At 63.2% G+C, this 56,284-nt stretch carries 53 protein-coding genes, 1 pseudogene and 1 riboswitch (1 of these 55 cut by a window edge); of the genes and pseudogenes, 39 read left to right on the top strand and 15 right to left on the bottom strand.

The features are described 5' to 3' along the window. Both AC6CH8_RS10145 and AC6CH8_RS10140 read left to right on the top strand, forming a co-directional pair. A protein-coding gene (locus AC6CH8_RS10145) for a WD40/YVTN/BNR-like repeat-containing protein (RefSeq protein ID WP_498190303.1) crosses the window boundary here: on the top strand, window positions 1–1,044 show its 3' portion. The gene continues 105 nt to the left of window position 1, outside the view; 1,044 of the gene's 1,149 nt are visible here — the last part of the coding sequence; the start codon falls outside the window, past its left edge; its stop codon occupies window positions 1,042–1,044. A 7-nt stretch (window positions 1,045–1,051) separates the two neighbouring features. Further along, window positions 1,052–1,339, top strand: coding sequence for a MoaD/ThiS family protein (locus AC6CH8_RS10140; RefSeq protein WP_017197341.1), 288 nt, complete (start codon window positions 1,052–1,054; stop codon window positions 1,337–1,339). Window positions 1,340–1,362: 23 nt separating this feature from the next. Here the strand turns inward: AC6CH8_RS10140 and AC6CH8_RS10135 are convergent, their stop codons facing one another. After that, on the bottom strand, window positions 1,363–1,599 hold the full coding sequence (locus AC6CH8_RS10135; RefSeq protein ID WP_017197342.1) for a hypothetical protein: 237 nt from the start codon (window positions 1,597–1,599) through the stop codon (window positions 1,363–1,365). A 227-nt stretch (window positions 1,600–1,826) separates the two neighbouring features. On the opposite strand from AC6CH8_RS10135, the gene AC6CH8_RS10130 reads away from it, so the two are divergent. The 3 genes from AC6CH8_RS10130 (at window position 1,827) to AC6CH8_RS10120 (ending at window position 6,558) form a co-directional block, all read left to right on the top strand. Beyond that, window positions 1,827–4,547, top strand: a complete 2,721-nt coding sequence (locus tag AC6CH8_RS10130; protein WP_498190301.1) for an FG-GAP-like repeat-containing protein — start codon at window positions 1,827–1,829, stop codon at window positions 4,545–4,547. A gap of 113 nt (window positions 4,548–4,660) precedes the next feature. Continuing rightward, window positions 4,661–5,428 carry a carboxypeptidase-like regulatory domain-containing protein gene (locus AC6CH8_RS10125; RefSeq protein WP_498190300.1) on the top strand — a complete coding sequence of 256 codons (768 nt, stop codon included), beginning with the start codon at window positions 4,661–4,663 and terminating at the stop codon, window positions 5,426–5,428. Window positions 5,429–5,625: 197 nt separating this feature from the next. Then, entirely contained in the window at window positions 5,626–6,558 is a 933-nt protein-coding gene (locus AC6CH8_RS10120; protein WP_498190298.1) for an S-layer homology domain-containing protein, read from the top strand. 88 nt (window positions 6,559–6,646) lie between these two features. Here the strand turns inward: AC6CH8_RS10120 and AC6CH8_RS10115 are convergent, their stop codons facing one another. Then, window positions 6,647–7,981 (bottom strand): MFS transporter, encoded by a 1,335-nt coding sequence (locus tag AC6CH8_RS10115; RefSeq protein WP_498190296.1) that lies wholly within the window; start codon window positions 7,979–7,981, stop codon window positions 6,647–6,649. Window positions 7,982–8,186: 205 nt separating this feature from the next. On the opposite strand from AC6CH8_RS10115, the gene AC6CH8_RS10110 reads away from it, so the two are divergent. From AC6CH8_RS10110 to AC6CH8_RS10055, 12 genes are all read left to right on the top strand, one after another. Next, window positions 8,187–8,957, top strand: coding sequence for an IclR family transcriptional regulator (locus AC6CH8_RS10110; protein WP_364308512.1), 771 nt, complete (start codon window positions 8,187–8,189; stop codon window positions 8,955–8,957). Window positions 8,958–9,165: 208 nt separating this feature from the next. Next, complete coding sequence (locus AC6CH8_RS10105) at window positions 9,166–10,080, top strand: shikimate dehydrogenase (RefSeq protein ID WP_498190294.1); 915 nt, start codon at window positions 9,166–9,168, stop codon at window positions 10,078–10,080. After that, complete coding sequence (locus tag AC6CH8_RS10100) at window positions 10,080–11,957, top strand: bifunctional sugar phosphate isomerase/epimerase/4-hydroxyphenylpyruvate dioxygenase family protein (protein ID WP_498190292.1); 1,878 nt, start codon at window positions 10,080–10,082, stop codon at window positions 11,955–11,957. Before AC6CH8_RS10105 ends, AC6CH8_RS10100 begins: the two co-directional genes overlap by 1 nt. A gap of 52 nt (window positions 11,958–12,009) precedes the next feature. Next, a complete protein-coding gene (gene pcaH / locus AC6CH8_RS10095) occupies window positions 12,010–12,897 on the top strand; it encodes a protocatechuate 3,4-dioxygenase subunit beta (RefSeq protein ID WP_498190291.1) in 888 nt (295 codons plus the stop codon). A 4-nt stretch (window positions 12,898–12,901) separates the two neighbouring features. Then, a complete protein-coding gene (pcaG, locus tag AC6CH8_RS10090) occupies window positions 12,902–13,516 on the top strand; it encodes a protocatechuate 3,4-dioxygenase subunit alpha (RefSeq protein ID WP_178994502.1) in 615 nt (204 codons plus the stop codon). After that, window positions 13,513–14,952, top strand: coding sequence for a lyase family protein (locus tag AC6CH8_RS10085; protein ID WP_498190290.1), 1,440 nt, complete (start codon window positions 13,513–13,515; stop codon window positions 14,950–14,952). Before pcaG ends, AC6CH8_RS10085 begins: the two co-directional genes overlap by 4 nt. Further along, window positions 14,945–15,748: an alpha/beta fold hydrolase gene (locus AC6CH8_RS10080; protein ID WP_498190288.1), complete on the top strand. Its 804-nt coding sequence runs from the start codon at window positions 14,945–14,947 to the stop codon at window positions 15,746–15,748. The genes AC6CH8_RS10085 and AC6CH8_RS10080 overlap by 8 nt, the downstream gene beginning before the upstream one ends. Then, window positions 15,745–16,206 (top strand): 4-carboxymuconolactone decarboxylase, encoded by a 462-nt coding sequence (pcaC, locus tag AC6CH8_RS10075; protein WP_498190286.1) that lies wholly within the window; start codon window positions 15,745–15,747, stop codon window positions 16,204–16,206. The genes AC6CH8_RS10080 and pcaC overlap by 4 nt, the downstream gene beginning before the upstream one ends. 76 nt (window positions 16,207–16,282) lie before the next feature. After that, the gene (locus AC6CH8_RS10070; protein ID WP_498190284.1) at window positions 16,283–17,503 is read left to right on the top strand and encodes a thiolase family protein; all 1,221 of its coding nucleotides are present in this window, start codon (window positions 16,283–16,285) and stop codon (window positions 17,501–17,503) included. A gap of 5 nt (window positions 17,504–17,508) precedes the next feature. Beyond that, window positions 17,509–18,195 carry a 3-oxoacid CoA-transferase subunit A gene (locus tag AC6CH8_RS10065; protein WP_498190282.1) on the top strand — a complete coding sequence of 229 codons (687 nt, stop codon included), beginning with the start codon at window positions 17,509–17,511 and terminating at the stop codon, window positions 18,193–18,195. A 2-nt stretch (window positions 18,196–18,197) separates the two neighbouring features. Then, complete coding sequence (locus tag AC6CH8_RS10060; RefSeq protein WP_498190280.1) at window positions 18,198–18,866, top strand: 3-oxoacid CoA-transferase subunit B; 669 nt, start codon at window positions 18,198–18,200, stop codon at window positions 18,864–18,866. A 178-nt stretch (window positions 18,867–19,044) separates the two neighbouring features. After that, window positions 19,045–19,848 (top strand): IclR family transcriptional regulator domain-containing protein, encoded by an 804-nt coding sequence (locus tag AC6CH8_RS10055; protein WP_091463976.1) that lies wholly within the window; start codon window positions 19,045–19,047, stop codon window positions 19,846–19,848. 81 nt (window positions 19,849–19,929) lie between these two features. Here the strand turns inward: AC6CH8_RS10055 and AC6CH8_RS10050 are convergent, their stop codons facing one another. Both AC6CH8_RS10050 and AC6CH8_RS10045 read right to left on the bottom strand, forming a co-directional pair. Then, window positions 19,930–20,274: an iron chaperone gene (locus tag AC6CH8_RS10050; RefSeq protein ID WP_498190278.1), complete on the bottom strand. Its 345-nt coding sequence runs from the start codon at window positions 20,272–20,274 to the stop codon at window positions 19,930–19,932. 40 nt (window positions 20,275–20,314) lie between these two features. Next, the gene (locus AC6CH8_RS10045) at window positions 20,315–20,713 is read right to left on the bottom strand and encodes a RidA family protein (protein WP_091463971.1); all 399 of its coding nucleotides are present in this window, start codon (window positions 20,711–20,713) and stop codon (window positions 20,315–20,317) included. Between the two features lie 136 nt (window positions 20,714–20,849). Between AC6CH8_RS10045 and AC6CH8_RS10040 the strand changes: the two genes are divergently transcribed. The 7 genes from AC6CH8_RS10040 to AC6CH8_RS10010 are packed head-to-tail and all read left to right on the top strand — an operon-like array spanning window position 20,850 to window position 29,029. Further along, window positions 20,850–21,713 carry a fumarylacetoacetate hydrolase family protein gene (locus AC6CH8_RS10040; protein ID WP_498190276.1) on the top strand — a complete coding sequence of 288 codons (864 nt, stop codon included), beginning with the start codon at window positions 20,850–20,852 and terminating at the stop codon, window positions 21,711–21,713. Window positions 21,714–21,745: 32 nt separating this feature from the next. Next, window positions 21,746–22,228 carry a cupin domain-containing protein gene (locus AC6CH8_RS10035; RefSeq protein ID WP_498190274.1) on the top strand — a complete coding sequence of 161 codons (483 nt, stop codon included), beginning with the start codon at window positions 21,746–21,748 and terminating at the stop codon, window positions 22,226–22,228. A 3-nt stretch (window positions 22,229–22,231) separates the two neighbouring features. Next, window positions 22,232–23,104, top strand: coding sequence for an acyl-CoA thioesterase (locus AC6CH8_RS10030; RefSeq protein ID WP_498190272.1), 873 nt, complete (start codon window positions 22,232–22,234; stop codon window positions 23,102–23,104). Window positions 23,105–23,160: 56 nt separating this feature from the next. After that, window positions 23,161–24,846: an AMP-binding protein gene (locus tag AC6CH8_RS10025; RefSeq protein ID WP_498190270.1), complete on the top strand. Its 1,686-nt coding sequence runs from the start codon at window positions 23,161–23,163 to the stop codon at window positions 24,844–24,846. A 15-nt stretch (window positions 24,847–24,861) separates the two neighbouring features. Then, window positions 24,862–27,252, top strand: coding sequence for a bifunctional salicylyl-CoA 5-hydroxylase/oxidoreductase (locus AC6CH8_RS10020; protein ID WP_498190268.1), 2,391 nt, complete (start codon window positions 24,862–24,864; stop codon window positions 27,250–27,252). A gap of 2 nt (window positions 27,253–27,254) precedes the next feature. Then, window positions 27,255–28,613, top strand: a complete 1,359-nt coding sequence (locus tag AC6CH8_RS10015) for an MFS transporter (protein WP_420179416.1) — start codon at window positions 27,255–27,257, stop codon at window positions 28,611–28,613. Window positions 28,614–28,621: 8 nt separating this feature from the next. Further along, window positions 28,622–29,029: an acyl-CoA thioesterase gene (locus tag AC6CH8_RS10010; RefSeq protein ID WP_498190266.1), complete on the top strand. Its 408-nt coding sequence runs from the start codon at window positions 28,622–28,624 to the stop codon at window positions 29,027–29,029. A 75-nt stretch (window positions 29,030–29,104) separates the two neighbouring features. Here the strand turns inward: AC6CH8_RS10010 and AC6CH8_RS10005 are convergent, their stop codons facing one another. Continuing rightward, window positions 29,105–29,638 (bottom strand): hypothetical protein, encoded by a 534-nt coding sequence (locus AC6CH8_RS10005; protein WP_498190264.1) that lies wholly within the window; start codon window positions 29,636–29,638, stop codon window positions 29,105–29,107. Between the two features lie 136 nt (window positions 29,639–29,774). Between AC6CH8_RS10005 and AC6CH8_RS10000 the strand changes: the two genes are divergently transcribed. Together AC6CH8_RS10000 and AC6CH8_RS09995 are read left to right on the top strand one after the other, a co-directional pair. Continuing rightward, window positions 29,775–30,155 (top strand): hypothetical protein, encoded by a 381-nt coding sequence (locus tag AC6CH8_RS10000; protein ID WP_474661897.1) that lies wholly within the window; start codon window positions 29,775–29,777, stop codon window positions 30,153–30,155. A 155-nt stretch (window positions 30,156–30,310) separates the two neighbouring features. Next, complete coding sequence (locus AC6CH8_RS09995; protein WP_091463948.1) at window positions 30,311–31,195, top strand: PaaX family transcriptional regulator; 885 nt, start codon at window positions 30,311–30,313, stop codon at window positions 31,193–31,195. A 46-nt stretch (window positions 31,196–31,241) separates the two neighbouring features. Here the strand turns inward: AC6CH8_RS09995 and AC6CH8_RS09990 are convergent, their stop codons facing one another. Then, a complete protein-coding gene (locus AC6CH8_RS09990; protein ID WP_498190262.1) occupies window positions 31,242–32,024 on the bottom strand; it encodes a VOC family protein in 783 nt (260 codons plus the stop codon). A gap of 240 nt (window positions 32,025–32,264) precedes the next feature. Beyond that, complete coding sequence (locus tag AC6CH8_RS09985) at window positions 32,265–32,906, bottom strand: NADPH-dependent F420 reductase (protein ID WP_498190260.1); 642 nt, start codon at window positions 32,904–32,906, stop codon at window positions 32,265–32,267. An 82-nt stretch (window positions 32,907–32,988) separates the two neighbouring features. On the opposite strand from AC6CH8_RS09985, the gene AC6CH8_RS09980 reads away from it, so the two are divergent. Beyond that, entirely contained in the window at window positions 32,989–33,312 is a 324-nt protein-coding gene (locus tag AC6CH8_RS09980) for a hypothetical protein (protein ID WP_498190258.1), read from the top strand. Next, window positions 33,302–34,006 carry an HAD family hydrolase gene (locus AC6CH8_RS09975; protein WP_498190256.1) on the top strand — a complete coding sequence of 235 codons (705 nt, stop codon included), beginning with the start codon at window positions 33,302–33,304 and terminating at the stop codon, window positions 34,004–34,006. Before AC6CH8_RS09980 ends, AC6CH8_RS09975 begins: the two co-directional genes overlap by 11 nt. Before the next feature lie 9 nt (window positions 34,007–34,015). Here AC6CH8_RS09975 and AC6CH8_RS09970 read toward each other — a convergent pair whose 3' ends face one another. Next, window positions 34,016–34,381 (bottom strand): hypothetical protein, encoded by a 366-nt coding sequence (locus AC6CH8_RS09970; RefSeq protein ID WP_498190254.1) that lies wholly within the window; start codon window positions 34,379–34,381, stop codon window positions 34,016–34,018. Window positions 34,382–34,519: 138 nt separating this feature from the next. Beyond that, complete coding sequence (locus AC6CH8_RS09965) at window positions 34,520–35,131, bottom strand: NADPH-dependent FMN reductase (RefSeq protein ID WP_091463944.1); 612 nt, start codon at window positions 35,129–35,131, stop codon at window positions 34,520–34,522. Between the two features lie 186 nt (window positions 35,132–35,317). On the opposite strand from AC6CH8_RS09965, the gene AC6CH8_RS09960 reads away from it, so the two are divergent. From AC6CH8_RS09960 to AC6CH8_RS09945, 4 genes are all read left to right on the top strand, one after another. Then, on the top strand, window positions 35,318–36,538 hold the full coding sequence (locus AC6CH8_RS09960; RefSeq protein WP_498190251.1) for a Re/Si-specific NAD(P)(+) transhydrogenase subunit alpha: 1,221 nt from the start codon (window positions 35,318–35,320) through the stop codon (window positions 36,536–36,538). Then, window positions 36,538–36,912, top strand: a complete 375-nt coding sequence (locus AC6CH8_RS09955) for an NAD(P) transhydrogenase subunit alpha part 2 (protein WP_498190249.1) — start codon at window positions 36,538–36,540, stop codon at window positions 36,910–36,912. The genes AC6CH8_RS09960 and AC6CH8_RS09955 overlap by 1 nt, the downstream gene beginning before the upstream one ends. Beyond that, the gene (locus AC6CH8_RS09950) at window positions 36,909–38,282 is read left to right on the top strand and encodes an NAD(P)(+) transhydrogenase (Re/Si-specific) subunit beta (protein ID WP_498190247.1); all 1,374 of its coding nucleotides are present in this window, start codon (window positions 36,909–36,911) and stop codon (window positions 38,280–38,282) included. The genes AC6CH8_RS09955 and AC6CH8_RS09950 overlap by 4 nt, the downstream gene beginning before the upstream one ends. Before the next feature lie 124 nt (window positions 38,283–38,406). Continuing rightward, a complete protein-coding gene (locus tag AC6CH8_RS09945; protein WP_420179409.1) occupies window positions 38,407–38,754 on the top strand; it encodes a hypothetical protein in 348 nt (115 codons plus the stop codon). A gap of 132 nt (window positions 38,755–38,886) precedes the next feature. On the opposite strand, the gene AC6CH8_RS09940 is transcribed toward AC6CH8_RS09945, so the two are convergent. From AC6CH8_RS09940 to speB, 6 genes are all read right to left on the bottom strand, one after another. Next, a complete protein-coding gene (locus AC6CH8_RS09940) occupies window positions 38,887–39,777 on the bottom strand; it encodes an amino acid-binding protein (RefSeq protein ID WP_498190245.1) in 891 nt (296 codons plus the stop codon). Window positions 39,778–39,953: 176 nt separating this feature from the next. Further along, entirely contained in the window at window positions 39,954–40,418 is a 465-nt protein-coding gene (gene mscL / locus AC6CH8_RS09935; RefSeq protein WP_420179408.1) for a large conductance mechanosensitive channel protein MscL, read from the bottom strand. 175 nt (window positions 40,419–40,593) lie between these two features. Then, the gene (locus AC6CH8_RS09930; RefSeq protein ID WP_498190242.1) at window positions 40,594–41,886 is read right to left on the bottom strand and encodes a D-arabinono-1,4-lactone oxidase; all 1,293 of its coding nucleotides are present in this window, start codon (window positions 41,884–41,886) and stop codon (window positions 40,594–40,596) included. A gap of 29 nt (window positions 41,887–41,915) precedes the next feature. Further along, window positions 41,916–43,418 carry an aldehyde dehydrogenase family protein gene (locus AC6CH8_RS09925; RefSeq protein ID WP_498190240.1) on the bottom strand — a complete coding sequence of 501 codons (1,503 nt, stop codon included), beginning with the start codon at window positions 43,416–43,418 and terminating at the stop codon, window positions 41,916–41,918. Window positions 43,419–43,445: 27 nt separating this feature from the next. Beyond that, entirely contained in the window at window positions 43,446–44,882 is a 1,437-nt protein-coding gene (locus AC6CH8_RS09920; protein ID WP_498190238.1) for a purine-cytosine permease family protein, read from the bottom strand. Then, entirely contained in the window at window positions 44,879–45,883 is a 1,005-nt protein-coding gene (gene speB, locus AC6CH8_RS09915; RefSeq protein WP_498190236.1) for an agmatinase, read from the bottom strand. Before speB ends, AC6CH8_RS09920 begins: the two co-directional genes overlap by 4 nt. 187 nt (window positions 45,884–46,070) lie before the next feature. Here speB and AC6CH8_RS09910 point away from each other — a divergent pair, with 187 nt between their 5' ends. The 7 genes and pseudogenes from AC6CH8_RS09910 to AC6CH8_RS09880 form a co-directional block, all read left to right on the top strand. Continuing rightward, window positions 46,071–47,585 (top strand): PucR family transcriptional regulator, encoded by a 1,515-nt coding sequence (locus AC6CH8_RS09910; RefSeq protein ID WP_498190234.1) that lies wholly within the window; start codon window positions 46,071–46,073, stop codon window positions 47,583–47,585. 74 nt (window positions 47,586–47,659) lie between these two features. Continuing rightward, window positions 47,660–47,758, top strand: a riboswitch (glycine riboswitch). Between the two features lie 149 nt (window positions 47,759–47,907). After that, a complete protein-coding gene (gcvP, locus tag AC6CH8_RS09905; protein ID WP_498190232.1) occupies window positions 47,908–50,760 on the top strand; it encodes an aminomethyl-transferring glycine dehydrogenase in 2,853 nt (950 codons plus the stop codon). 11 nt (window positions 50,761–50,771) lie between these two features. Then, a complete protein-coding gene (gcvT, locus tag AC6CH8_RS09900; RefSeq protein ID WP_498190230.1) occupies window positions 50,772–51,908 on the top strand; it encodes a glycine cleavage system aminomethyltransferase GcvT in 1,137 nt (378 codons plus the stop codon). 430 nt (window positions 51,909–52,338) lie between these two features. After that, window positions 52,339–52,722 (top strand): glycine cleavage system protein GcvH, encoded by a 384-nt coding sequence (gene gcvH, locus AC6CH8_RS09895; RefSeq protein WP_498190229.1) that lies wholly within the window; start codon window positions 52,339–52,341, stop codon window positions 52,720–52,722. Next, window positions 52,719–54,038 carry a serine hydroxymethyltransferase gene (gene glyA, locus AC6CH8_RS09890; RefSeq protein WP_498190227.1) on the top strand — a complete coding sequence of 440 codons (1,320 nt, stop codon included), beginning with the start codon at window positions 52,719–52,721 and terminating at the stop codon, window positions 54,036–54,038. Before gcvH ends, glyA begins: the two co-directional genes overlap by 4 nt. 562 nt (window positions 54,039–54,600) lie before the next feature. Beyond that, the gene (locus AC6CH8_RS09885; protein ID WP_420179400.1) at window positions 54,601–56,001 is read left to right on the top strand and encodes an L-serine ammonia-lyase; all 1,401 of its coding nucleotides are present in this window, start codon (window positions 54,601–54,603) and stop codon (window positions 55,999–56,001) included. A gap of 106 nt (window positions 56,002–56,107) precedes the next feature. Then, window positions 56,108–56,284 (top strand): annotated as a pseudogene (locus AC6CH8_RS09880) (lipoyl synthase); the annotation flags it as partial.

Below are 56,284 nucleotides of genomic sequence, written 5' to 3'. Positions count from 1 at the left end.
CCGCACTTCCTGATGAGTGAGATACCCAGCATCGGGATAGACACGCGGAACGGCACTACACGAATTATGGTTGGCGTACGATCCGAGCACTGGGGTCCCACAGTGGCCCACTCCGACGACCTTGGCGCCACATGGACCGAGCCCGAGCAGGGCGCCATTAGATTTCCGGACGGCACAGACGCCGCGCTGGAACGCATCTGGCAGATATACCCCGACGCCGACTCCCGACCAGGCGTGGTCTGGGCCGGTTGTGAGCCCATATCGGTGTGGAAATCAACCGACGGCGGCGAACACTTTGAGCTGAACCGCGGACTCTGGGACCACCCCCACCGCAGCGAGTGGGGCGCCGGTTACGGAGGAGCGGCCGCGCACTCCATTGTGGTTGATCCGTCAGGCGAGAAGGTCCACATCGCCATGAGCACGGGCGGCGTTTACAGATCGCTCGACGGCGGCGCCTCCTGGGAGCCCCGCAACAAGGGAATTTCGGCCTACTTCATGCCTGATCCCAACCCCGAGTTCGGCCAGTGCGTTCACAAGATCGCGGCGGATGCCGCCGTCGAGAATCGTTTGTACGCGCAGAACCACCACGGGGTGTACCGCACGGACGACGGCGGCGAGAACTGGGACTCAATCGCGGACGGGCTGCCGGCGGATTTTGGGTTCGTCATGCTGACCCATCCGCGCCGCGAGGGCACGGCGTGGGTGATCCCTTTGAAAGCGGACGGCGAACGCATCCCGCCGGACAGTAAGCTCAGCGTCCACCGCACAGACGATGCCGGCGGAACGTGGAAAGAACTGCACACAGGCCTCCCGGACCACGAATACAACGCCGTGCTCAGGGACGCCGCTTTCGTGGACACCGCTGAACCTACCGGCGTGTACTTTGGAACCCGCGGGGGCGCTGTGTATGCCAGTGCTGACGAAGGCGAAACATTTACTGAAGTGGCGTCGCACTTGCCGGACGTGCTCTGCGTGCGTGCCGCCGTCGTAGTGGGCGCATCTGCCGAACCCGAAACAAAAGCCAACGCATCGGTGTCTGGGTAGGCCGGTCGTGGCTGACTTTACGGTCCTGCTGCCTGGCGTCCTGCAGCCCCTCGTAGGCGGACAGTCCTATCTGACTGCGTCCGCCGACGGGGCTGTGACCGTTGGACAGTTGCTGGACTCGGTAACCGGAGATTATCCAGTACTGGCCAGGCGTTTGCGTGATGAAACCGGGGCGCTGCGCCGCTACGTGAATATTTACGTGAACGGTGATGAGATCCGGCGTGTGAAAGGTCTTGATACGGAGGTTGCGGCTGGCCAGGAGGTTTTGATCATCCAATCCGTGGCCGGCGGCTGAGCGGGGTTTGGGGTCAAGCCGGATCAGGCGACGCGCCAAACGCTGCATTCGTCAGTATTGATGGCTTTCCGCATCCCGGAGGCGTGGTCCATGATCCACACAACGCCGATTCCCGGCGCCGTTTCCTGGACGCGTCCGCGGCGGATCACTACGTCGTCGTAAGCGGGCCCTACGGACAGGCGGGCTTCGATCTCGTCTCCGCGGTGGAGCTGGCTGATAGCACGTATGCGTGTTGTGTGAGTGGTGGCTTCCTTCAGCATGGTTTCCTCCTGGCTGGAGCTGGTGCCTGCACTTGCCGGCTATTCCAGTGTGGCGCGGCAATGTTGCCACGGTATTTCGGCTTGGTTAGGGTCCCGTTAGCATTCCGGGATGGTTGGGTTTCCACTTGGCCAGCCCCGCCTGCCGGGATCGCCGCCTACCCGGTTGTAGCCTGATCTCGGTTGTTGAGTCTCACAGCAACCACTGGCTCCGTCCCCGGGGAGATCGAATGGGTGCGCTACGGCGAACAATCGCGTTGTCTACAGGCTTGGTGGTGTTTGCTACCGGCCTGTTTTTTGTACAAACCCCCGCGACTGCGGTGCCGTTGCCTGGGCCTGACAACCCAAATGTCCAGTTCGTGGAGGGAACCCCGCACTCGGAGCATACGTTCGAGGTTCCCCCCGAGCTCGCCACGCCGTTCAACACGTCGCCCGACGCCGGTCCGGCAGCGGCGGGACCCAGCGGCGACATCCGGGTTCGGCTGGTCACTGCGAAGCTGGCGGACAACACCAATACGGTGTCCATGGCGGGCGCTGAACAGGCTGTTGCCGCGTCCAGCAACTACTGGAAAGCGATGACAGCCAACAAGCTGTCCCTGACGGTGAACACCAAGGTTGCCGGCCACCAATCCAAGGCGAAGTCCACGGATAGCTACAGCACCATCATTTCCATCATCACCAGCGAACTGAATTGGTCGGCCAGTCCGTATACAGCGCTGGTAATTTTCATTCCTACCTCCACTCTGTCCGGAAACGCCCTCGGAGCCGGATACAGCAGTGGAAGCTACAGTGGCCGCGTCCTCCTGCCGCAGATCAGCGGGTTCACGAACAACGTGATGAGCCACGAGTTCGGGCACGTCATCGGCCTCATGCATGCGGACGCGTTGCAGTGCGGCAGTGGCGCGTCCGACGTCGGAGTTGACGGTAGCGGACGGTTCACGGATCCTTCCTGCTATATCCGGGAGTACGGCGACACCACGGACATCATGGGCGCAGCCCAATTTGAATCACCCGTGGTCAGCAGCTCGCTGTGGGACTACGCAGGATTTGGCCGTGGTGATGAAATCCGTGATGTTGGCGTGGCAACGGGAGCCAAGACCTACACGCTCAAACCGTGGGGCGGGACCGAAGCACAGCGTGCCATCAAGTTCACCGATCCCATCAGCAAAGAGGTCTATTACCTGGAGTTGCGGCAGGCCGCAGGCTATGACAGTTACCTTGACGACTCGGGAAGGCCGGCCGGAAACAGGGGCGTTAAGATCGTCCAGCGCGGCGGAGCCACCATCGCTTCGTCCCTGATCCTCATGCCGTCCACCAAGCCGTTTCCGGAACCCTGGTACGCCAGCAACCACGCATGGCAGGCCGGCAGCACTTTCACCACCTATACCGGCACTCAGGTGACCATCAATTCGGTGTCCACCACGTCGGCGTCGGTCACTATCTTTGCCGATCCCAAGCTCACGGCGAAGATCCGCTTCTCGGCCGGAGACTTCGACGGCGACAGGCTCGCCGATGTCCTCTCCCGCGAGGCTGACGGCTCCCTGATGCTCTACGCCGGACTGCCCGGCAATAGGCTTGATAATCCCCGGAAGATCGGCTCGGGGTGGAACATCTTTGACGCCATCACCGGCATCGCGGACTTCAACGGCGATCGTCGGGGCGACATCCTGGCGCGAACCAGCGACGGTGTCCTCTGGCTGTATCCGGGTGACGGAAATGGCGGTTTCCTGGCGAAACGGCAGGTCGGATCCGGTTGGCAGGGCTTCTCGAACCTCATTGGTATGGGGGATTTCGACGGCGACGCCCGGCCCGATGTCATGGCGACCAAGCCGGACGGCACGCTCTGGCTCTACCCAAGCGACGGTCAGGGGGGTTTCCGTGCATGGTCGCAGGTCGGCTCGGGATGGAACGGCTTCACCAGCATCACTTCCGACGGTTCCTTCGGCGGTGCCGGAGCGGGACTGCTCGCACGGGCCAGCGACGGCACTCTCTACCTGTACCCCGGCAATGGTTGGGGTGGATTCGTGCCGCGCATCGCCGTCGGAAGTGGCTGGAATGCCGTGGGCGACATCGTGGGCGGGCAAGACTTCACGGGTGACACGCGCTCCGACGTCCTGACGGTGACATCGGCGGGAACCATGCGCCTCTACCCGGGCAGCGGCTCAGGTTTTGCCGAACGCCTGGCCATTGGGGCCGGATGGAACCAGTTCAGCCAGGTGTGGGAGGCGGGAGACTTCGATGGCGATGCTGTCGCCGACATTCTGGCGCGCGGCACCGATGGCATTCTGTGGCTTTACCCAGGCAATGGTTCCGGCGCTTTCCTGCCGCGGGTCCAGGTGGGGTCGGGCTGGGGTGCGTTTAATGCGGTCCTCACCGCAGGGGATTTCGACGGCGATGGCCACCCGGACCTTGTGGCGCGGACTTCCGACGGGGTGTTGTGGCTGTATCCGACGGATGGTCGCGGGCAGTTCCTGGCCCGAAAGCAGATCGGCACAGGGTGGCAGGGGTTTACAGAGATGCTCGCACCGGGTGATTTCTCCGGTGACGGCAAAGCGGACCTTGTGGCGCGGGCTGCCGATGGGAGCTTGTGGCTCTACCCAGGTAATGGCGTTGGAGGTTTCCAGCCGTGGCGGCAGATCGGCACCGGCTGGAACATCTTCAATTCCGTGATGCAGGGCGGTGACTTCAACGGTGACGGCTGGGAAGACATCATGGCCCGTGGAACCGATGGCTCGCTCTGGCTCTACCCGGGCAACGGCAACGGAGGCTTCCTGGCCCGGGTGGCCATGGGGGCTGGATGGAACATGTTTAGTTCCTTCGCAGCCTTGGGTAATGCCTTTACCGGGACGGGCAATCCTTCCGTGGTTGGCGTGGCCGGCAACGGCGCACTATTCCTCTACACAGGCACCGGCCGGGGGGCGTTCCAAACGGTGGTTATGGACCCTCGATAGGGTCTTTGCCGTAGGTGAGATCCGGATTCCATTTTTGTCGTGGCGAGGCGCTAGCATTGGCCCTATTCGTCGTGACTGCCACGGCAATCCACTCTTAATCTTGGGGGAATTCCGTGTCTTTTTTGAGGATCCGGCATTGGCGTGCGGCCGCTCTGGCGATGATCGCAACACTGACGGCATCACTGGTGTTGGGGATGGTTCCGGCGCAGGCCTGGGCTGTGGGCCGAGTAACGGTTCCAGCCGAGACCGCAACGGCCGGCGCATCGACGGGCGGTTCGATCAGCGGAACCGTTACTGTCCGTTCAAATGTGGACCTGGGGTCGGTCTCCGTCTTTGCAATTAATCTCTATAGTCCGTCTTCGAACGCTCCGTCAGGGACGGTGAACCCCGACGGTACCTATACGCTTCCCAGCCTGCCGGCCGCAGAATACAAGGTCTATTTCCATTCCAGCGACCCCGGGTGGACGAGCATGGAGGTCTATGGCGGCTCGGACCTGAGCACCTCCACTCCGGTGCTGGTCAACGAGGGACAGGACGTTACGGGAATCGACCAAAACATGGGCGGCGGCAGGATCCAAGGCAGGGTCCTGATGCCCTACTACGTGGACACGACCACCGTGGTCGTCGAGGCGTTGGACTCCTCCGGAACCGTTGTCGCTTCAGAGTTTCCAAGCAGCGGTGGCCACTATGATCTCCGCGGAATCCCTGATGGCCTCTATCGGATCCGGGCCAGCGGTGGCGTCATTACTTCCTGGCATGGAGGAGGAGCTTCGTTCGCTGAGGCCTCCACTATCTCCATCGCGGGCGAGCAGGATGTCTACAACGCAGATCTGGCCGGCGATCCGGGCTCCAGCATCAGTGGTTGGGTGTCCAGTGCTTGACCGGCAACGGGCGCAGGCGCGCACAGGGTCTCCGTCCATGACCTCACCGGCAAAGTAGTGAAGGACGTCCCGGTTAATAGCAGTTTTTACACTGTCAGCGGGCTTCAGCCCGGCCAATACAAGCTTGCGTTGGATATGGTGACCGTCAACAGTGCGCACCAAGCGAAGAGCTCTATGAGGGGCAGTACTACAGCGGTGTGAGTGAGGACAAGGGTCCCGGTCCTGCGCAGACCATCACACTCACGGCGAATGAGCAGAAAACCCGTTTCGATTTCTCGGGCACGGATGGCGGGAGCATGAAGGGATACCTCCGCGATGCCAGCGGCCATCCTTTGCCGTTCGCGGTAGTCGAGGCCTACACCCGAGACGATGCGCTCGTGACGAGGAAAGCCGTCACGGATGCCCAAGGCAGGTTCGAAATCACTGGCCTGACCACCGGGTCCTATCGCCTCCGCGCCAACACGACGAATGTGCGCTTCGCAGGTCTCACCTATTCAGGAAGCGTCGCGGAGCAATCCGAGGCCAAAGAAATCGCGGTCAGCAGCGGCACCAAGACCGACGTCGGGACGGTGGGCTATTGGTCCCGCTCCGACTTCACCGACGTCTTCGAAGGCCAACAGTTCGACCACCAGATCAGTTGGATGAAGTCCACCGGCATCTCCACGGGCTGGCCTGACGCCACGTTCCGTCCCTTGCTGTCCGTGAACCGTGACGCCATGGCTGCGTTCCTGTACCGGTTGGCAGGGCAACCCGCGTTCACGCCGCCAGCTACGTCGCCGTTCGTGGACGTCCCCACGACCAACCAGTTCTACAAGGAAATCGCGTGGCTCGCGTCCACCAAGATTTCGGGTGGATGGCCGGACAAAACCTTCCGACCCGTGGAGCCAGTGAACCGCGACGCGATGGCTGCGTTCTTGTACCGCTTCTCCAAGGTCACAGACTTTGAGCCGCCGGCCACCTCGCCGTATACCGACGTTCCGGCCAATGGCCAGTTCTACAAGGAAATTGCTTGGTTGGCTTCCGCAGAAATCAGCACTGGCTGGGATGACCACACTTTCCGGCCCGTCACACCCGTCAAGCGGGATGCCATGGCTGCTTTCATGTACAGGTTCAACGTATTGGATAAGTAGGGACAACGAAATGCCCGGCATGTCAGGATGACGTGCCGGGCATTTCCACGCTCCAGGACAGGTAACCCGGAAGGAGCGCTGGGCTTGCTTAGTGCTGGGCTTGCTTGTGCAGGCCGAGTTCCGTGGTGGGAGTTTTGGCTGATTCACGGGCTGTCATGGCCGAGACAGCTGCGATCACACAGATCACCGCGGTGAAGATGGAGATCTGGACCCATCCTCCTGGCTTGGTGCCACCCAAAGCCGTGACGATGGCCGGTGCGAAGCCTGCCATGAGGAATCCGAGCTGGGTGCCAATAGCCAAGCCGGAGAAACGGACCTTGGTGCTGAACATTTCGCCGTAGAAGGACGGCCATACGGCGTTGGCGGCGGCGTATCCGAAGGAGAAGAACACCACGGAGACCAGGAACATCAGCGGCACGTTGCCGCCTTCGAGGGTCAGCAGGAACACCGGCGTCATGATCGCGCTGGAAAGGGCTCCGTAGATAAACACGGGCTTGCGGCCGATCTTGTCCGAGAGCATGCCGAACAGCGGCTGCGTTCCCAAAGCAACAACGTTGGCCGCAACCACCAGCCAGAGCGTGATGGTGCTGTTGACGCCTGCAACATCCTGGGCGTATTTGATGGCCAGTGTTCCAAAGACCGTACTCACTGCGGCGATGAAGGCGCAGCAGACAACGCGGAGAACGTCGCGCCAGTGCAGCCTCAGGAGATCGGCAACGGGGAGTTTGGAGATCTCATTGTTCTTCTTGGCTTCCGCGAAGGCCGGCGGCTCGTGGAGAGTGCGGCGGATAAAGAAGGCCACCAGAACAACCACGGCGCTCAGCCAGAACGGAATGCGCCAACCGATGCCGTATTTGATGTCGTCGGGCAGTGCCACCACCGGGATGAAGACCAACGCAGCGAGGATCTGGCCGCCCTGGGTGCCGGTGAGGGTCCAAGAGGTGAAGAAGGAGCGGCGGTTGTCCGGGGCGTGCTCCAAAGTCATGGAGGAAGCACCGGCCTGCTCACCAGCGGCAGAAAGTCCCTGGCATAGGCGGGCAACTACCAGCAGGATGGGAGCCCACCAGCCAATGGTCTTGAAGTCCGGGAGGCAACCAATCACGAAAGTGGCGGCACCCATGAGGACCAGCGTGAACATGAGGACCTTTTGCCGGCCAATCCGATCACCGAAGTGACCCAGGATCACGGCACCCACGGGACGGGCGATGTAGGCGAAACCGAAGGTCGCGAAGGACATGATGGCCGCGTTGGCATCGGCGGAGGGGAAGAAGACGTGGGGGAAGATCAGCGCCGCGGCAGAGCCGAAGATGAAGAAGTCGTAGTACTCGACGGCGCTGCCCAGGAAGCTGGCAAGCGCAGCTTTCTTTGGCGTTCCGGCGGTGGTTTCAGTGCCTGGCGTCGCTGACGGCATTGTTTGGCTCATGGGTGTTCCTTCTGTGACGACGATGTCGCGGATCTGGCTTCTTTGGGGAGACCCAAGCGAGGTGCGGCCGGTCGATCCCTGCACGAGTAACCGCATGGTGAGAGCTACTTGTGCAATACAGCAATACTGACTGTGAGTGGGGTCACTTGTCAAGAGAAGTAGCCACCATCTAGAAATAGCTCTCACTATATGAGAGCATCGAGCTATGAGTGTGAAAGAGGACACAAAGACCGACATGGTCGGTAAGGCCTTGAGCCTGTTGGTTTTACTGGGCAATGAACCCCGTGGGGCGAGTGCGGCGGATCTGGCGAGGAGTGCGAACCTCCCCTTCAGCACCACCTACAGGCTGTTGGGCTCGCTGACGCGCGATGGGTTTGTGGACTACGAGCCGGATGGCCGTCGCTACCACCTGGGACTGCGCGTCTTCCAGTTGGGTCAGCGCGTCTCGAATCATCATGGCTTTGCGGCTACTGCGCTGCCGGTCCTCCAGCGAGTAACCGAGAGCACGCATGAGGCCACGATCCTGTCCGTTCGTGATGGCAACCATCACCTCACCGTGAACAAGGTGGATGGACCCAAGACCTTTCGCGTCACCAGTGACCCCGGCCATCTTGGCGCACTCCACACCACCTCCGTAGGCAAGGCGATCGTCGCGTTCGAGGACGAGATTGAGCGGAAGCGCCTCCTTGAGGAGCTGCCCCTGGATCCATTGACTGAGCGCTCGATCACCGACAGGGACAAGTTCCGGGAGGAAATCGAGCAGGTTCGCCGCCAGGGGTACGCGGTGATGGACGAGGAAAACGAGATCGGCATGCGCGCAGTTGCGGTGCCGGTCCTCAATTCCCAAGGGCACGCATTCGCATCGCTGGCCACCGCCGTGCCGGTGTTCCGCATGTCCATGGAAGAACTTATAGCGCACGTACCCACCCTCCAGGAGGCCGCGGCTGAACTCGCGGCCCGCCTACCCCAGCGCTGACCCACTCGTTGCGAGGCCCGCTCTGCGCGCCAAATGGGCGACGAAGGGTGTAAAGCAGGCCTCGCAACGCACCGCCTGGCATGAATGTTCGCGATAAGAACAAGCGTGCGGATCATGAACACTTGTAGTAATCTAAAAAACACCCGGTCAGGCAGCGCCCTCAGAAAGCGCTTAAAGTCCGAGGTGCTGAAGTCAAAGGAGCTTTAGGATGAGCAACCGAGCCGAGTCCGTTCTGGTGGGCCTCATAGGCGAAGGCGTCATGCCCTCGCTCACGCCGCCCATGCACGAACGCGAAGCCGATGTGCAGGGCCTTCGCTTGCTGTACCGCCCCATCGACCTGCTGGAACTCGCGTTGCCGGCCACCGCCGTCGGGGACCTCCTCACCGCAGCCCAGCGGATGGGCTTCAACGGACTGAACATCACGCACCCGTGCAAACAGCTGGTGCTTGAGCACCTGGATGAAATTTCCGACGACGCCCGCAGGCTGGGTGCCGTGAATACGGTCCTCATCCAGGACGGCCGGTTCATCGGCCACAACACAGACTTCTCCGGCTTCGGCGCGGCACTCACCTCTGGGCTGCCGAGCGCAAAGCTCGACCGCGTGGTCCAGCTTGGTGCCGGCGGTGCCGGTTCGGCCGTCGCGTATGCGCTCCTCAAAGCAGGGGTCGTCACGCTGGACCTCGTTGACATGGACCCATCCCGCGCGGCGGAACGCGCCGCGGAACTCGGCGGACTCTTCCCGGCGGCCACAGTCACGCCGCGCACTCCCGGGGAACTGCCCCAGATCATGCCCCTCGCCGACGGCCTGGTGCACTGCACACCGATCGGCATGGCCGAGCACCCGGGCCTGCCCCTCGACATCGATCTCCTGGAACCCCGGCACTGGGTCGCGGACATCGTGTACCGCCCGATCGAAACGCAACTGGTCCGCGAGGCACGTGGCAAGGGCTGCGATGTCCTCGACGGAGGCCGGATGGCAGTCGGCCAGGCGGCCGACGCCTTCCAACTCATCACCGGACGCGAAGCTGATCGTGAACGGATGCGGGCGCACTTCCTGGAGCTGATCGCAGTGGAAGACGCTGCGGCTGCTCTGACCCCCGAGCTGACGAAGGCGGGCAACTGATGCGCACCGGAATCGCTACGGTTTGCCTGTCCGGCACGTTGAAGGAGAAGATGCAGGCCTGCGCCATCGCGGGCTTCGACGGCATCGAAATCTTCGAGCAGGACCTCGTCACGTCCCCGCACAGTCCTGAAGACGTCCGGAAAATGGCCGCGGACCTCGGCCTGGGATTGGACCTCTACCAACCGTTCCGGGATTTCGACGGCGTCACTCCGGACCTGCTCAAAGCCAACCTTCGCCGGGCCGAGGCCAAGTTCAAGCTCATGTCCCGCTTGGGAATGGACACCATCCTGGTCTGCTCCAACGTGGCCACGGCCACCATTGATGACGACGAACTCCGCGCCGCGCAGTTGACCGAGCTCGCAGAATTGGCCGGGGACCACGGTGTCAAGGTTGCCTACGAGGCCCTCGCTTGGGGTAAGTACGTCAACGACTATGAGCACGCGTACCGTCTGGTTGAAATGGTTGACCACCCCAACCTCGGCACCTGCCTGGACTCGTTTCACATCCTTTCCCGCGACTGGGACACCGCGCCGATCGAGAACATCAACGCGGAGAAGATCTTCTTCGTCCAAGTCGCCGACGCCCCTAAACTGTCCATGGATGTGCTCTCCTGGAGCCGCCACTACCGTGTTTTCCCGGGTGAGGGCCAGTTTGAGCTAGCCAAGTTCATGGGCCATGTAGTCCGCGCAGGATACACAGGTCCGGTCTCCCTCGAAGTCTTCAACGACGTCTTCCGTCAGTCGGACACCGAGCGCACGGCCGTCGACGCCATGCGCTCCTTGATCTGGCTCGAGGAGCAGAGCGCCAAGTGGCTCGCGAGTAGCCCCACGGAAACTGAAACCGCGGCCGGCAACGGCAGTGCGTCCCGCCGTCGTTATCCCATGGAACTTGCCACGCTGCCCAAAGTGAACGAGCCCGCCGGCTTCAACTTCGCCGAGGTCAAGGCCGACGACACCGTGCAGCTCGAGAAGCTCCTGGGCCAGCTCGGCTTCGGATTCGAGGGCCGGCACCGCACCAAGGACGTCCAGCTCTGGACCATGGGCCAAGCCCGCGTGATCATCAACGAGCAAGCAGCTTCGCACTCGGAACCGGCTATCGCAGCATTGGGGTTCGACGTCGACTCTCCAGTGATTGCCTCCGCTCGCGCCCAGCAACTCAAGGCGCCGGTAGTGGCTCGCAAGGTCCAAGCCGACGAGGAAGTCTTCCAAGGCATCTCAGCTCCGGACTCCACCGAGATTTTCCTGTGCCAGGGCAGCCCCGATGGCACCGCTGCATGGACGCATGAATTCGGCGAAGGGCTGGAGCACTCCGCAGCGCAGCAGAATGCCGTCATTGACCACGTGAACCTCGCCCAGCCCTGGCAGCACTTTGACGAAGCTGTCCTCTTCTACACCAGCGCCCTTGCCCTTGAACCGCAGCCGTTCGCCGAGGTCCCCAGCCCCAGTGGGCTGGTTCGCTCGCAGGTCATGGAGACCAGCAACGGAGCGGTCAGGCTGGTCTTGAATCTGGCACCCGCGCAGCAGGCACAGGCAGCCCGCAAAACGTACCAGGAACACATCGCCTTCGCTGTGGACGACCTCGTGGCGACTGCCCGGTCTGCGCGCGATCGTGGCCTCGAGTTCCTGCAGATTCCGGCCAACTACTACGAGGACCTGGACGCCCGGTTCGATCTCGAATCCGGATTCCTTGCAACCCTCAAGGAGCTCAACCTCCTGTATGACCGGGACGCCAACGGCGAATTCCTCCACTTCTACACCGCCACCGTGGGCAGTGTGTTCTTCGAAATGGTGGAACGCCGGGGCAACTACGACGGCTACGGGGCGCCCAATGCTCCCGTACGCCACGCCGTCCAATACGACTCGCTCCACCGGGTTTAGGCCCGCCGCCGCCCAGCAAACCAAGAGAACCATAAACCGAAAGGAGCCGGCCGTGCCGCAAGAACAGACCGCACAAGTCACTACCGCGCAAGCGCTCGAATCCGAGGAACTTGTACCGCCCGCAGAGGCGCACGCCGCGCACGTTTCCCCCAAGAAGGTGGAAACCCAAGCGGACCTCAGTGCTGAGATGAAGGGCATCAGCGACCGCTATGCGGAGGCCCTGAAGAACGGCCGGGGGCCGGAGACCATGCCGCGTCTGGACTACGCGCCGTACCGCAGCAGCATCCTGCGCCACCCCACCAAGAGCCTGCACCACGCGGACCCGGAGACCATCGAACTCTACTCGCCCGCGTTCGGCCACCAGGACGTGCACGCGCTGGAATCCGACCTGACCATCCAGCACAACGGCGAGCCGCAGGGTGAGCGCATCATCGTTGCAGGCCGTGTACTTGATGGCGACGGTCGGCCTGTTGCCGGCCAACTCGTGGAGATCTGGCAGGCCAACGCCGCCGGACGTTACATCCACAAGCGCGATCAGCACCCCGCCCCGCTGGACCCGAACTTCACCGGCGTCGGCCGTTGCATCACCGGTGACGACGGCTCCTACAGCTTCACCACCGTCAAACCCGGCGCGTACCCGTGGAAGAACCACCTGAATGCCTGGCGTCCGGCGCACATCCACTTCTCCATGTTCGGATCAGAATTCACGCAGCGCATTGTTACCCAGATGTACTTCCCGGGTGACCAACTGTTCCCGCTGGACCCCATTTACCAGTCGATCGTGGACCAGGACGCCCGCGACCGCCTCGTGGCAGAGTACGACCATGAGCTCACCAGCCCTGAATGGGCGCTCGGCTACAAGTGGGACATTATCCTTACCGGTTCCAAGCGCACCTGGACGGAAAACGAAGCATACGGCGACGCCGGGGACGAGGAGTAAGCACATGGGCAAGCTGACACCCACACCGGGCCAGACCGTAGGCCCCTTCTATGGCTACGCACTTCCCTTCAACAAGGACAACGAACTGCTGGCACCAGGCAGCCCCGGCAGCATCCGCCTGCAAGGCACGGTATACGACGGCTCGGGCAGCACCATCCCGGACGCCATCCTGGAGATCTGGCAGCCGGATTCCGACGGCAACATTGTCCAGCGCACCGGTTCCCTGGTCCGCGACGGCTACACGTTCACCGGCTGGGGCCGCGGCTCTGTTGGCAACTCCGGGGTGTACACGTTCACCACGGTCAACCCCGGCCCCACGGCACCCGGTGCGGCCGCCTTCATCTCCGTGGCCGTCTTCGCCCGCGGCCTCATGAACCGCCTGTTCACCCGCGTGTACCTTCCGGAAAACGAGGAAGCACTGGCCAACGATCCGCTGCTGCGCTCCTTGGAACCCGAACGCCGTAAGACGCTCATCGCCCGCCGCGACCCCGACGGAGGCCTCACTTGGGACATCCGCCTGCAGGGCGGCGATGAGACCGTCTTCCTGGACTTCCAACAGGACGGCTCGCTGGAAACCAGCGTCAACGCCGATCATTCTGCAAGGGAAAACAAGGCATGACCCACGGCGACTTCGGCCTCCTCAGCCCCGTCTCCGCGTCGTCCGCTGTGGCGGCTCTGACGGGCGACCATGCCGTCATTGCGGCAATCCTCGACGTCGAAGCCTCCTGGGCCGGTGTCCTCGAGGAAGCGGGGCTGGTCCCTGCCGGCTCCGCCGCTGTGGTGGCCGAAGCCGCCGACGCCGGCTCATATGACGCAGCCGAAATCGCTGAACGCGCCCAAGGTGGCGGCAACCCGGTGATTCCGCTGCTCGGCGACCTGCGCGCCCGGGTCAAGTCCTTGGACACCTCCGGCATCGGCGCGGCCAAAGCTGTCCACACCTCGCTGACCAGCCAGGACGTCCTCGACTCCGCCCTGATGCTGCTCGCCAGCCGCACCGTTTCTGCGTTGCTGGTTGACGTAAGGAGCACGACGACGGCGCTCGCCACCTTGGTAGGGGAACATGCGGAAACGCTGTGCGTGGGCAGGAGCCTCACGCAGCATGCGCTGCCGTACACGTTCGGGCTCAAGGCTGCCCAGTGGTTCCAGGGTGTCGCGGCTGCGGCTGCCCGGCTGGAGTCGCTTCAGTTGCCGGTTCAGTTTGGCGGGGCTGGTGGAACGCTGGCTTCGGGGACCATGTTGACTGCGGGATCTGCTTCCACGCCGTTCGATTTGGCCGATTCCTTGGCGTCCCGGCTTGGCCTCGCACCAGCTCCTGCTCCCTGGCACACCAACCGCCTCGCTGTCACGGCGCTGGGGGATGGCCTCGCTGCCCTCCTCGATTCCTTCGGGAAGATCGCCGCGGACTTGCTGTTCCTGAGCCGTCCTGAAGTGGGCGAGCTCGGCGAACCGTTGGCCGCCGGACGCGGGGTATCCTCGGCCATGCCGCAGAAGCAGAACCCGGTGCTGTCGGTGTTAATTCGCAGCGCGGCGTTGCAAGCTCCCGGGCTGGCATCACAGTTGCACCTGGCCGCTGCGACCTTCAACGACGAGCGAGCAGACGGCGCCTGGCACAGCGAATGGCCGGCCCTGCGGCAGTTGCTCGCGTTGGCCTTGGGCGCAGCCGAGCACCTTCGCGAACTCACAAAGGGCCTCCGTGTCTTCCCCGATGCGATGCGCCGGAACCTGGAACTCTCGGGACCGCTGCTGCTCAGCGAAGGTGTGGCGGCCGCCGTCGCCCCTCTCCTCGGTGAGGACGGAAAGCAGAAGCTGCAGGCCGTCGTCGACGAAACCCTCAAGGCACCTGCCGCAGAGCAGGGCCGGATTTACACCAAACTCCTGCGCGAAACCGTCCCCGCGGACAAGCTTTCTGATGCCGAACTAAAAGCGCTCCTGGACCCTGCCAGCTACCTCGGTGAAGCATCCGGGATCGCACGGCGCGTGCTGGCCGCCTACCCCGGCTTCACTGGAACTCCTGAACTCACCGGAACCTCTTCGAAGGGAACCGCCCGTGGCTAAGCCAACTGTGAAGGGCGTGCTGCTCTCCCCGCAGCGCGAACTGGGAACCAATCCGCTCCTGGTGGTGGGCCCGTCTCTGGGTACGTCCACTGTTCTCTGGACCGAGACCGCCGCACTCCTGGGCGCCGACTTTGACGTCATCGGCTGGGACCTCCCCGGCCACGGCATCTCGCCGACCGTCACCGAAGGTTTCGATGTGGCGGAACTGGCTGACGCCGTCGTCGACCTTGTCGATTCGGTGAGCCCGGGCGCAAGGTTCCACTACGCGGGCGTCTCGCTGGGCGGGGCCACCGGCCTGCAGCTCGGCATCAAGCACGGCGACCGACTGCTCAGCCTGTCCGTCCAGTGCAGTGGCGCCAAGCTCGGCACGCCGGAAGGCTGGCTGGAGCGCGCCGAAACCGTTCGCAAACTCGGCACCCCTGTCATGATCCAAGGCTCCGCCGAGCGCTGGTTCGGTCCCGGATTCATGGACCGCCAGCCGGACATCAGCAGCCGGCTCCTGCACGCCTTACGCGACGCCGACCGCTTCGGCTACGCCTTCTGCTGCGAGGCCCTCGCCGTGTTCGATGTCCGCGAGCAGCTCGGCAGCATCACCGTCCCCACACAGGTGATTGCCGGCGTCGAGGATTCAGTAGCGCCGCCGTCGATGGCTGAAGAGACGGCCGCAGGCATTCGGGCGGGCGGTGGATTCGCCGCGGTGGAAACGCTCGACGGCGTAGGTCACCTCGCCCCCGCAGAGGCACCGACCGCTGTGGCAGGGCTGATGCGCACTTTCATGAAGGAGAACGGACGATGAGCACTGCTTCCGAAGACAACGGCACAGTACGGAATGGCGCAGTCCAGCCCGACGCCACCGCCCAGGACATTTACGACGCCGGCATGGTGGTCCGCCGCGAAGTGCTCGGCGACGCGCACGTGGATCGGGCCAACGCCGCCAAGGATTCCTTTACCGAGGACTACCAGGACATGATCACCAGGATTGCCTGGGGTGGCATCTGGACGCGGCCCGGCCTGAGCCGGCAGATGCGCTCCGCCGTCACCCTCACGGCACTGGTGGCGCACGGTCATTGGGAGGAGCTCGCCATGCACGTCCGGGCGGCCCTCAACAACGGCCTGAGCAGGGATGAAATCAAGGAAATCCTGCTGCAGACCGCCATCTATTGCAGTGTTCCGTCGGCCAACTCGGCCTTCAAGACGGCCCAAGAAGTATTCGCCGACATCGACGCGGCTTCCCCCTCCAACGAACCCAACTGAGTCGCAGTTAAGCGCGTTTAGACCCCCCAAAACGCGCACTATTGCGACTTAGTTGGGCAGATAGAAAGAGAAACCCATGAACCAGGCTTTCGTGTACGACGCCGTGCGCACGCCCTTTGGCAAGTTCGGCTCCGGTCTTGCTGCTGTCCGTCCTGATGACCTTGCTGCCCATGTGGTCCGCGAGTCCGTCAAGCGTGCTCCCGGCCTGGATGTTGAGCGGATCGACGAGGTGGTGTTCGGCAACGCAAACGGCGCCGGCGAGGAAAACCGCAATGTCGCCCGCATGGCCACCCTATTGGCTGGGCTTCCGGTCTCCATTCCGGGCACCACGGTGAACCGGCTGTGCGGCTCGTCGCTTGACGCGGCGATCATTGCCTCCCGTCAGATCAACGCCGGCGACGCCGATCTCATGCTGGTGGGCGGCGCCGAATCCATGTCCCGGGCTCCGTGGGTGTTGCCGAAGACGTCCAAGCCGTACCCGGCCGGTGACATGACCTTGGCGTCCACCACGTTGGGTTGGCGTTTGGTGAACCCGGCCATGAACAAGGACTGGACCATCTCCCTGGGTGAAGCCACCGAACGCCTCCGCGAGAAGTACGGCATCACCCGGGAACGGCAGGATGCTTTTGCGGCTGATTCGCACAATCTGGCCGACGCTGCGTGGAACGAAGGCTTCTACGATTCGTTGGTCTCGCAGGTTCCCGGCACTGACCTGGTCCGTGATGAGGGCATCCGTGCCGGATCATCGGCGGAGAAGCTGGCTGGGCTGAAGACCGTTTTCCGGCCTGAGTCTGACGGGCTCGACGGCGGTACGGTCACCGCCGGGAATGCCTCACCTCTGTCTGACGGTGCTTCGGCCGCATGGATCGGTTCCGAGGCCGCTGCCGGGATTCTTGGTTTGGAGCCCCTGGCCCGCATCGCTGGCCGTGGCGCGCACGGCAACGACCCCCAGTTCTTCGGCTTCGCACCCGTGGAGGCCGCGAACAAGGCCCTCGCGAAGGCGGGCATCGGCTGGGACCAGGTTGGCGCCGTCGAACTTAACGAAGCGTTCGCCGCGCAATCGCTGGCGTGCGTTGACGCGTGGGGGATCGACCCCTCAATCGTGAACCAGCACGGCGGGGCGATCGCCATGGGCCACCCGCTCGGCGCTTCCGGTACCCGCATCCTAGGCACGCTCGCCCGTTCCTTGCAGGCCTCCGGGCAGCGCTGGGGCGTGGCGGCGATCTGCATCGGCGTGGGCCAAGGCCTGGCCGTGGTGCTCGAAAACGTTACTGCCGGTGTTTCGGAAGGAGTCTAAGGATCATGCTGAATTTCATTGACACAGTTGGCGAGGCTGTCGCCGGCATCAAGGACGGTTCCACGGTGATGATCGGCGGGTTCGGCAACGCCGGGCAGCCGTTCGAGCTGATCGATGCCCTCATGGACTGCGGCGCGAAGGACCTGACCGTGGTCAACAACAACGCCGGCCAGGGCGACCAAGGCCTGGCGTTGCTGATCAAGGAAGGCCGGGTCCGCAAGATGATCTGTTCCTTCCCGCGGCAGTCCGATTCCTGGCACTTCGACGCCAAGTTCCATGCCGGCGAGATCGAGCTGGAACTGGTCCCGCAGGGCAACCTGGCCGAGCGCATCCGGGCCGCGGGCGCGGGTATTGGTGGATTCTTTACTCCGACCGGCTACGGCACCACGTTGGCTGAAGGCAAGGAAACCCGCATTATCGATGGACGGGGCCAGGTGTTCGAGACGCCGATCCACGCCGACGTCGCCCTGATCAAGGCACTCAAAGCCGACGGCAAGGGCAACCTCGTCTACCGCAAGACCGCCCGGAACTTCGGACCCATCATGGCGGCCGCTGCCAAGCACACCATCGTGCAGGTTTCGGAAATCGTGCCCACCGGTTCCCTGGACCCGGAGAACGTGGTGACACCCGGTATTTACGTCAACAGCGTGGTCCGCGTCGATTCTGCCGGAACAAAAGAGAAGGTGGCCTGATCATGAGCACCGAAACCAGCATCCAGACCTCGGAGAAGCCGCTGGGCCGCGACGAGCTCGCCCAGTTGGTGGCCCGCGACATCGTCCCCGGCTCGTTCGTGAACCTGGGCATCGGCCAGCCGACACTCGTGTCTAACTACCTCACCGAGGAACAGAACATCACGCTCCACACGGAGAACGGAATGCTCGGCATGGGCCCGGCAGCCCTTGGGGATGACGTCGACGGTGATTTGATCAATGCCGGCAAGATCCCCGTCACCGAACTGCCCGGAGCCTCGTACTTCCACCACGCTGACTCGTTCGCGATCATGCGCGGCGGGCACCTGGACATCTGCGTGCTCGGCGCGTTCCAGGTATCCGCCACAGGTGACCTCGCTAACTGGCACACCGGCGCCCCGGACGCCATCCCCGCCGTGGGCGGAGCCATGGACCTGGCCACCGGCGCCAAGGACGTCTTCGTGATGATGACGCTCCTGACGCGCGAGGGCGTGTCCAAACTCGTGGAACAGTGCACCTACCCGCTCACCGGCGTCGGCTGCGTCACCCGCGTGTACACGGACAAAGCTGTGTTCCTCACAGGTCCCGATGGCGTCACCGTGCGCGAGACCTTCGGCTGCACCTTCGAAGGAATCCAGGAGCTCGTTCCGCTGCCGTTGAAAAAGGCAGAGTAGGCCCCGCAAGTTGCGCGCGCCTCGTTGTGAGGCCCGCTTTGCGGGGTATTTCGGGAACTTAGCCTGCAGAGTAGGCCCCGCAAGTTGCACGCTCCCCGTTGTGAGGCCCGCTTTGCGGGGTATTTCGGGAACTTAGCCTGCAGAGTAGGCCCCGCAACGCACCCTAGGATTGGTAACCATGACCGATTCCCCAGTAACCCCGCAGGCCAGCGACCAGTATGTTCAGTCGTTGGCGCGGGGTCTGGCCGTGATCCGGGCGTTCGACGCGAATAACCCGGTGATGACCCTCAGCGAAGTCGCAGCCCGCACGGACCTGACGCGCGCCACCGCCCGGAGGTTCCTGCATACCCTGGTTGAGCTCGGCTACGTCCGCACCGACGGCAAGACCTTCGCGCTCACGGCCAAAGTGCTGCAGCTTGGTTACTCGTACTTGTCGGCGTTGTCCCTGCCGCAGTTAGCCCAGCCGCACTTGGAACAGTTGAGCCTGAAGCTGGGGGAGTCGACGTCCGCCGCGGTCCTGGACGGTCCGGACATCTTCTACGTGGCCCGCGTCGCCACGCGCCGGATCATGAATGTGGGGATTACCGTGGGCACCCGCTTCCCGGCTTATGCCACATCCATGGGTCGCGTCCTGCTGGCCGGTTTGCCCCAGGCCAAGTTCGAGGCCTACCTCTCGACGGCGGAACTTACGCCGATCACGCCGCGAACCGTCGCCAGCGTTCCCGACTTGAGGGCCGCCGTCGAGCATGTCCGTTCGCAAGGGTGGTGCCTTTTGGACCAGGAGCTGGAGATCGGGCTGATGTCCATTGCAGCGCCGGTGTGGAACCACAACAATGGCGACAACGTGGCCGCGATCAACGTGTCCCTGCAAGCTCAGGCAGTCGCGTCCCAGCCGAACCCGGTGAAGTACCTCGACGCCGTGCGCCAGGAAGTGGTCGCGACGGCCAACGCCATCTCGCAGGATGTTTCCGCCAAGCACTAACCCACCCAAGTAGGTCGCAGATCATGCCGTTATGAGGGCTCAAAACGGCCTGAACTGCGACTCAGTTGGGTCCGGACGGGGCTACTTCCGGATCGCTGCCAACCGCGTCTCCAGGATCCGCCGCACCATGGAGTCCGGCACGGGATTATCCGCAGAAAACCGCAGCGTTCCCGGCGACCACGAATAACCCCCAAGCTCCTCCGACATCTCCGGGAGGATCTGCCCGCTGAACGGGTAGAGGGCCAGGTGCTTTGTGGTTTCCTGCACGCTCAGGAAGCCCTTGCCATCAACCAGCAGCGCGGGCATTCCATAGCTGATGCCTTCTTCGGCGTCGGGGGCCAACTCGCGGGCGATCCCCACAATGCGCGCCAGAATCGAGCGGTTGGTCTCGCTGACGCCCTCAAGATATTCGGTGACGGTTCCCATAGGGACATGCTTCACCACGGGCACCGCAAGGGCCAGAGGTTTAGCGTTCCGGAATCACCGCGATGCCCTGGATTTCGATCAGGGCCTCTTTCTGCCAGAGGCGCGTGACGCCGATGCCGGCCATTGCGGGGTACTGCGAGCCCGCCATTTCCCGCCAGATTCGTCCGATTTCGCGGCCGTTCGCCATGTAGTCGTCCACGTCGGTGAGGTAGATGGTCACGTTGACCAGGTCTTCGGGCTCTCCGCCGGCCTCCCGCAGGGTGGTGATCACGTTGGAGAACGCCTGCGTGAACTGCTCCACGATCCCGCCGGGAACGATGTTCATGTTCTTGTCCAGGGCAGTCTGCCCGCCCAGGAAGACAGTGTTTCCGGCAAGGATGCCGTGCGCGAAGCCCGATGGCTTGGGCAGCGATTCCGGGTTGATGGTCTGGTGGCTCATGCTGTTCCTCCTCGTTGTGGCAGCTGCAAAAACTTTTGGAAAGCCTCTGTGCAGATCATTTCCGCCGTGCTACGTTGAGCATATGTGACGATCGTAAAAAAGTCGACACATCACAAATCTCGAAGGGAACCCCGCAATGAAACTAGCCACCTTGCGCACGGCCGGCGGAAGTACGACGGCGGCACTCGCCACGGGTGCCGGCTCTTACATCGCGTTGCCCGCCACTGACGTCGGGGCCCTCCTGGCGCAGCCGGAGTGGCGGTTGGTCGTCGAGAAGGCAGCAGGGGCTGCCGCGTCGAGGGAGCAGAAAGTCATCGCGGCAGGCGAAGGAGACCTCGCACCGCTCCTTCCCCGCGCCGGCAAAGTCATCTGCTGCGGTCTGAACTACGGTGACCACATCCAGGAAATGGGGCGCGAGCTTCCCGAGTACCCCACCCTCTTTGCCAAGTACGCGGACACCCTGGTCGGAGCAAACGACGCTGTGGAAGTCCACGGCAGCGGCCGCGTCGACTGGGAAGCCGAGCTCGCCGTCGTCGTGGGTTCTGAACTGTTCCGCGCGGACGAAGACCAAGCCCGTGAAGCAATCGCCGGTTACACGGTGGCCAACGACGTTTCCATGCGCGACTGGCAAAACCGGACCCTGCAATGGTTCCAAGGCAAAGCTTGGGACGGCACAACCCCTGTAGGCCCGGTCATGGTCACGGCAGATGAAGCCGGCGAACATTTCGACGTCCGCGGTTACGTCAACGGCGAGCTTGTGCAGCAGGGGAACACCAGCACATTGGTGTTCGGCCCGGCACAGCTCCTGTCCTACATTTCGCAATTCACCACCCTGCGCCCGGGCGACCTCGTCCTCACCGGAACGCCCGGGGGAGTGGGGATGGGAATGACCCCGCCGCGCTTCCTCAAGGACGGCGACATCCTCACCACCGAAATCGAGGGGATCGGCCGGCTGGAAAACCAGTTCCGGATCCACGCAGCAGTCCCGGCAAACGCCTGAAAGCCTCACACCTCAATAAAAGGAGAGACCCAATGAGCCAGACCACCACCGAATACCGCCTCGAAGGCGACAACTCCATCTACGCTCAGGCAGACGGCAAGGTTGTCCCCGTCGTCACCCGCGCCGGTGCCGAAGACACCAACACGGCGCAGTCCGGCGACTGCATCCGCGTCTCCGGCGTGAGTATCCAGCACACCCCGGCAACCAAAATCTGGTTCGGCCAGGTGTCCAACACTGCGGGCTACCGCTCACTTCCGCACCACCACGGCGAGGCAGAGACCGGTGGCTACGTGCTCCGCGGCCACGGCCGGATCTACTTCGGCGAGAACTATTCAGAGTTCATCGACATGAAGGCCGGCGACTGGGTATTCGTGCCGCCGTTCATGCCCCACGTAGAAGCCAACATGTCCATCACGGAGGAGCTCGTCTGGCTCACCGCGCGCACGCCGGAGAACCTCGTGGTCAACCTCGAAGACGTCGCCGACGAAACTCTCGCCGACTACCGCCGGGCCTAAGCCATGATCACTGGAACCCTGACCTCGGAGACCTTCCTCAAGGCCGTTGAACTCACGCCCGCAACGGCCGAGGTTTTCGACGAAGCCTATGAAGCAACCACCCAGTACGTGCCATGGCCCAAAGCCTATGGTGGAGACATGGTGGCACAGGCTGCGGCCGCGATGATGCGGTCCGTTGATGCTGGCAGGACTTTGCACTCGATGCACAGCTACTTCATGCGTCCCGTGGATATCGGTTCCAGTGTCCGCTACGAAGTGGAGCGTCTCCGGGACGGCCGCGGGTACTCCACCCGCACCGTCAGGGGCTTCCAGAACGGCAAGCCCGTCTATGCGGCCATGGGCTCGTTCCAGGTTCCCGAGAACGGGCCGGACTTCCAGCCCGAGGCCCCTGCCGCCGTCGAGCCTGAATCGCTGCGGACCGCTGCCGAAGCGTTGGACGGAACGGATGGTCCGGCCGCGGACTACTGGTCCACGGGCCGCAGCTTCGATATGCGTCATATTCCAGGACCGGTATATATAGAACTGGAAGGCGGCTCAGTGCCGCAGCAGGCGATATGGGTCAAGGCCTTTGATGCCCTGCCTGACGACGCCGACCTGCACCGCACAGCGTTGGCTTACGTCTGCGATTACACAATTTTGGAGCCGCTGCTCCGGGTGAACGGACTCAATTGGTCCAGCCCGGGACTCGCCACCGCCAGCTTGGACCACTCGATGTGGTTCCACCGCGACGGTCGCGCTGACGACTGGGTGCTCTACGCCCAGGAGGCTATCTCCGGTCAAAGCAACAGGGGCCTCGCCATGGGCCGCTTCTTTGATCGGCAAGGAAGACTGCTGGCCACGGTCGCCCAAGAGGGCATGATCCGGGCCTGCTCCTAAACAGTTTGCCCCCAACCCCACTCCGCTTCAACAACGCACCACTGAAAGGAACGGCCATGAGCATGATGCCATCGGCCCACGTGGACACGTTCACCCGCGACCACCTGCCGCCCGCCGATACCTGGCCTGCGCTTGAATTCACCCTTCCCGCACTCCACTACCCGGAACGGCTCAATGCTGCTGCGGTACTGATCGACGACGGCGTCGAACAGTACGGCGCGGACAGCCCGGCCCTGCGGACCCCGGACGGCGTTGTCTGGACCTACGGCCAGCTTCAGCAGCGTTCCAACCAGGTGGCCCAGGTCCTCACTGAAGACCTCGGTGTTGTGCCGGGCAACCGCGTGTTGCTTCGCGGGCCCAACAACCCCTGGATCGTCGCTGCCTGGCTCGGCGTGCTGAAGGCCGGCGCCGTGGTTGTCACCACCATGCCCATGCTGCGTTCCAACGAAGTCTCCACCCTCATCGGCCTCACCAAGCCGGTGGTGGCCATCTCTGATCACCGCTTCGTGGACGAGCTCAGGGTCGCGGCGGGGGACCAGGTTAAGGTCCTGACGTACGGGTCCGGTAACGGGTCCGACGACGACGACCTCACCTCCCGCTGTGGGCAAAAGAGCGGCGTGTTCACGGCTGTGGACACTTCAGCGGACGACGTTGCGCTGCTGGGTCCGACGTCGGGCACCACCGGTGTGCCGAAGGTGACCATGCACTTCCACCGGGACATCCTGGCCAACGCGGACACCTTCGCCCGCTTCATCCTTGAGCCAACCGCCGATGACGTCTTCGCCGGTTCCCCGCCTCTGGCTTTCACCTTCGGGCTGGGCGGCCTGGTGGTCTTCCCGCTCCGTTTCGGCGCATCTTCGCTCCTGACTGAGAAAGCCGGGCCCGTGGAACTGGCAGAGCACGCCGCCGCGGCTGGTGCCACGATCCTCTTCACTGCACCCACTGCCTACCGCGCCATCCTGAAGGAGAAGCGGGGGGACCTCCTCCGCAGCCTCCGCGTTGCCGTCTCTGCCGGAGAGCACTTGTCCAAGGAGACCTGGGAAGCTGTCCGCGAGGCTACCGGCCTGCGCCTGGTCAACGGAATCGGCGCTACTGAGCTGCTGCACGTCTTCATCTCCGCTGCCGGCGATGACATCCGCCCAGGAACCACCGGGCGCGCTGTTCCGGGGTTCCGGGCCACCATCCTGGACGACGACGGCAACGAACTCGGCCCGGGCAGCATCGGTCGCCTGGCCGTGATCGGCCCTACCGGGTGCCGCTACCTCGACGATGCCAGGCAGGCAAACTACGTGGTCCGGGGTTGGAACGTCACAGGCGACACATTCGCCATGGACGCCGACGGGTACTTCACGTACCAGGCGCGCTCGGACAACATGATCGTCTCCTCCGGGTACAATATCGGCGCACCCGAGGTTGAAACGGCCATCGACCAGCACCCCGATGTGGTGGAAAACGCCGTCATCGGAATCCCGGACGAAGAGCGAGGCAGCATAGTCTGCGCTTTCATCGTGCTGCGCGAAGGTGTCACCGGCGACGCCGCAAAGCGCAAGGAAATCCAGGACTTCGTGAAGCAGGCCATCGCCCCGTACAAGTACCCCCGGGACGTCCGCTTCGTCAACGAACTGCCACGCAATCCCAGCGGCAAACTCCAGCATTTCAAGCTCCGCGACAGGGTCCTCTCACAGGACAAAACCGGGAGCCAGACCGAACAACTTACCCCCGCCGGCCAGAGCCAGGCCTGAGAAGGAGCAACACCCATGAAAATCGCAATTGTTGGAGGCGGCCCCGGTGGCCTGTACTTCGCAGCACTGATGAAGCAGCTGGACCCGTCGCACGACATCACTCTCTGGGAACGCAACGCTGCCAGCGACACCTTTGGCTTCGGCGTCGTGTTTTCCGATGAGACGCTCGGTGGCATCGGCAACGCCGATCCCGTTGTGGCTGAATACATGAGCCGCCGTTTCGCCCGTTGGTCCGATATCGACATCCATTTCCGCGGCGAGATGATGACAGTCGGCGGCCAGGGCTTCGCTGCCATGAGCCGCAAGGAATTGCTGGAGCTGCTGCAACGTCGCTGCATCGAGCTGAACGTTGACGTGCGTTTCAGCACCTTGGCTCCCGCCGTTGAGGAACTTGAAGCCAACTACGATCTGGTTCTTGCCGCGGACGGCATCAATTCGCAGATCCGTGCCAAGTACGCTGACTCGTTCAAGCCGAACCTGGACCCGCGGACCAACAAGTTCATGTGGCTGGGTACGGATCAGGTGTTCGAGGCGTTCAAGTTCTTCGTGAAGGAAACCGAGTGGGGTGTCATGCAAATCCACGGGTACCCCTACTCGGATGAGGGTTCCACGTTCATCGTGGAAATGCACCAGGACGTGTGGCACGCGGCAGGTTTCGATGAGACTGCCAACGAGGTCTTCCCTCCCGGTGTCTCGGATGAGAAGGCAATCACCAAGATCCGCGAGATCTTCGCCGAGGAACTCAACGGCTACGAGGTCCTCACCAACAACTCCAAGTGGATCAACTTCACCACGGTCCGGAACGAGAACTGGCGCCACAACAACGTGGTGCTGTTGGGCGACGCCGCCCACACGGCCCACTTCTCCATCGGTTCCGGCACCAAGCTGGCCATGGAGGACTCGTTGGCACTGGCCGCTTGCCTGCACGAACACGCGGATGTGGAGTCCGCGCTGGCTGCCTACGAGGCAGAGCGCCGGCCCGTGGTCGCCTCCACCCAGCGCGCAGCCCAGGCTTCCCTTGAGTGGTTTGAGCGCATCGGCCAGTACAAGGACCAGGACCCCACCCAGTTCGCGTTCAACCTGTTGACCCGTAGCCGCCGCATCACCCAGGAAAACCTGCGCCTCCGCGATCCTGAATTCGCAGACGCTGTGGACCGCCGCTTTGCTTCGTCGCAGGGACTAACAGAGGTCGCACCTGCCATGTTCCAGCCCTTCCGTATCGGCGAGCTGGAGCTGAAGAACCGCATTGTGGTCTCGCCGATGGACATGTACTCAGCTACGGACGGCGTTCCGGGCGACTTCCATAAGGTTCACCTGGGCTCCAAAGCACTCGGTGGCGCCGGTTTGGTCATGACCGAAATGGTCTGTGTTTCCGAATCAGGCCGCATCACCCCCGGTTGCAGCGGCCTGTACACGGACGATCAGCGTGACAGCTGGAAGGAAATCGTGGACTTCGTCCACAGCCGTTCCACTGCCAGGATCGGCGCGCAGCTGGGCCACTCGGGTCGCAAGGGCTCTACCAAGCTCATGTGGGAAGGCATCGACCAGCCGCTCGAGTCCGGCAACTGGACCGCCGTCGGCCCTTCCGCCCTTCCCTACGGCCCGGAGAACCAGACCCCCGTGGAGTTGGATCGGGCCGGCATGGATGCCATCAAGGCGGAGTTCGTCGCTTCCACGATCCGTGCCGATGAGGCCGGTTTCGACCTCCTGGAAATCCACGCCGCCCACGGCTACCTGCTGTCGTCCTTCCTTTCGCCGGTATCCAACAAGCGGACCGACGAATACGGCGGCAGCCTGGAGAACCGGCTGCGGTTCCCGCTGGAAGTGTTCGACGCCGTTCGCGCAGCGTGGCCTGCCGGCAAGCCGGTGACGGTGCGCATCTCCGCAACGGACTGGATCGAGGGTGGCAACACCTCCGACGATTCGGTGTCCATCGCCAAGGCGTTCGTCGAGCACGGCGCTGCAGGCTTGGACGTTTCCACCGGCCAGGTGGCCAAGGAAGAGAAGCCCGCCTTCGGCCGCAGCTACCAGACCCCGTTCGCCGACCGCATCCGCCAGGAAGTTGCCGCACCGGCAGGCGTGGCCGTGATCGCCGTCGGTGCCATCTCCACTTACGACGACGTGAACTCCATCCTCCTCGCAGGCCGCGCGGACCTGATCGCCCTGGGCCGTACGCACCTTTACGACCCCCAGTGGACGCTGCACGCTGCAGCTGAACAGGAATACCAGGGCCCGGGCGCCCAGTGGATCCCGCAGTTCCGCGCCGGCCGCCGCAAGCCGCCGAGCTCGCGCACTGACGCCGTTCGCCCGCGCCTTTCCTTGCTAAAGGAAGCCGATATCCAAGAGTCCAACACCCACCTGCGCTGGACTCCTGAGTCCGCCGCCGCATCGGTTCTGGTGAAGTAGCCATGGCGACCGCACCCCTCAACACATGGAATGTGCCCAAGAAGACCACCGGACTGGTGTTGTTCTGCTGCTGGCTCGCGATCCTCGCCGAAGGCTATGACGTGGGCGTCCTCGGGGCCATCCTTCCTGCCCTTGCTGAGTACAAGGAATGGAACCTTAGCCCGTTGGCGCTCGGTGGACTCGGCTCATATGCCTTGATCGGCATGCTTATCGGCGCCCTGTTCATCGGCACCCTCAGCGACCTCGTGGGACGCAAGAAGATGCTCCTGGCTTCCATGGCAATCTTCACGCTCACCCAGGCTGGCGCCGCGTGGGCCCCGACGCCGGAGCTCTTCGGCCTGTTCAGGCTAATCGGTGGCCTGGGAATGGGCGGTGTCATCCCGGTGGCGGCGGCCCTGACCATTGAATACTCGGCACCGAACAAGCGTTCCTACAACTACGGCCTCATGTACTCCGGCTACTCGTTGGGCATTGTCGCCGCCGCTCTTGCCGCCCTGTTCGTCCTGCCCATGGGCGGTTGGCGTGCGGTCATCGCTATTGGCGCTGCGCCGGTAGTGCTGATTCCGATCATCTGGAAGTTCCTCCCGGAGTCCTTGGAATTCCTGGAATCAAAGGGCCGGAAGACCGAAGCCAAGGCATTGGCCACCAAGCTGAACATCTCCAACTACACGCCGGTTTTTGCCGTGGCTCCCAAAGCAGGTGTGCAGGCTGATCCTTGGTGGAAGACCATCACCACCATGTTCTCGCGGAAGTACCTGCGCTCCACGGTGTTCTTCTGGATCTCGCTCTTCTGCGGCCTGGTCCTCGTCTATGGCCTGAACACGTGGCTGCCGAGCATCATGAAGAAGGCCGGCTACGACCTCGGCTCGTCCTTGACCTTCCTCCTGGTCTTCAGCCTTGCTTCCGCGATCGGTGGCCTGCTCCTGGGCCGCGCCGCAGACAAGTACGGCAAGAAGCTCATCCTGGTGGTGTTCTACATCCTGGGCGGGCTGGGCATCATGCTGCTTGTCTTCCCCAACACCATGGTGGTCAACCTGCTGTTCGTGGCCTTCGCGGGTGTCGGATCCATCTCTACATCCCTGGTCCTGACCGGCTACATCGCCGACTACTATCCGGCGAAGGTTCGGGGCACGGCAACGGGCTGGGCCCTGAGCTTCGCCCGCCTTGGTGCCATCTCCGGGCCCTTGATTGGTGGCTGGATCGCAGGCTCGAAGCTTCCCTTCGAGGCAAACTTTGCGATCTTCGCCGGCATCGCAGTATTGGCAGCCGGTGCTGTGGCAATGATTCCCAAGCCACAACCTGAGGTGCCGGTTGCCGCCGTCGACGTTGATCCTGATGATGTCGCTGTCAGCGCCCGCTAGGAGCAATCATGGACAGGTTTCCGGAGGCGTGCGTTGAGCGAAAGGTGGAGTGGGTAGACACCGATGCCTCCGGACACCAGCACAACTCGGCGATCCTGCGCTGGGTTGAGGCTGCGGAAGCTGAGCTTTTCCGCTCGCTGGAGTTGCCGGATTACTTCCCCAGCGCTCCGCGGGTACAGCAAGTTATCAATTACAAGGCGAAGCTGTGGTTCGGCCAGCGCATCACCGCCACGGTGAGGATTCATGCGCTCGGCCGGACCTCGCTGACCATGGCTTTCGATGTAACGTCCGACGCCGGTGAGGTCGCCGCGTACGGGACGGTCACCACAGTGCACGTCCCTAACGGCAGCACCGCTGCGCAGCCTTGGCCGGAACATCTGGTCCGCGCCGTAAAGGGTGTGCCGGCAGCCGAATAGCTCCGCCGAGATGGCAGTTGACACCAATGTTGAAGCCTGGGATTGGTGTCTACTGCCATCTCGGCGAGGGGTTGTCTAGCGCAGGCCCTTAAGGATGTTCTTGGGTCGCTGCATCTCACCGTGTTTGGCACCCAGAACGATCACCCAGGCAGCGAACGCAGGAATGGCCCACTGGAGTGCTTTCAGCTGGGTTTGGGCGGCCTTCAACTCGTCCGATGCGCCGGCCTTGGGTTCCGTGGCACCCTCGGCGCCTTCGCCGGAGAGCTCATCCACCTTCTTGCCCACCACGCCTGCATACAGGGTGACGGCTGCCCCAGCCAACGTCACCACTGTTTTGTAAATGGTGTTGGCGGCGACGCTGTCCTGCTTGGCGATCCGACCTTTGTTTTCCCAAGCGATGGCCAGGTCGGCGGCCAGGTGTCCGGCGAAAGCTGCTGTCTGAACCGGAGCCCACTTACCCCAGCCTTTGCTTGAGAGGCGGGTTCGCTCGGTGGGGTCTTTGGCTTCCGCTGCGGCGCCGTTGAGTCCGATGGCCCCCATCAGCGAGCCGCCGAACCATGCTGCGGCGGTGAGGTCGTGAATGGACCGGGCTACGAGATTTCCTGCCATGATGTGCTTCCTATCGTTGATACGGAAAGGACTTTCTGAGGCCGTATTAGCCTCGAAACAGCGTGGTCCTATACTAAGCATGCTTACTAAGGTGCGGCCAGTCGGTGGAGCGATGCCTTGCGTTTACGCTTAGACCGTGGAGCAGCTCTGGGCGATTCTCGCGTGCACAATTCTTGGTTGTTTGGCCGTTTTCCAGGCTGCGTTGGCGGCTGGCGCGCCCCTAGGGCGGTTCGCTTGGGGTGGGCAGCATGACGTCCTGCCGCGGAAGTTGCGGGTGGGCAGCGTGGTCTCCATCGTGCTGTACGCCTTGTTCGGCTACACGGCGTTGGCAAAAGCGGGTTTGGCGCCGGTACTGGTCAGTGAAACCTTCACCGACATTTTCATGTGGGTACTTACCGCCTACTTCATTTTGGGCGTTGCCATGAATGCGATCTCCCGCAGCAAGCCCGAGCGTTTCGTGATGACGCCGGTGGCGCTGGTTCTTGCAGTCCTCTTCTTGCTTCTTTCGCTTGGTTGATCCCGGACCGGGAGCACGCGGCCCGCGACACTGCAGTTAACCCCGATGTTGCCCCCGAGCATGGGGGTTACCTGCCAACTCGGCGGGGACCAACACCGCACCTATGATGAACTGGACTGGCGCCGGAACTGCGGCGCGGAAATGAGGGCCTTTAGATGTTCGCCGTCCCGGCACCTCCGGTGCGACACCAGCAACTGCTCGTCACGATTTTCGGTCTTTACGGCCGGAATGCGGGCGACGCGTTGCCGGTCTCTGCGCTGATTTCCATGCTGGGCTCGCTCGGTTACGACGCTCCGGGTGTGAGGTCGTCCGTCTCCAGGCTTAAGGCCAAGGGCGTACTGAAGAGTGTCCGCGAGGGCGGAATCGCCAAGTACAAGATTTCCGAGTCTGTCAGCGACGTGTTCCGTGAAGGTGACCGGCGGATCTTCGCACCGGAGCAGCCTGCGCCGGTGGATACCTGGGTGCTGGCCGTCTTCTCAGTGCCCGAATCCATGCGCAACCGCAGGCACCAGCTGCGGTCCGCGCTGCTGGGACTTGGTTTTGGTTCCGTGGCCAACGGTGTGTGGATCGCCCCCGCACACAAGCTGGAGCAAGCGCGGGAACGCCTTACCGCGAGCGGGCTGATCGAGTTCGTTGATCTTTTCCGGAGCGATTACGTGTTCGACGGACCCATGCGGCCCAAAATATCTGAGTGGTGGGACCTCAAGGAACTCGATCAGCAGTTCACCGAGTTCCTCGAGGTATACAAGGGTGCTGAGCAGCAATGGACCGAGCAGGTGGGCGATGATCCGGAAGCTGCCCTGGCTGCGTCCACCGAAGAGCTGCGACGCGACGCATTCCGCTTTTACATTCCCATGCTCACGATGTGGCGTAAGTTCCCTTACCGGGACCCGAACCTCCCCACCGACTACCTTCCGCCCGAATGGCACGGACCAGCAGTTCGCAAGACCTTCCTGGCCGTACACCGCTTGGCGGCACCCCTTGCAGCGGCGCACGCGCATGAGGTCATTGCTGAGGCCTTGAACCCGGCCGCCGCTTGAGCCCTGAGGTCTTGTACGCGGGCGCCTGGGCCTTGGGCGCTTCTCTTTACTCGTTGATGCGGGGGGCGTCGATGATGCCGAACACTTCACCCTGTGGCGCTTGAATGATGGCCATACGTCCCAGGGGGCTCTCCGTTACGGGCATCAGAAGGGTGGAGCCGAGCTCCACTGCCCGTTCCGCAGTGCCTTGGACGTAGTCGCTGGCAAACCAGGTCAACCAATAGTTGGGGGTGGCATCGGGGATGTCGTCGTCATGCTGGATTCCTCCCACTTCCCGGCCGTCCAGCGGCCTGCGAAGCGTGGAGTAGACAAAGCCGTCCTCGCTGGCGTCCTGGTAGCTGACGTCGAAGACCTCAGAGTAGAAGGACCTGGCGGCGGTGAAGTCGCGGGTGTGGAGCTCGTTCCAGCACAAGGAGCCGTGTTCATTGACGCGTTCCGCCCCGATACGGGTGCCGGCCTGCCAGATACCGAAGGCCGCCCCCACGGTGTCGACGGCCAAGGCCATGCGGCCGGACTCCATGACATCGAACGGAGGCGCGATCATTTCTCCGCCGGCCGCGCTGATTTTCCTGGCAGTAAGGTCGACATTGTCTGACGCCAGGAACGTGGTCCACGCGGTGGGCATGCCCGGTGCCTGTTTCGGCCCCACACCAGCGACGGCGCGCCCGCCAAGGTGTGCCAGCAGGTACTCCCCGGCGTCCTGGCCGCCGGCTACGAATTCCCAGCCGAAGAGATCCGCGTAAAAAGCTTTCGCGGCTGCGAGGTTGTCCACGCCCAAGTCCACCCACATGGGCGTCGCTGCCGGCCAGCTCGAGATTTTGGTGGACATGGGACTCCTCGGGGTAGGGCTCTTAGGGGGTGGCTGACTCCCCGAATGCCCGATGCGCCAGGCGTCCGGAGAGACAGCCACTATAAAGTGCGCCGACGTCCCGATTCGTGACACGATTTCGACCCCGGAATTTGAGCCAGCCCTGAACCGCTGACCCCGAAGACCGCCGACCCAAAACCGGCAGCCCCGCATAGGCGGCGGGAAAGCGGAAGCCGCCCTCCCGCCGTCGTGCGTTTCCCGTTAGACCGTGCGCGTTGCCTTGGCGAGGTTCTCGCGGAGTTCGTCCGCGTTCTGCCGGATGACGTAGGCCGGGCGGTCGCGCTCAACGCGCCAGCTGTCCTCCAACGGGCCGATGTTGACGGTGTCGAAGCCGAACTCGTCGTAGAGCTTGGTGACAAGCCCGGCTGCTTCCGGGAAATCACTCGAGGTGGCCAGGGCGCGACGGTTGGCGCTGCCTGCGGGGGCGCCGTCCGTGGTGATGTCCTTGGCAAAGATGTGATTGAAACCTTTGGCCACCTTGGAGGTTGGGAGGTGCTTCTGGAGCAAGCCGGAGGTGGTGGCTTCTCCGTTATCCAGCTCGGGAGTGCGGCCGTCGCGCTCCCAGTAGTAGTTGTTGGTGTCGATGACGATCTTGCCCTCGAGCGGCTCCGTCGGGATGTCCCTGTAGTTCTTGAGGGGAACGGTCACGACGGCGAAATCACCCGCCGCTGCTGCTTCGGCTGCCGTCGCAGCCCGGGCGCGCGGCCCCAGCTCCGCCACCAGCCCGCTCAGGGTCTCGGGGCCCCGTGAGTTGCTGATGACGACGTCATACCCAAGTTCCACTGCTTTGCGGGCGACTTGGCTGCCAATGTGTCCTGCACCGATGATTCCGATTGTTGTCATGACCTTGCAAACAACAAGTTGCAGACGCCTCATTCCCGCGTTACGCAATGTTTCTGAGAGGCTTATACTAAGTAGTCTTACTATGCTGTTTGGCATCGAAGACGAGGAGGTAGGGATGGCCGGGCATTTGGAACTGGTTGAAACGCCTGACGGGGAATTTCGGATTTTGATGGTGGACGGCGACGACGTGTTGATGGGTCTCTCCAAGCGGTTTGCCTCAGTGGATGAGGCCGTTGAGGGAGTTGCTGCCATCAGGGAGGTGGCGGGGACGGGACTCCTTCGCACCTCGACGGCGGAACGATATGCCGTGCTGATGTTGGAGGAACCTGTGATTGATTCTGCGCTGGCAGCGCAGGGTGTGCACGGTGCACAAGGCCGGACGAAGGTGGTCAACTGTGGCAGCTGATACGACGACTCAGAAGAAGCGCGGTGTTCTTTTCGATGTTGATGGAACGTTGATCGATTCGAGCTACTTCCACGCCATGGCTTGGTGGCAGGCGTTCCGACGCGAAGGGTTGGACATCGAGATGTCCGCCATTCATCGTCGAGTAGGCATGGGTGGCGACCGGCTCATCCAGAGCCTGGTTCCGGACTGCTCCGAGGATATGCAGGAAGATCTGAAGTCCGCGCATGGTGCTGTCTTCTCAACGTTTTGGCCGACTCTGCGTACCTTCGCGTCGGTTCGGGACCTTTTGGCCGCGTGCTCCGACGCCGGATTGGCGGTGGGCTTGGCGTCCTCGGCGCAGGAGCGCGATCTGGAAGTGAGCAGACACCTCCTGGACGCCGGATCTTCCATCGATGCGTGGACCAGTTCCAATGACGCCAAGGAGAGCAAGCCCGCGCCGGACATTCTTGAGGCGTGCTTGGAGAAGCTTGGGCTCAGCCCGGAGGATGTGGTGTTTGTTGGGGACGCGGTATGGGACGTGAAGGCCGGCAGTGCCATTGGCATTCCCGTTATCGCACTGACCTGCGGTGGAATCAGTGAGGCCGAATTGCGGGACGCCGGTGCCGCGGAAGTCTATGACAATCCACGGCACCTGCTGGAGAACTTGGAGACCAGCATGATCGGCAAGTTGATGGCTGGTTCGCGGGACGCCTAATGGCTGCTATTAGCGCGGCTCGTCGCTGATTCCTTTGTCCCGTCCGCGGCGGTTCCGCAGGGTCCAAACGATCAACGCGATGATGATGGCTGCCGCAACGCCCGCCAGAATCCACGGAACGACGTCGGTGCGGGTTTGCTCCTGTTGTTCGGTCTCGCTGGTGCCGGGATTGGCAGGTCCGGTGCCGGCGGGATTCGAGACGTCCGTGGTCGGCTCCGCGGTGGGCGTGGCCGTGGAAGGGCCGGAGGGATTGCTGGGTTCCGGCGACGGAGTGGTGGTGGCAGCTACGCTGCCCTGCGCGCCGCCTGCTGCGTTTGCTGCAACGGCAGTGGAAAGCATGGACCCGGCGAAGAGGGTCAAAGCAAGGGTGGTCATGGCTAATCTGCGAAGCATCATTCCTCCTGGGTTACTAGCACGATTCCTCGTGTAGTAAGCATACTGACTAAACCCTGGTTGTGGATGCTATTAGCGGGCGCCGCCGGCAGTGGATCCGGAGCGGCACCCGCGGGCGCCTTAACGCGTGAGCTTGGCGGAATCCGGTTCCTGGTCGCCGATGTGGCCCGGCGCGTTGGCAGCGAGGACGCGCTGGACGAACGCACTGTACTCCTCCATGTAGTGTCGCAACAGCCCGGCCGTTCCTTCGTCCTTAACTGAACCGTCGTCGTCGTACGCATCTGCGACGAAGCGGATATACGCCTCAGGTGCGTTCAGCTGCGGCGCGTCCAGGAAGCTCAAAACGCTGCGCATGGACGACTGCATCACCGCTGTCCCGATACCGCCCGGCGATGCGCCGATGATTCCGGTGGGCTTGCGCGCGAACGAGTTGCTGCCCCACGGGCGCGAACCCCAGTCGATGGCGTTTTTCAATGCGCCCGGAATGGAGCGGTTGTACTCGGGGGAGACGAAAAGGATGCCGTCAGATGCGGCGATGGCATCCTTCAATTCGCGGCCTGCAGGCGGGAAGTCAGCGTCGTAGTCCGCGCTGTACAGAGGGAGGTCCTTGATAGCGATTTCATGGAACTCGAGTTCCGGCGGAGCGACGCTGATGAGGGCCTTGGAGAGGACCCGATTGATGGAATTGCTTGCCAGGCTTCCGACGAAATAACCGATTTTGAAGGTGTCCATAGCGGCTTTCCTTTCCGACGGCACGGCCGGAACCGGCTCGTCGACGGTGTGGTGGCTGGTTGCCCCCAGCTTCCACCGACCCTAGTTGACTTATGCACATAGCGCAGCCCCTACTCCCGCCGGGACCTTTGCGGTCATAGACTCATGCCAACTGAGTTCTGGAGAGTTCCGGAAGAGGGGTGACGGGTGAAAGCAGGCATAGCGCGTGAGACGCTCGATGGCGAGCGACGTGTTGCCGCAACGCCGGAAACGGTGAAGCAACTGGTGGCTTTGGGCCTTGAGGTCGACGTCGAGTCCGGCGCGGGGATGGCGTCCGGCCATAGCGACGACGACTACCGGGCGGCCGGCGCCGCTGTGGTGCAGTCATTGGTTCTCGGATCGCTGGATGTTTACTGCCACGTGCGTCCCATGGAACCGTCGACGGCGGGAGCTCTCCGCCGCGGTACGGTCACCGCCGGTTTGGGGTCACCGTCCTCGGAGTTGCCCACTGTGCGGGCGCTCGCCGCTGGAGGAATCACCTCCTTTGCACTGGAACTGGTTCCGCGTATATCGCGTGCCCAGTCCATGGATGCGCTCACCTCGCAGGCCCTGGTGGCTGGCTATCGCTGTGTTCTCGAGGCGGCCATGCGGCTCCCACGGTTCTTCCCGCTGTATATGACGGCAGCAGGGACCATTCCTCCCGCCCGCGTGTTGGTGCTCGGCGCTGGAGTAGCTGGTTTGCAGGCAATCGGAACCGCCAAAAGGCTCGGGGCCCGGGTTTCCGCCAACGATATCCGCCCGGCCTCGGCTGACGAAGTGGCATCCATGGGAGGCACGTTCATCAGGCTGGACCTGGAGACCGCCGAGGCATCCGGCGGGTACGCGCGGGAACTCAGCGCGGACCGGGGTGCCCTGCAGCGAGCCCTTTTGACGCCACACGTGGCCCAGGCCGATGTCCTGATCACCACCGCCGCGGTACCCGGGAGGCGCGCTCCGCTCCTGGTAACCCGCGAGATGGTGCAAGGGATGCGCCCGGGATCCGTGGTGGTGGACCTGGCTGCCGAATCCGGCGGCAACGTGGAGGGCAGCATCCCCGGCCAGGACATCCCCATCCCTACCGGCGACGGTCAGGGTGTGGTGACACTGGTGGGAATCAAGGACCCTGCCTCGGCGATGCCCGCTGACGCCTCGCGCTTGTACGCCAAGAATGTGTCCAACCTTTTGGCCCTGATGACGCAGGACGGCGTTGTTGCTCCGGACTTTGAGGATGAAGTTGTTGCCGGCACGTGCCTCACCCACGACGGCCAAGTCCGGCACGCACCAACTGCGGAAGCATTGGCGGCGCTCGCAGGGGAGACTGCCCCCTTTGGCAGCGGTCATGCCGGCACTTTCCCAACAGGAAATTCCGGCAGTGAAGGAGTGCGCTGATGGACGGCATGAGCCTGCTAACGATTACTGTCTTGGCGGTGTTTGTGGGTTTTGAGGTGGTTTCCAAGGTCTCCAGCACCCTGCACACGCCGCTCATGTCAGGGGCCAACGCCATCCACGGCATCATCCTGGTGGGCGCCATCATCGTGGCCGGACAAGCCGCTGACCCGTGGGTGTTGGCGGTCGCCCTGCTGGCTGTCGTCCTTGCCACGGCCAACCTCGTGGGCGGGTTCGTGGTAACCGACCGCATGCTGGAGATGTTCCGCGGAAAGCAACGGCCGCCGTCGAACGCTGGCTCTGGAGGTTCCGGCGCTCCCGGTGCACCTGGAAGCCATGCCGCCGTGGAGCCGTTCGATAAGGAGCGCCGGCAATGACGTTGCTCAATCCCACGTGGACGGCACTCCTGTACCTGGCCGCCGCGGCCTGTTTCATCCTCGCCCTGAAGGGATTGAATTCGCCAAAGACTGCACGGCGCGGCAACCTGATCGGAGCATTAGGCGCCCTGCTGGCTGTGGTGACGGTGTTCGTATCGGTGAAGCTGGACAACATTCCCTGGATTCTTGGAGCCATAGCTGTGGGCTCGGGTGTTGCTGCGCCTGTGGCCCGTCGCGTGCAAATGACTCAGATGCCGCAGCTCGTCGCACTCTTCAACGGTGTGGGTGGTGGCGCTGCGGCGCTGGTCGCTCTGCTGGAACTCTCCCACGCGGACGATCCGTGGGTTCGGTTGGCAATTGTCTTTACGTTGCTGGTGGGTGCGGTGTCCTTCGCCGGCTCCGGTGTCACCTTCGCCAAACTTCAGGGGCTCATGACCACCCGGCCCGTGACCTTCCCTGGCTTGCCCGTACTGATGGCAGTAGTGCTGCTGGCCGCCGTGGGAGCCGGCGTCGTAGTGATCCTGAATGGCTCGCTGGTGTTGGCGCTGCTGCTGCTGTTGTTGGGATTGGTTGCCGGAGTCCTGTTGGTTCTCCCGGTGGGTGGCGCCGATGTGCCGATTGTCATTTCGCTCCTGAACGCTTTCACAGGGCTGGCCGTCGCGGCATCTGGATTGGTACTGGGCAATGTCCTCCTTGTTGTCGCCGGCACGTTGGTGGGAGCGTCCGGCACCATCCTCACCCGTGCCATGGCTGCCGCCATGGGACGCAGTGTTGCAGGCATCATGTTCGGGGCCTTCAAGGGTGGCTCCACGGCCGGATCCACTGCCGTCAGTGAGCGGCCGGTGCGTTCCTCCAGTGCGGAGGACGTGGCAGTACTTCTCGGGTATGCGCAGCGGGTGATCATCGTTCCGGGATATGGCCTTGCAGTCGCCCAAGGCCAGCACACCGCCGCAGAGCTTGCCCTTGCCTTGGAAGCACGCGGTATTGAAGTGGACTTCGCCATCCATCCTGTGGCTGGGCGCATGCCTGGCCATATGAATGTATTGCTCGCAGAGGCCAACGTCCCGTACGAGTCGCTGAAGGAAATGAGTGAGATCAACTCCGAGTTCAAGACCACCGATGTGGCCTTGGTGGTGGGCGCCAACGATGTTGTGAATCCCGCAGCAAAGACCACCTCCGGGTCACCGATCTACGGAATGCCTATCCTGGAGGTCGCCGACGCCCGGCAAGTGGTGTTCCTCAAGCGCTCCATGCGTCCCGGGTTCGCCGGGATTGAGAATGAGCTGTTGTACGAACCGCAGACCACCCTGTTGTTCGGCGATGCGAAGGACTCGCTGACCAAGGTTCTGGGGGCCGTCAAAGCGCTCTAAGACTGACGACTCGGACGGATACTTGCTGTCTTCAAAGACCTTTCGGACAATCAGGTGGGGTCCTATGCTGAACCATACGAGCTGCCCTGCCAATGCGAACCGACACATTCAACGAGGTTGCGCCATGACCGTGAAACTCAACAAGAAGGCTTTTGACCACGCGAAGCATCTGATCCGCGACGGCAAGGTGGTCAAGGACACCCGCGATGACTGGAGCGAGCACGCCCCCAGCGCCAAGGATGAGAGTGCATTTTTGGACAAACATGGGCACTCGGAGTACTCCAAGTGGTTCCTCGGAGTGGACGACGATCACCCGGACGACCAAAAGGGCCACTACAAATTCCCCATCGGTGACTTCAAGAAGATCCACCGCTGCGGTGTGATCTCCGCCGAGAGCAGGGCCGGACAGTACGACTACGACGACATTCGTGATGCTTTAGGGAATCTGCTTGAAAAGATCGACGAGGACTGAAACCCCCTGGCCAAGCTCAACTATTCGGCCGTCATGTCTTGGATGGCTACATCGCGGACCCCGAGGGCACGTTTCGGCAATGACGCCATCTTCTTGAGGCACCGCGTGCTGAACTGACGTTGCCGGCCGCCCTCAGTTCGTGGATGGCTCGTATGCGGGACTGTGCGCCAGGATTTCCGCGAGCTCGGCCAACCTATGCGCGCGCGCCGATTCTGCGGGCGAAAATGGCTCGCCGGGTCGGGAAAAGACCAGCGGCCCGTGCCACGCCGTCGGGATTTTGAGGATGTCAGGTGAAGGCCCGACGACGGCGGTCGCCTCGGGGTCATGGCGTCCAGGAGTCATCGGAACTACTTTTGCGGACAGGAGTTCGGCGACGGCCATCGGAAGCTCGTTCGGGTTCCCTGCGATGCGGGTGGCGAGGCTCAGGGCTTTGGTTTGGCCGTCGGCCATGGCCAAAGCCGTGGTGGGCCAAACGTGGGACTCGTGCCCGCCGCCGTCGTGCAGTGCTTTCAGCAGTTCCGGCTCGGTGACATCGCCGGGCGTGGAGAGAACGAACTCATCCATCACGCGCTCACTGTGGCCTGTGGCAGCGGAACTGGTTACGGTCATCGGGTGTACGTGGAGGCTAAGGATGTTGGCGTCCAACTTAGCGAGGGACTGGGTTAGCTTCTGCAAGGATCCTGATTGGTCAAGCAGCACTGTTCGCGCACGCCAGAGGGCAGGAGCGAGGTGCAGTTTGTGCCGCTGGCGGAGAGCCGGAGCATGCAACCAGCGTCGCAGAACCTTGGCGGCTGACGGTTCGGCCACCCAAATGACCAGCACCGTGGCGGTGACGGCCAGCAGCAGGACCTTGGCCACGTACGGCAGATGGGTTCCGACCACTGCTGCATGAACCAGCAATTCAATGGGAAGCATGACCGCGATGTTCGCGAGTGTAAGCCGGGCTTTGGGGGCTTCGGGCAACTGGCCGCAGACATCACAGAGTAGATCCGCGGTGACGGGAGTGCTCGGATTGGGCTTCATGGTTTCATGCTGCCCTGCCACTGTTTCGGGCCCGTTGCCGTCGCGTCACGTTCCGTGGACGTGCCGGTGAACGTGAATGAGCCCGGCGTTCCCGCGGAGAGAACGCCGGGCTCAGGCCACGCAATTGGGACGTAGCGCTCGCGACGAGCGGTCGGTCCTAACGGGTGCGGTCGGCCCTAGCGCGTGCGGTCGGAATCGAAGTCCGCGTCCCGCTCGGAAGTGTTGCCGGCGTTGCGGGCGGCGGCCGCGTCCTTGAGGAGATCGCGGATTTCGGCCAGCAGGGCGGTATCGGCCGGGAGTGGCTCTTCCTCGGGTTCCTCTGTGGAAAGGCGGTTCTTAACCAGGGAATTGATCTTGTTCATGGGCGCTACGAAAATGAAATAGACCACGGCGGCGGTGATCACGAAGGTCACGAGCGCGGTCAGTACAGCGCCGATGTTGATGAACGTGGCGGGGTTGTTTTCCCAGATCTTGAAGCCGAGTCCGTCAGCGTTCATGCCACCGGCGGCGGCGATCACGGGGTTGATGATGTTGGTGGTGAAGGCAGCAACGAGGGCGGTGAACGCACTGCCAATGACGACGGCAATGGCCAACTCGATCACGTTGCCGCGAAGTATGAAGTCCTTGAAACCCTTGAGCATGGATGGTCCTCCGATTGGGTGCGGGTGTCTGGCTCAGCAGAGATCAAACTACCACTCCGAGGTTTCAGGGGGTTGTCACAGGGATGTGAGAGACGGTTGGGGGGAGGGCTAGGGATGTGAGAGACGGTTGGGGGGAAGGGGCCGGGATGTGAGAGAGGATCCGGCCCCTTCCCCGTTAGGCGAGCAGGGACCTTGTGTGGTCGTTGAGGAACATTCCGCGGGGATCGAACTCGCGGCGGACCTGGATGAACGTGTCCAGCTCCAGGTAGAGGCGTTCCAGCCGGCTCCGGGTCATGAAGTGGATCTTCCCCCAGTGCGCTCGTGGCTCGAATTCCTGGAGCACGGCATCGGCGTCGCGGAAGAACTGCCAGTAATCGGTCCCGGGCTCGGTGGTCAGGGTGATGACAGTGCTGTCGCGGCCTTGGAACTGGGACATGTACGCGTCATCGGACTTTACCCAGCGGACCTCCACGGGGTACTTCTGCTCGGGATACTTGCTGCGGATCAGGTCCTGGATGGCTTCGACGGCGACCAAACCGTCCTCGCTGCGGACAAAGTACTCGAGTTCATGGAACTGAGTGGTGAAGCCGCCGGGGTAGATCCGGTAGGAACGGTCCAGCCGGGCACCTTCGACGGCGGAGAGCTGGCTTTCGTCCTGGACGGAAGCTACGTTGTACCGCTTGGTGTAGCTGCGGCCACCCATGCTGTGATCCGGTGAACCGGGGAGGTCCAACAGTTCACAAGAGTCGTCCTCCGGGCACCACAGGAAAGAATAGTGCCGGTTGTCATCGATGTCGGCCTGCCATGTGGACGTGGTCTCCGCCCACGTGGGATAGGTGATCTGTTCCTGCAGGTAATAGCTGTCCTCAACGTCCAGCTCCACTTCCAGGAAGATCCCCAGCGTACCCAAGGCCGTCTGTGCGGCGCGAAGTTCGCGCAGTTGGCCCTCACCGATCTCCACGATTTCGCCGTAGCCGTTGATCAGCTTCACCCAGCGCAACTTCGAGGAGAAGCTGCCCAGGTCCTTCCCGGATCCATGGGTGCTGGTGGCCAGGGCTCCTGCGATCTGCTGCTTGTCGATGTCGCCTTGGTTACTGAGCGCCAGTCCTTTCTCCCACAATGCGTCCCCGAAAGCGTTGATGGTTGTGCCGGCCAGTGCCCGGGCACGGCGCCCGGGCTGGTCGGTGCCGGTGATGGCGGAGAGGCCGGACATATCCATCAGCACGCCGCCGGTTTGAACCAAGGGCGACGACGAGTGTCCTGAACCGACCGCCCGCACAGGCAGGCCTTCGCGAATGGCGAAACGGACGGCGTCGAGCGCTTCTTGTTCATTCCTGGGCCGAACGGTAAAGGCGGGCGTCGCGCTTTGGTTACCACCCCAGTTGGTCCAGGTGGCGTCCGTGGCAAAAGGGGCCGACGGGGTAGCGGCACCTGGCAAGGAGGCCGGTCGGGAATCATTAGTGGTCATGGTGAAAGCTCCGTTGCTTGTCTGAACGCTCACGCGCCGTGGTTGATCATGACGTGCTTGGTGCGCGAGTAATCATCCAGGGCATAGAGCGAGAGGTCGCGGCCGTAGCCGGAACCTTTGAATCCGCCCCACGGTACCTCGCACGCCAGGACCAGGTGGGCATTGACCCACACGGTGCCGAAATCCAGCTGCTTGGGAATGCGGAGGGAGAGGCTGGAATCGCGCGTCCACACTGAAGCTGACAAACCATAGGGGCTCTCGTTCGCGCGGGTCACAGCTTCCTCAGTGGTGCCGAAAGTTTCCACTGTGACCACTGGGCCGAAGATCTCGTGCGTGGCGATGTGTGCGCCCGCGGGAACGTTGCTGATGACCGTGGGCTCGATGAAGTAGCCGGGACCTTCCATGGCGGATCCTCCAACAGCCACGGTGAGGCCTGCCTCACGGGCTTCGGCCAGCGATTCCTTGACCCGCTCGAAGTGTGGGAGGGAGATCATGGGGCCGATTTCGACGTCGTCGCCGGCCTCGGGTGCGCCGACCACCAGGGTGCTGACCTCGCGTACCAAGTGTTCAGTGAACTCTTCGGCCACGGACTCGTGCACCAGGACGCGGCAGGCGGCGCCGCAGTCCTGGCCGGCGTTCCAGAAGCCGGCGTTGCGTACGCCGGCAGCGGCGGCGCGGAGGTCGGCGTCGGGGAAGACAACAACGGGAGCCTTGCCGCCGAGTTCCAAGTGGACGCGCTTGACGGACTTCGCGGCGGTTTCGGCCACCGCCTGGCCACTGACGACGCTGCCGGTGAGGGCGACCAAGGCAATGTCAGGGTGTTCGGACAGCCGCTGCCCCACGGTCCGGCCACGGCCGGTGACAACGTTGAGGATTCCATCCGGAATACGGCCGGCCAGCACTTCCACCAGCTTGAGGGTGGACAACGGCGTCTGCTCGGACGGCTTGATGACAATGCTGTTGCCGGCAGCGAGGATGGGCGCGATCTTCCAGGCAGCCATCAGCAGCGGGTAGTTCCACGGGGTGATGACGCCCACCACGCCCACGGGTTCGCGGAGGATCACGGAGGTGTGGTCCGTGGCGTAGTCGCCGCCAGCCATGGAGGTCAGGGTGCGCGAGGCGCCGGCCATGAACCGGAAGGTATCGATGGTGCTGGAGACATCGTCGTCGGACACTGCCTGCGGCTTGCCGGTGTTGGCAGACTCGATTGCCTGGAACGATTGCCGGTTCTCCTCGATGATGGTCGCAATGAGGTTCAGGACATCCGCGCGTTCCTTCGGGGTGGTGGCACCCCAGGTCTTTTGGGCCACGACGGCGGCGGCAACAGCGACGTCGACATCATCGGCCGTGCCGGCCTGCACCGAGGCGATGACCGCCTCCGTGGTGGGATCCACGACGTCGATGGTCTGGCCTGAGGAGCCGGGGACGAAGGAGCCGTTGATGAAGTGTCCTGCGGGTGGCAGAGGCAGGTTGTCGGAGTGGTCGGCGGAGGAGCGTCGGACAGTGAACTGTTCGGCCTGGGTGGTAGTCATGATGATTCTCTTTCAGATGAGGGCAGGTCAGATGAGGTCTGGGGTGAGTGCAGTTGCGGGAAAGGGGGCGGCTTCCGTCTTTTTGTCGAACAACCGGGCCGCGAAGTAATACAGGGGAGCGACGACGACCAGGCCGACGATCCAGGAAACGTCCACTCCACCCATCGCCGCAGCCAGTGGGCCCGTGTAGATGGCGGTTGCCGAGAAGGGAACCTGGATCAGGGCACCTGCCAGGTAGGAGCCGATGGCGACCCAATTGAACCGCCCGTACACGCCGCCGTCGCGCTTGAAGAAGTCTTCAACCCGGTACTCGCCGTGCCGCAGGAGGTAGTAGTCCACCAGGTTGATGGCCGTCCACGGAACCAGGACGTACATCAGGAAGGACAGGAAGTTGGTGTAGAAGAGGATGAAGTTGTCACGGGCAAACAGGGCGATGGAGACGGCGACGACGAAGAGGATGATTGCCGCGATGCTGCGGGTCTTGGCGCGCGGCAACCAGCTTGGCTTGAACGTTTGCCCGATAGTGAGGGTGCACAGGACGCCGCAGTACAGGTTCATGGCGTTCGACGCCGCGACGCCCAGGCAGAAGATGCCCACGATGATCAGGGTCCAGGGCTGAAGCAATGCGCCAAGGCTGCCCACGATTTCGACGTCCCCGGTGCTCATGGAGACGGCCAGCGTGCCTACCAAGGCGCCCAGGATCATGGGGAAGAGCGTTCCCAAGACACAGCCCGAGTAGGATGCCCAGAATGCCGGAGCGGATCCTGTTCCTTGCGGCATGTAGCGCGAATAGTCGGAGACGTACGGTGCGTAGGCCAGCTGCCACAATGCGGAGACGGAGATGGTGCCCATGAAGCCCACCCAGTTGAAGTTACCCGTCTCGAGGAAGCTGGCCGGCAGTCCGTGGACCATCAAAATCCACCCGAAAGCCAGCAGCAGTGCCAGCCCGGCGGCGACGCTGAGGACGCGTGCATAGGCGTGGATGAGCCGGTAGCCGAAGATCGTGGCGATAACGCTGACCACGCCGATGATAATAATGCCGGCGTCAACGCTGATGCCCGGACTCACCGCTGCCATTGCCTCGCCGCCGAACACCAGGTTGGCCGCGAAGAACCCCACGTACATGACCACCACGATGACCACGATCAACAAAGCCCCGAAAGAACCGAACTGGCCGCGGGTCTGGATCATCTGGGCCACACCCAATTGCGGGCCCTGCGCGGAGTGCAGCGCCATGAAGATGCCGCCCACCACGTTGCCGATGATGATGGCCACGATCGCCGGCACGAAGCCCAGGCCGAACACCGTGGTGGCGAGCCCGCCGGTCACGATGGTCATGATCATGATGTTCGAGCCGAACCAGATGGTGAAGAGGTCCCGGGCCTTGCCGTGGCGCTCATCGGCGGGGATCGGCTGGATGGTCTTGTCCTCCAGCCGGGGTACCTCAGTTGCCGGCGCACTCATGACGTAGCCCGGGATGCCGAAGCCAATTCACGGCCAACTGTGCTGTTTGCTTTGCTGCGGTTCACCATCAGCCCGAGAAGGTCAAAGACCAGCGTGGCGGCGGCGACGGTGGTGATGTCCGCGTGGTCATACGCCGGGGCGACTTCCACGACGTCGGCGCCCACGATGTTGATGCCGTTCAGCCCGCGGAGCAGGGCCAGGAGCTCGCGGGAGTGGAGCCCGCCCATCTCAGGGGTGCCGGTGCCGGGTGCGAAGGCCGGGTCAAGGACATCGATGTCGATGGAGACATAGACCGGGGTATCGCCGAGCCTGTCCTTGACGCGCTGGATAGCTGCGGGAACGCCGATGACGTCCAGGTCCGAGCACCGGATGATCTGGAACCCGAATTCGTGGTCGCGGAGGAAGTCGTTGCGGTCGTAGACCGGCCCGCGGATACCCACGTGCATCGACTTGTCCTCCACAAGAAGGCCTTCTTCGAACGCCCGCCGGAAGATGGTGCCGTGCGTGATCGGCTGGTCGAAATAGGTGTCCCAAGTATCCAAGTGGGCGTCGAAATGCAGCAGGGCTACCGGACCATGGACCTTGTTCAGGGCCCGCAGCATGGGCAGGGCGATGGTGTGGTCGCCGCCGATGGAGATGAGCCGCTTGTCCTCGCTGATCAGGGGCAAGGCCTGCTCCTCGATTTCACGGACGGCCCGGGTGATGTCGTAGGGGGTGCAGGCGATGTCGCCGGCGTCCACTACCTGGGCTTCGTACACCGGTTCAACGTCGAGCTCCGGGTGGTACCCCGGGCGGAGGAGGCGGGAGGCTTCGCGGACTGCGGCGGGGCCGAAGCGGGCGCCGGGCCGGAAGGAGGTTCCGCCGTCGAACGGGACGCCGACGATCGCAATGTCGTAGTCCGGGACGCGGTCGATTTGGGGGAGACGGGCGAAAGTACCGAGGCCTGCATACCGGGGGACTTCGGTGGCGTCGACAGGGCCGATGGGCTTGTGCGTTGTCATTGACGGATCCTTGGGTTGAGGGGTGCTCGCCGTTGAGCGGGAAGTAAGTAATTCCATTCTTGGTGACGCGGATCACTCCGGATAGCGCTACATTGACTACAAATAGTTGAGGCGTTTAGACGAATGTCTAAGTGCCCCGGAACGTGGCGGCAAGACCGCCGGAAACGCAAGGGAACCGGAGCACACAATGGCAATCACCGTGGGCGAACTCGTGGCTGAACCGCAGCTGGGACTCACCCTCCTGGCAGGAGCGGCAGGCCTCGATAACCGCATCACCTGGGCTCACACCTCGGACCTTCCAAGACTGTGGGAGTGGGTCACGGGCGGCGAACTCATGATGACCAACGGCCTGTCGATTCCCGCCGACGCCGAGGGCCAAGTGGCGCTCGCAGAGGCCTTGATGGACAGCGGCGCCAGCGCCTTGGCGATCGGCGAGAAGATGCATGCACCACCGCTCACCGCGGAATTCATGGAAGCGTGCGAGCAACTCCCGTTGCCCCTGATCAACATCCCGTACCCGCTGCCGTTCATCGCGATCGCCCGGTCCGTGGCCGAGTCCTCCTTGCTCGAAGAATCCCGTCGGCTGCGGCAGACTGCCCGCGTCTACGATCTGCTCCGCACCGCCGGAGCCTCCGAAGACCACTGGCAGAGCCTGGTCCAGCGGCTGGCGACCGAGCTCGACGCGGACCTGTTCGTGGTGGACCGCCGCTGCCTCCATCCCTGGCACCCGGACGGTCAGGCGCTCCCGGTGTTCCTCTCCGAGGAGTGGGCTCCGCTGTCGGGGCAAGTGTCCCTCGCGGGAAAGAACTTCCAGTGGCATCGCATCCGCGGCAGGCACGTCCTCACCATGGACATTCCCACCCATGCCAACGCGCTCCTGGTGGTGCTGCCCAACAGCGAACCGCACCCGGACGCCGTCGTGCTTCTCCACGCCGCAACCGTGCTGGGACTGCAGCTTTCGCGCATCGTTTTGTCGCTGGAAGGCCGCCACCGGCTGGCCGGCGAGTTCCTCCTGCAGGCAATGGACGGACGCTTGGGCGTGGCCGAAATGGAGAGCCGGCTGGCAGCTTTCGAGGTTTCGCCCCAGGATTTCCTGCTCGCCTCACTGACGGCGGACGCCGCGGATAAAGCTGCGGACGACGGCGGCAGGCTGGCGAACGTGCACATCGAACTGTGGCGGCACGGGGTTGCGTCCGCGTCCTTGAAGCGGAACAACAGGCTCCATGTGGTGGTCCCGGCAGACGTGCCTGACGATGTCCTGATGCACTGTGCCGGCGTGGAAACCACGATCGGGATCAGCGCGCCGGCGGCCGTTGCGAACATCCAACGGGCGCTGCAGGAGTCCCTCTGGGCGCTCGGTTCCGCCCGCGCCAACAACCAAGGGCTGGCCCGCTATGCGGAGGGGCCCTCATGGCTGGGACTCACCGGTTTTGAGGAAGGAACCGCCCTGGTCCGGCGTCTTTTGGGTCCGATTTTCGACTACGAGCAGAGCCAGGAAGGTGATCTCATTGTCACCTTGAGGACGTATTTGGACTCGCAGCGGTCGTGGCAGAAGACTGCTTCAGCATTGTTCGCGCACCGACAAACCATCATCTACCGGATGCGGAAAATCGGTGAACTGACGGGGCTGGACATGGGTGAAACGTCCACCGTCGCCCAACTGTGGTTCGCTCTGCAGATCCATGAAGCGATGCATCAGTAGCCACACCTTGCTTGCGCTTCTTCAAAACAACCAGCTATGGTGTGAAGCGTGTCACTCACGTGATGCAACGCTTTTGATCTGCGGCGGGAGAGTCCTGCCGGTACATCCAGTCAGGCGCCGTAGGAGCAAATCCTCCCCAGGAATCTCTCAGGCCCATGTACCGCCGCGGTTAGGCAACTCTGGAAAGCAGTCCGGGTAACCGGGCTCACCGACGGTGCAAGCAGGCAACCATTCCTGCGGAATCTCTCAGGTCCAATACAGAGCGGGGAGGAACCCCACATCATCGTGGCGCTCACTGGGCGCCTGAATCATGGAGTTCCTCTTGACTGTTCAATCAACCCCCACCGCCTTCGCGGACCGGCACATCGGCGCCCGCCGCCAAGCCGACGTTGACACCATGCTCAAGGCCATCGGCTACGACTCTGTCGACGGCTTGGTAGACGTCGCCGTTCCCGATTCCATTCGCCAGGACACTGCCCTGAAGCTGCAGGACGCCCTCACCGAGGTGCAGGTCCTCGCCGAGCTCCGCAAGCTCGCCTCCAAGAACAAAACCGCTGTGCAGATGATCGGCCAGGGCTACTACGACACCGTCACGCCCCCGGTGATCCGCCGGAACATCCTAGAAGCTCCGGCCTGGTACACGGCCTACACGCCGTACCAGCCCGAGATTTCCCAAGGCCGGCTTGAGGCACTGCTCAACTTCCAGACCATGGTGCAGGACCTCACGGGACTTCCCGTAGCCAATGCCTCGTTGCTGGACGAAGCAACTGCCGTGGCTGAGGCCGTGCTGCTGATGCGCCGCGCCAACAAGTCCAAGACCGCCAAGGACGGCAAGACGGTCCTCGACGCCGACCTCCTCCCGCAGACCATTGCCATTGTGAAGGGACGCGCCGAGGCGCTGGGCTTCGAGGTTGAGATCGCTGACCTTTCGGCGGGCCTTCCCGACGGCGATATCAACGGCATCGTCCTGCAGCAACCCGGCGTTTCCGGGCGCGTGTTCGATCACTCCGGCGTCATCGCGGCGGCCAAAGAACGCGGCGCGCTGGTCACGGTGGCCGCGGATTTGCTGGCGCTCACCCTCATCACGCCCCCGGGCGAGCAAGGTGCGGACATCGCCGTCGGAACTGCGCAGCGCTTCGGCGTTCCACTGTTCTTCGGCGGCCCGCACGCTGCCTACATGGCCGTCCGCGAAGGCATGGAGCGCACGCTGCCGGGCCGCATCGTTGGTGTTTCCAAGGACAACGCCGGCGTCCCTGCTTACCGCCTGGCCCTCCAGACCCGCGAGCAGCACATCCGTCGAGAGAAGGCGACGTCCAACATCTGCACCGCGCAGGCACTGCTCGCGATCGTAGCCTCGATGTACGCCGTCTACCACGGCCCGGAAGGCCTGAAAGCAATCGCCGAAACCGTCCACGGCCACGCCCGTGTTTTGGCTGCGACCCTGCAGAAGGCCGGCCGCGAACTCGTCTCCGAGGCTTTCTTCGACACCCTCACCGTCCGCGTCCCAGGCAAGGCAGACAAGGTCATCGCCGCCGCCGAAGCCCGCGGCATCAACCTGCGCCTCATCGATGCGGACACCGTGGGCGTCTCCATTGATGAAACCACGACGCCGGAGATCCTCTCCGCGGTAGCCGTCGCCTTCGGTGCAGGTCCGGTAGGGGACGCCACCGGATTCGAATTGCCCGCTGACGTAGTCCGGACATCCGATTTCCTGCAGCACCCGGTGTTCAACACGCACCGTTCCGAGACGCAGCTGTTGCGCTATATCCGCAAGCTGTCGGACCGGGACCTCGCACTGGACCGCACCATGATCCCGCTGGGTTCGTGCACCATGAAGCTGAACGCCACCGCTGAGATGGAGGCGATTTCCTGGCCGGAGTTCGCCTCCATCCACCCGTTCGCTCCGGACCACCAGACCGCGGGTTGGCGCGAGCTGATCGAGGACCTGGAAGCGGACCTCACCGAGATCACCGGCTACGACCAAGTCTCTATCCAGCCGAATGCCGGTTCCCAGGGCGAGCTCGCAGGCTTGCTCGCGATCCGCGGTTACCACCTGTCCCGCGGCGATGAGCAGCGCACTGTTTGCTTGATCCCGGCATCAGCCCACGGCACCAACGCGGCCTCGGCTGTGCTGGCGGGCATGAAGGTGGTTGTGGTGGCGACGGCTGCCGACGGCACGATCGATCACGCGGATCTCGCTGCGAAAATCGAGGCCCACCGCGAGGTTTTGTCGGCCATCATGATCACCTACCCGTCCACGCACGGTGTGTACGACGCCGACGTCCGCGAGGTCTGCGACGCGATCCACGCAGCCGGCGGCCAGGTGTACGTTGACGGTGCCAACTTGAATGCGCTGGTTGGTTTGGCCCAGCCGGGCAAGTTCGGCGGCGACGTGTCCCACCTGAACCTGCACAAAACCTTCTGCATCCCTCACGGCGGCGGTGGACCGGGCGTTGGCCCGGTTGCTGCGAAAGCCCACCTGGCTCCGTTCATGCCTGGCGACGCGAACAAAGCGGCGCACGAACCCGGTCATGGCGTCGCGATATCCGCTTCGCGTTATGGCTCGGCCGGTGTGCTGCCGATTTCGTGGGCATATGTGAAGCTCATGGGCGGCCAAGGACTGACGGAAGCCACCAAATCGGCTTTGTTGGCAGCCAATTACGTTGCTTCCCGCCTGGATGAGCACTTCCCGGTTTTGTACACGGGCGAGGGCGGACTCGTGGCCCACGAGTGCATCCTGGACCTACGTGAGCTGACCGCCCGCACGGGCGTCACGGCTGAAGACGTAGCCAAGCGCCTGATCGACTTCGGCTTCCACGCCCCCACGTTGGCGTTCCCGGTCGCCGGCACCTTGATGGTGGAACCCACCGAGTCCGAGGACCTGGCCGAGATCGACCGTTTCATCGAAGCCATGATCACCATCCGTGCGGAGATCGAGCAGGTGGCCAGCGGTGATTTCACTGTTGAGAAGTCGCCGCTGCGCAACGCACCGCACACGGCTGCCGCCGTCGTAAATTCCGGCTGGGACCGCGACTACCCACGGGAGCAGGCAGCGTTCCCCGTCCACCACCTGAAGCAGGACAAGTACTTCCCGCCCGTCGGCCGCATCGACGGCGCCGCAGGCGACCGCAACCTGGTGTGCTCCTGCCCTCCGCTTGAAGACTTCGAAAACTAAGGACTCCCGTCATGTCTGAGAATTACACAGCTCTTTACGAGCAGCACAAAAAGGCCGGTGCATCGTTCACCGACTTCGGCGGCTGGCAGATGCCCCTGAAGTACGAGTCCGAGCTCGCCGAACACCACGCTGTCCGCAAGTCTGCGGGCCTGTTCGACCTCTCCCACATGGGCGAAGTCTGGGTCAGCGGCCCGGATGCTGCTGCTTTCCTGGATTACGCACTCGTGGGCAAGCTGTCCGCTGTCGCCGTGGGCAAAGCGAAGTACTCGCTCATCTGCAACACCGACGGCGGCATCATCGACGACCTCATCACCTACCGTCGGCCCGCTCCCGAAGAAGGCATCGACAAGTATCTGGTGGTCCCCAACGCGGGCAACGCGAAGGTGGTTGCTGCGGCACTGCTGGAGCGGGCGGCCGGCTTCGACGTCGTGGTGGAGGACGCTTCCGCTGAGACTTCACTCATCGCCGTGCAGGGCCCGAACGCCGAAGCCATCCTTCTGAAGCTGGTCCCCGCGGAGCAGCACGCGCTGGTCACGGAGCTGAAGTACTACGCGGCGGTTGAGGTCTCCATCAACGGACAGGACCTGCTGCTGGCCCGCACCGGATACACCGGCGAGGACGGCTTCGAGATCTACGTCCCGAACGTCGACGCCGCCGGTCTCTGGGAAGCACTGCTCGAAGCAGGCGAAGACCACGGGCTCATCCCCGCCGGCCTCGCTGCGCGCGACTCCCTGCGCTTGGAAGCCGGAATGCCCCTGTACGGCAACGAGCTCTCCCGCCACGTCAACGCCTACGCGGCGGGACTGGGCCCAGTAGTTTCCCTGGCCAAGGAAAGCGACTTCATCGGCCGCGATGCGCTCACCGCCATCAAGGCCGCCGGCGTCGGCTCCGCTCTTGGACAGAAGCTCGTGGGCCTCAAAGGCACCGGACGCCGCGCCGCCCGCGCCCACTACTCGGTGCTGAAAGACGGTTCGCTCATCGGCGAAGTCACGTCCGGCCAGCCCAGCCCGACGCTCGGCTACCCAATTGCCTTGGCGTACGTCGACGTCGAGCATTCCGAGCCGGGCACCATCGTAGAGGTGGACCTCCGCGGCAAAGCCGAACCCTTCGAAGTGGTAGGCCTGCCGTTCTACAAGCGCCAAAAGTAGGTCCCGGTGAGAGTGACATCCTCCGCGGGCTCGGTCGCAGGTGCGCCCGCTGAGCGGCGGGTTAAGTAGGTCCCGTCGGCTTTGACCTCCTCTGCATGCTCGGTCGCGAAAGCGCCCGCTGAGCGGACGCGACGCTCCCTTAGACGCATGCTGCCGGGGGCCAAACCCGAAAGGGACCGGCGGCTCACCTTGCGCACGGAACCAGGAGACCGAGGCAACCTGCTGAAAGGCGGGTTCCAAGCCTCGGTTCGCTGCTCCTCAAAAGGCGAGCGGCACAACGGTGACGGCCGGCAGGCGGACAGCGGATTCCGGAAGCGTGCGTCAAAGCGACGAAGGAGCAGCACGCGGAGGAATTCGGTGTCCGGCACCCAACCCAAGTGTCACCGTGACCACGAACATTTTTTAGACACACGAGAAGTGAGGAATTGGAATGAGCAAAGTAGTTGCCGAGCTGAAGTACTCGGCTGAGCACGAGTGGGTTGCCGTTGATGGGGACGGGCCCGTAGGTATTGGGATTTCCGCCGTCGCCGCTGACGCCCTGGGTGACATTGTGTACGTGGACCTCCCTGAGGTTGGTTCCACTGTGACCGCTGGCGAGACGTGTGGCGAGGTGGAATCGACCAAGTCGGTCTCTGACCTGTACTCGCCTGTTACCGGTGAGGTGACCGAGATCAACGACGCCGTTGTCAGCGATCCGGCACTCATCAACAACGATCCCTACGGCGCAGGCTGGCTGTATAAGGTGGCCGCCACCGAAGAAGGACCGCTCATGTCGGCCGAAGAATACGCTGCAACAAACGGAGGAGAACTGTGAACCCGGTATCTGTAACTGACTTTCAGCAGGTCGTGTCGGCTTCGTTGGACGCGCAGCTGCCCGAGCTGGATCCAGAGATCGCTGCAAAGATCGACGACGAACTGGGTCGCCAGCGCGACGGCCTGGAAATGATCGCCTCGGAGAACCACACGGCCGTTGCAGTGATGCAGGCTCAGGGCTCGGTGCTGACCAACAAGTATGCCGAGGGTTACCCGGGCAAGCGTTACTACGGCGGCTGCGAGCACGTTGATGTGATCGAGCAGCTCGCGATTGATCGCATCAAGGCCCTGTTCGGTGCCGAGTTCGCCAACGTCCAGCCTCACTCCGGCGCACAGGCCAACGCCTCCGTGATGCACGCCCTCATCAAGCCGGGCGACACCATCATGGGCCTCAACCTGGCCCACGGCGGCCACTTGACCCACGGTATGCGGATCAACTTCTCCGGCAAGCTCTACAACGTGGTCCCCTATGGCGTCCGCGAAGACACCCACACGGTGGACATGGCCGAGGTTGAGCGCCTGGCCTTGGAGCACAAACCGGCACTGATCGTCGCTGGCTGGTCCGCTTACGCGCGGCAGCTGGATTTCGCCGAGTTCCGCCGGATCGCCGACTCCGTGGGTGCCTACCTCATGGTGGACATGGCCCACTTCGCCGGTCTGGTTGCTGCAGGTCTTCACCCGTCACCGGTCCCGCACGCCCACGTCACCACGTCCACCACGCACAAAACCCTCGCCGGTCCGCGAGGCGGCATCATCCTCTCCAACGACGCCGACATCGCCAAGAAGATCAACTCGGCCGTGTTCCCCGGCCAGCAAGGAGGCCCGCTGGAGCACGTCATCGCCGGGAAGGCCGTCGCGTTCAAAATCGCCGGTTCCGAAGAGTTCCGCGAGCGTCAGGAGCGTGTCCTTGCCGGTGCACGGATCCTCGCCGAGCGACTGATCCAACCAGACGTTTCCGCCAAGGGCATCAGCGTGGTCTCCGGCGGTACGGATGTACACCTGGTCCTTGTCGACCTCCGCAACTGCGAACTCGACGGCAAGCAAGCCGAAGACCGCCTCGCCGAGATCGACATCACCGTCAACCGCAACGCCGTCCCGTTCGACCCGCGCCCGCCCATGGTCACCTCCGGCCTGCGCATCGGCACCCCGGCCCTGGCTACCCGCGGGTTCGGCGAAGAAGCGTTCCGCGAAGTTGCCGACATCATCGCCGAAGTACTGATTGCCGACGCCGATGCGGACCTTTCAGGGCTGCGGCACCGTGTTGATGTGCTTGCGAAGGCGCATCCGCTGTACCCGGGTGTCTCGGACCTCTCGTAAGTAGCGCGTCGGGCTCGGTTCGCCCGTCGGGCTCGGTTCCCGTCGGGTTCGGTTCGCCCGTCGAGTCCGGTTCCCGTCGGGTTCGGTTCGCCCGTCGAGTCCGGTTCCCGTCGGGTTCGGTTCGCCCGTCGAGTCCGGCCTCCTCTGCATGCTCGGTCGCGTAGACGCCCGCTGGGCGGACGTGACGCTCCCTTAGACGCATGCTGCCGGAGCCCGGACTCGACGGGGCAGCTCTTGGGTTGGCAGCCCTGGATGCCGACCCCAAGGGGGCAGCTCTCGGGTTGGCAGCCCTGGATGCCGACCCCAAGGGGGCAGCTCTCGGGTCGCCGTTAGCGACAGGACCGCCGGGTTCGCTTGTTGTGACTAGGTCTGGCTGCCGGGAGTGTTCCGTAGGCGACGGGTTGGTTTGGGAGCGTGGGGTGTTCTGGGCCGATTCGGGGGTTGGCTGCGGGACGTGCCGTGCGCACGGCATGTTTCGCTGGGAACCCACGAAACGGCGGAGGGGGACCACTGCCAACCCAGCCCACTTATCCCGACCACACACATTTAGTTAGGAAAAACCATGGCCGTTGGGGTCTTTGATCTGTTCTCTGTGGGTATTGGCCCGTCGAGCTCTCACACTGTTGGGCCGATGCGCGCCGGGGCGGTGTTTGCCCGGGAGTTGCGTGAGTCCGGAGTGCTCGAATCCGTTGCCGGGTTGCGGGTTGACCTGTACGGTTCCCTGGCTGCCACGGGCAGGGGACACGGAACTTTCACGGCCGTCTTGCTTGGACTCGAGGGGTTCGACCCTGAGGAGATCCTTCCTGACGAGGTGGAGGAGCGGCTGGCTTCCATTGCTGAGACGGGAAAGCTCAACCTTTCCGGCGATACGCTCCTCGACTACGCGGTTGAGGACATGATCTTGCATCCGTTGACGGTGTTGCCGCGGCATACGAATGGGATGAAGTTTGCTGTCTCTGATGCTGGTGGGAATGTGCTGCGGGAGGCGACGTTCTTTTCGGTCGGTGGTGGGTTCATTGTCCGGGAGGGTGAGGAAGATGCGGCCCGGGAGGAGCTCGAGGAGTCGAAGAAGGAGTTGCCGTTGCCGTTCCGGACGGCGGCGGAGTTGCTGGGTCGGTGCTCCTCGAAGGGCCTTGGGATCAGCGACATTATGTTCATTAATGAGCGTGCGTCCCGGTCCGAGGAGGAGATCCGGGAGGGTTTGCTGCATATTTGGTCCGTGATGGAGGCGTGTGTTGAAACGAGTTTGAAGCGTGAGGGTGTGTTGCCCGGTGGTTTGAAGGTTCGTCGTCGTTCTCCTGATTGGTTGGAGCGGTTGCTGAAGGAGGACAAGGACCGGAACGATCCGAAGTATTGGCAGGAGTGGGTGAACCTGATCGCGTTGGCGGTCAATGAGGAGAACGCTTCTGGTGGTCGGGTGGTGACGGCGCCGACCAATGGTGCTGCGGGGATCATTCCGGCGGTGCTGTATTACGCGTTGAATTATGCGCCGGGGATGGACAAGGCTACGCAGGCCGATAAGGACGATGTGGTGGTGAAGTTCCTGCTCACTGCGGGTGCGGTGGGTGTGTTGTATAAGGAGCAGGCGTCCATTTCGGGGGCTGAGGTTGGTTGTCAGGGTGAGGTGGGTTCGGCGTCGTCGATGGCTGCTGCTGGGTTGGCTGAGGTGATGGGTGGTACGCCGGGTCAGGTGGAGAACGCGGCGGAGATTGCGATGGAGCACAATCTGGGGTTGACGTGTGATCCGATCGGGGGGTTGGTGCAGATTCCGTGTATTGAGCGGAACGCGATTGCTGCGGCGAAGGCGATCAACGCGGCGAAGATGGCGTTGTGGGGTGATGGGACGCACCGGGTGTCGTTGGATGAGGTGATCGTGACCATGCGTGAGACGGGCAAGGACATGTCCTCCAAGTACAAGGAAACCGCGATGGGCGGCCTCGCCGTCAACGTCGTCGAATGCTGACACTTACCTTCGTTGCGGGGCCTGCTTAGCGCGATTGAACGCCCTTGAAGGGCGCATAGCGGGCCGGGCAACGGACAAAATGAAACAACCAACAAGGAAGAAACTCATGACACTCGCACCTGAAGGCCGTAAGTTGCTGCGCGTTGAGCAGCGTAACTCGGCGGTCCCGGTTGAACGTAAGCCTGAGTGGATCAAGGCCAAGGTCCAGATGGGTCCGGAGTTCGTCCAGCTCAAGAACCTGGTGAAGAAGGAAGGCCTGCACACGGTGTGTGAAGAGGCCGGT

It is taken from the genome of Paenarthrobacter sp. GQ52 (genome assembly GCF_059759005.1).
The sequence above is the reverse complement of the archived record's forward strand: the minus strand, read 5'-3'. Positions and strand labels throughout refer to the sequence as shown.

What these genes read in the sequence shown, in the direction of transcription:
- AC6CH8_RS10135 (WP_017197342.1), bottom strand. Translation starts at nt 1,599, where the DNA reads ATGCTGAAGGAAGCCACCACTCACACAACACGCATACGTGCTATCAGC.
- AC6CH8_RS10130 (WP_498190301.1), top strand. Translation starts at nt 1,827, where the DNA reads ATGGGTGCGCTACGGCGAACAATCGCGTTGTCTACAGGCTTGGTGGTG.
- AC6CH8_RS10115 (WP_498190296.1), bottom strand. Translation starts at nt 7,981, where the DNA reads ATGAGCCAAACAATGCCGTCAGCGACGCCAGGCACTGAAACCACCGCC.
- AC6CH8_RS10110 (WP_364308512.1), top strand. Translation starts at nt 8,187, where the DNA reads ATGAGTGTGAAAGAGGACACAAAGACCGACATGGTCGGTAAGGCCTTG.
- AC6CH8_RS10105 (WP_498190294.1), top strand. Translation starts at nt 9,166, where the DNA reads ATGAGCAACCGAGCCGAGTCCGTTCTGGTGGGCCTCATAGGCGAAGGC.
- AC6CH8_RS10100 (WP_498190292.1), top strand. Translation starts at nt 10,080, where the DNA reads ATGCGCACCGGAATCGCTACGGTTTGCCTGTCCGGCACGTTGAAGGAG.
- pcaG (WP_178994502.1), top strand. Translation starts at nt 12,902, where the DNA reads ATGGGCAAGCTGACACCCACACCGGGCCAGACCGTAGGCCCCTTCTAT.
- AC6CH8_RS10085 (WP_498190290.1), top strand. Translation starts at nt 13,513, where the DNA reads ATGACCCACGGCGACTTCGGCCTCCTCAGCCCCGTCTCCGCGTCGTCC.
- pcaC (WP_498190286.1), top strand. Translation starts at nt 15,745, where the DNA reads ATGAGCACTGCTTCCGAAGACAACGGCACAGTACGGAATGGCGCAGTC.
- AC6CH8_RS10070 (WP_498190284.1), top strand. Translation starts at nt 16,283, where the DNA reads ATGAACCAGGCTTTCGTGTACGACGCCGTGCGCACGCCCTTTGGCAAG.
- AC6CH8_RS10065 (WP_498190282.1), top strand. Translation starts at nt 17,509, where the DNA reads ATGCTGAATTTCATTGACACAGTTGGCGAGGCTGTCGCCGGCATCAAG.
- AC6CH8_RS10060 (WP_498190280.1), top strand. Translation starts at nt 18,198, where the DNA reads ATGAGCACCGAAACCAGCATCCAGACCTCGGAGAAGCCGCTGGGCCGC.
- AC6CH8_RS10055 (WP_091463976.1), top strand. Translation starts at nt 19,045, where the DNA reads ATGACCGATTCCCCAGTAACCCCGCAGGCCAGCGACCAGTATGTTCAG.
- AC6CH8_RS10050 (WP_498190278.1), bottom strand. Translation starts at nt 20,274, where the DNA reads ATGGGAACCGTCACCGAATATCTTGAGGGCGTCAGCGAGACCAACCGC.
- AC6CH8_RS10045 (WP_091463971.1), bottom strand. Translation starts at nt 20,713, where the DNA reads ATGAGCCACCAGACCATCAACCCGGAATCGCTGCCCAAGCCATCGGGC.
- AC6CH8_RS10040 (WP_498190276.1), top strand. Translation starts at nt 20,850, where the DNA reads ATGAAACTAGCCACCTTGCGCACGGCCGGCGGAAGTACGACGGCGGCA.
- AC6CH8_RS10035 (WP_498190274.1), top strand. Translation starts at nt 21,746, where the DNA reads ATGAGCCAGACCACCACCGAATACCGCCTCGAAGGCGACAACTCCATC.
- AC6CH8_RS10030 (WP_498190272.1), top strand. Translation starts at nt 22,232, where the DNA reads ATGATCACTGGAACCCTGACCTCGGAGACCTTCCTCAAGGCCGTTGAA.
- AC6CH8_RS10025 (WP_498190270.1), top strand. Translation starts at nt 23,161, where the DNA reads ATGAGCATGATGCCATCGGCCCACGTGGACACGTTCACCCGCGACCAC.
- AC6CH8_RS10020 (WP_498190268.1), top strand. Translation starts at nt 24,862, where the DNA reads ATGAAAATCGCAATTGTTGGAGGCGGCCCCGGTGGCCTGTACTTCGCA.
- AC6CH8_RS10015 (WP_420179416.1), top strand. Translation starts at nt 27,255, where the DNA reads ATGGCGACCGCACCCCTCAACACATGGAATGTGCCCAAGAAGACCACC.
- AC6CH8_RS10010 (WP_498190266.1), top strand. Translation starts at nt 28,622, where the DNA reads ATGGACAGGTTTCCGGAGGCGTGCGTTGAGCGAAAGGTGGAGTGGGTA.
- AC6CH8_RS10005 (WP_498190264.1), bottom strand. Translation starts at nt 29,638, where the DNA reads ATGGCAGGAAATCTCGTAGCCCGGTCCATTCACGACCTCACCGCCGCA.
- AC6CH8_RS09995 (WP_091463948.1), top strand. Translation starts at nt 30,311, where the DNA reads ATGTTCGCCGTCCCGGCACCTCCGGTGCGACACCAGCAACTGCTCGTC.
- AC6CH8_RS09990 (WP_498190262.1), bottom strand. Translation starts at nt 32,024, where the DNA reads ATGTCCACCAAAATCTCGAGCTGGCCGGCAGCGACGCCCATGTGGGTG.
- AC6CH8_RS09985 (WP_498190260.1), bottom strand. Translation starts at nt 32,906, where the DNA reads ATGACAACAATCGGAATCATCGGTGCAGGACACATTGGCAGCCAAGTC.
- AC6CH8_RS09980 (WP_498190258.1), top strand. Translation starts at nt 32,989, where the DNA reads ATGCTGTTTGGCATCGAAGACGAGGAGGTAGGGATGGCCGGGCATTTG.
- AC6CH8_RS09970 (WP_498190254.1), bottom strand. Translation starts at nt 34,381, where the DNA reads ATGACCACCCTTGCTTTGACCCTCTTCGCCGGGTCCATGCTTTCCACT.
- AC6CH8_RS09965 (WP_091463944.1), bottom strand. Translation starts at nt 35,131, where the DNA reads ATGGACACCTTCAAAATCGGTTATTTCGTCGGAAGCCTGGCAAGCAAT.
- AC6CH8_RS09955 (WP_498190249.1), top strand. Translation starts at nt 36,538, where the DNA reads ATGGACGGCATGAGCCTGCTAACGATTACTGTCTTGGCGGTGTTTGTG.
- AC6CH8_RS09950 (WP_498190247.1), top strand. Translation starts at nt 36,909, where the DNA reads ATGACGTTGCTCAATCCCACGTGGACGGCACTCCTGTACCTGGCCGCC.
- AC6CH8_RS09945 (WP_420179409.1), top strand. Translation starts at nt 38,407, where the DNA reads ATGACCGTGAAACTCAACAAGAAGGCTTTTGACCACGCGAAGCATCTG.
- AC6CH8_RS09940 (WP_498190245.1), bottom strand. Translation starts at nt 39,777, where the DNA reads ATGAAGCCCAATCCGAGCACTCCCGTCACCGCGGATCTACTCTGTGAT.
- mscL (WP_420179408.1), bottom strand. Translation starts at nt 40,418, where the DNA reads ATGCTCAAGGGTTTCAAGGACTTCATACTTCGCGGCAACGTGATCGAG.
- AC6CH8_RS09930 (WP_498190242.1), bottom strand. Translation starts at nt 41,886, where the DNA reads ATGACCACTAATGATTCCCGACCGGCCTCCTTGCCAGGTGCCGCTACC.
- AC6CH8_RS09925 (WP_498190240.1), bottom strand. Translation starts at nt 43,418, where the DNA reads ATGACTACCACCCAGGCCGAACAGTTCACTGTCCGACGCTCCTCCGCC.
- AC6CH8_RS09920 (WP_498190238.1), bottom strand. Translation starts at nt 44,882, where the DNA reads ATGAGTGCGCCGGCAACTGAGGTACCCCGGCTGGAGGACAAGACCATC.
- speB (WP_498190236.1), bottom strand. Translation starts at nt 45,883, where the DNA reads ATGACAACGCACAAGCCCATCGGCCCTGTCGACGCCACCGAAGTCCCC.
- AC6CH8_RS09910 (WP_498190234.1), top strand. Translation starts at nt 46,071, where the DNA reads ATGGCAATCACCGTGGGCGAACTCGTGGCTGAACCGCAGCTGGGACTC.
- gcvT (WP_498190230.1), top strand. Translation starts at nt 50,772, where the DNA reads ATGTCTGAGAATTACACAGCTCTTTACGAGCAGCACAAAAAGGCCGGT.
- gcvH (WP_498190229.1), top strand. Translation starts at nt 52,339, where the DNA reads ATGAGCAAAGTAGTTGCCGAGCTGAAGTACTCGGCTGAGCACGAGTGG.
- AC6CH8_RS09885 (WP_420179400.1), top strand. Translation starts at nt 54,601, where the DNA reads ATGGCCGTTGGGGTCTTTGATCTGTTCTCTGTGGGTATTGGCCCGTCG.